We start from the raw sequence: 57163 nt of genomic DNA, 5'->3' as shown, positions 1-57163 counted from the left end.
GCTGCTTGCGGCTCCGGCCCCGGTTTCGGCCGAAGGCCTGTTCGACTTCTTCTTCGGCGGAATGCAGCAGCAGCGGCCGCAGCGTGAGGTGCCGCAACAGGCGAGCTCCTACACCGACCCCTTCACCGGCCAGCAGAACGCCGCATCCCCGCAATACGTGCCGCCGACGCGATCGGCGGCGGCCGGCGGCTCGGGACCCGCATTCTGCGTGCGCAGCTGCGACGGCAAATATTTTCCGCTGATGCGCGGCCTCACCTCGCCCGCGCAGATGTGTCAGGCATTCTGTCCTGCCAGCACGACAAAAATCTATTTCGGCTCCTCGATCGAAGGCGCCGCGTCGCAGACCGGCGAGCGCTACGCCGACAGCGAGAATGCGTTCGCCTATCGCAAGGCGCTGCGCGCCGACTGCACCTGCAACGGTCGCGAGCCGGTCGGCCTCGCTCCGGTCGATCTGGCACTGGACTCGTCGCTGAAACCCGGCGACGTGATCGCCACCACCGACGGCCTCGTCGCCTACACCGGCATCCGCGTCGGTAACGACCAGGCTGCCGACTTCACCCCGGTTGCCTCCTATCCCGGCCTCACGGCGCAGGTTCGCGCGCGCCTCGGCGAGATGAGGGTGGCGCCGGTGCGCGCAGAGACGGTCGCGGCGGATGCTCCCGCCGCGGAGATCGTGCGCGAGACGCTGCCTGACGTGACGGTGCCGAAGACGCAGAAGCCGGCGAAGCGGGCGGGGCTGGATTAGGATTAGCTATCAGTCTCGTGTCCCGGCTCTGCCGCGCACCGCTGACGCGTTGCGCTTTGTCCGGGACACGAAGCTACCGTCCGATGATCACCCCGATCACGTTCGGCGCCGCCAGATATTTCTCCTCGATCGCCGCGCGCGCGGCGGCGCGGTTGTCCGCCGTGAGCAGGCCGCGCTTCTCGGCCAAGATCATCCAGCAAAAGCCCCACCAGTCGGTGAGCATGCCCTGATCATCGACGAGGTCGTAGCCCTGCTCGGCCGCGAAGATGCGCGCATGCGCTTCGTCCAGCGTGTCGAGGAACAGATGGTCCTCGGCCGAGAACAAATCGTCGCTGACGTCGTCGATGGTGTAACGCCAGATCGACTGGCACACCGCATTGAACTCGCGGTCGAACTGGTCGTCATCGACGGCATAGCGCCGCGCCGCCTGATGCAGCCGCGATAGCGAGCGCGCGAAATCGGCGATCCTGGTGAGGGCAAATTGATCGAAGGCAATGGTGGACATGTAGACCTCGGAAACTGCTGCCTCAGGATAATTCAGGATAACGTGAGATCACGTAACAAGCTGCTTATCCTAATTTTTTTGTAACGAAGATCACTGAGGATCATTTGAGATATCTCAGGATATGAGTTACAAACGGGGAAATCCTCGGGGAAAGAAAGCATGGCGATTGAGCTTATTCGGGCCGGGGAGTTTGACCGGCTCATGCGAACAAAGGGTAAACATTATGATGGCGGCGGACTGATTCTACAAGTGAGCGCGCCGGGCTCGGCGAGCTGGGTCTTTCGCTACAAAGATCGCCAAACTCAGAAAGAGCACTGGCCTTGCATCGGACCGGCCAGCGCCTACACACTCGATCAAGCCCGGGAGAAGGCCCGGCTCTGCCGCGTCGAGTTGAAGGAAGGCCGCAATCCGTCTGACCTGCTTACCAACGGCCGCACGGCGCCCACCGGGAAGCTCTTCAGCACGGCGATGGCCGAATACCTCAAGGTCAAGTCGGCGGACTGGGCGGCTTCCAATCGTGACAGGGAGCTGCGCCGCTACGCGTACCTGTTCGGCCAAGTTCCGACCTTCACCGCCTTGCCTCTGCGAATCATCGATCAAGACGCAAAGAATAGGGCACTGTCGAACTGGCCGGTTGGATCAAAGCAGCGCCGCGACGTTGGCTTCTATATCGAGGCCATCCTTCGTTACGCCGAAACCGGGAAGCTCCGCCTTAAGAAAAAGCGCGACGTGTCGCATCACGAAGCCATGCCTTGGGCTGAGGTCCCGGCGTTCTTCGTGCGGCTGAGCGACGTGGAGACGGTCGGCGCCCGGGCGCTTGCCTTCACAATCCTGACTGGCTCGCGCACGGATGAAGTGATCGGCGCGAAGCGCAAAGGTAAATGGACCAAGCTCCCGGCGACGTGGGGCGAGATCAAAGAGGAGGATGGCAAGCCGGTGTGGGCGATCCCGGACGATCGAATGAAGGCCGGTCTGCAACATTCCATCCCGCTTACGCCGCAGATGTTGGCTTTGCTGGGTGAGCGCCGCGCCGACAACGTCCCCCTATTCAAGGTGGGCAATCAGAATGCCATGCTCAACACGTTGAAGGCTCTCGATAAGAACGATTATACAGTGCACGGCTTCCGCTCCAGCTTCGAAGACTGGGGCGCGGAGGCTACCGACTTCCCGCGCGATCTCGTCAAGCTCTGCACAGCCCACGACACGCGGACAGATACAGACAGGGCCTATCAGCGCTCCGCATTGCTGGCAAAGCGCCGCGAGATCGTGCAGGCGTGGTCCGACTTCGTAACGTCGTAGACGGCAAGCTACACCCGTCGCGCCGTGGAGCAGCGTCGTCAGCTCCGGATCATCAGCGACGCGCTGCGAGAAGTCCCATCGGCCATGTGGCAGCCTCCGGTCGCTTGACCTGTTCGGCCGTGAATTGTCTATTGTCGGCGCTTTAGCGAATGTCCTTTGTAGACGCGGTGTGACGATCATGTTGAAAGCTACTGAAGACGAGATTGAAGAGGTCCGAGAATACTTCGAATGGCAGGCGCCCGATCTCGCAGTAACCTTCATGCAGAAGGTCTATTCGGAGGCTGTTGGGAGCACCCGCCACGACGTGTGGGACATCCATACCAACAAGGATCGCTGGTGGGTGATCACCGGCGGCACGAACCTCTATTCTCAGGAGCAGTTCCCGAGCATGGACCTTGCCCTGACCTTTCATATTGGCCTAATCATCCGCATCCCCCGCACGGAACAACAGCGAGAGGACGATCTACGCATCCTCCCGTTCACTAGCGTCTTCGAGAAGATGGAAGAAGTTGGCGCCGCCCTGACACAAGCCCAAAGCATCGCCGACTATCAGGCCGTTGGCGTCCGCTGCCGAGAAGCTCTACTCGAACTGATCGGTGTCGCCCAAGACTCCGCAATATGGACCGACACACCGCCGCAGCGAGCGAATTTCCGCGCGTGGACCGAGATCATCAGCAACGATCTTCTGCCGGGCGATACCAATAAGGAGCGTCGGGGCGCCGTCAAAGGCGGGCTGGAGTCTGCGTGGTCGTTCTCTAACTGGCTGACGCATTCAAAGTCAGCCACATGGCTTGATGCCGACATCGCACAAGCGTTGATACAGCTTGCCTGCGGAATGGCGGCACGATTGATCGTTCGCGGGTTGCGCGGTGTACCTGAGCAGTGCCCGAAGTGCGGCCTGCCGCATCTCGAACCAGAACACGGAGAAAATACCGCGGCCCCCGGCGTGCTCTGGGAACGGCCGCGCTGCGCTGATTGCGGATGGACCGGCAGGCCGATCCCATTACTCGATCTAGAGGATGGACAGCCCATTATCATTCGCGAAGGCGAAACGTCCGAAGAGTGCAGCATCATGACAGTTCCGCTGCGCTCGATCCGTAAGCCGAGCGATCCGCCCATCGAACCGTTGAAGAAAGCCACGGCGGGGCCTTCAGAGCCAATTGTCTATTTCGCATACGGGTCCAACATGGCGAGAGCCCGACTGCGCAAGCGCTTGCCGAGCTGCGAGTCGATTGGCACTGCTACCTTGCCGGGCCATGCACTTCGGTTCCACAAGCGCAGCAAGGATCAGTCTGGAAAGTGCAACGCATTTGCCAGTGGCAACAACAACGAGGTCATCGGCGTCCTCTTCAGCTTCGATCCGGCCGAGCGTGCCAAGCTAGATGAGGCCGAAGGCCTCGGCGCCGGGTATGAGCACGCAATCGTTACGGTCATTAACGAGGAAGGTCGCAGACGAAAGGTTCTAACCTATCTCGCCACGCCCGAATATATCGACGACACTCTCAAGCCATACGGTTGGTACAAGGACCTTGTACTAGCCGGAGCTGCGGAACACGACCTGCCGCCAGAGTATATTGAAGCGTGCATCCATTCGGTTGAGGCGATCGACGATCCGAACAAGATACGGGACAAGAAGCGGCGGGCCACGCTCGGAAGTCCAGGGCAGTAAGGCTCCGAACTTTCCGTCAATGATTGCGTCTTGTCTCTTGTACCGTCACCCGAGGAGGTCGTCGAGATCATAGCGGTCGCGCACATAGCCGCGCAATTTGGTGCCCGCGCGTCGATCCTCCACATTCGTCCAGCCTTGCTTGCGCAGCGCAGCGCCGACGCCCTTTGCGTCGTTCTGGCGGCTCGACGGGAGGCAGGTGGTTACATACTTCGCGGAAACCCAAATCTCGGACTCAGTGACGAACGCGGATGGAATTGCATGGTCACCAACCGTCAGAAGCTTGCCGTCGTTGTGATTTGCAATCGAAACGCCAGCGCCGTTTGGTGCGATTTTCGTATGTAGCATCTTCAGCACGGAGGCGTTGAGGTCGGAGAGCGCATCGGCAAGCGGGTCCGTCACCTCGCGTTGAGCTGCTTCGTCGCGGGCTGCGGCTTCGAGCTTGGGCCTGAGATAAAGAGGCATGTCGAGATCATAGTTGGCCATGGCTTCAGCGAACAACTGATCACGGTCGCACTCCAGCGCTTCGACATCGATATCGCCGATTAGAACTGGCCACCATCTGCGCTGATCGCCGACGTTGAGATATTCAATAAGATCACCGCCGGCCGTGGTGTTGAACGTGCCGATGAAGACGCAGGATCGAGGCTGCACTTCTTCGAAACGACCATAGGCAGGGCGAGCGCGGTCCTCCTGCTTTGTGATGAAATTTTTGATCGCGAATTGATCCGCCTTGCGCATGCCGGCGAGCTCAGCCATCTCATAGAACCAAACGCCGCGTGTCAGCTCTTGCTGCTTCCGCTCGTCAACTGCGAGAATAGGTGAGTCCGAAAAGTTATCGTTGCACCCACGGCGGCCATTGGCGAGCACCTGCACGACGCTCGACTTGCCCTTGCCTTCGGGTCCCTCTAACACAAGCACATGGTCGAATTTGCAGCCGGGCTTCATGATGCGCGCGACGGCGGCGGTCAAAACGATCTCGCCTTGCGCCCGCACAAGCGGGGTATCCTTTACACCGAGATATCGGGTCAGCCATGTGTCAAGGCGTGGCCTGCCATCCCATCGAAGGCGCGTCAAATAATCGAGGATTGGATTGAAGCGGTTCTCCTCGCATTCGCGCAGAACTGCCTGATAAGTCGCCTCCGTCCCGGGATCGTAATCGAGGTGTGACCACGAAAGCTCCCGAACCTTGCGCGTCACAGCGTCCGAGAGTTCGCCGTGAAAGCCGGATAGGTTCGTGCCGTCGATCATCTTGCGATTGTGGAAAACATCGTATCGGCAATCGAGCCCCAGCTCTTCGATGACTTTGAGGGCGTTCATCATGCTGTTTTTGGCGGGCGCGTTACGCCCGACGACCTCAGGCCAAATGACGTCCTTGCGTTCCAACGGGATCAGGCGCGTCCCATTTGAAGCGGCTGGCATGATGGCTGTGTCGACGATCGTCGCGACGTCGGTTTTCTTGCTTTTGTGCTTGCTCATGAGGGAGGTGCTCTTATTTGGGCCTGCGGCGGAAGGCTTTTCCGCGGAGAGTGACGATGTTCTTGCCGGCGCGTTCGTCGGTTTCAGCCCGCCGTCGCGCTTGTCGGTATTTAAGCTGCGCAACTTCAAATGCGCAGCGGGCAACCTGAAGCCCCGCTCTCGCATCGCAGAGTTCCCGCGCGGTCGACGCCTCATCGAACCGGCATAGAGCATCGGTGATCTCGGAGCGCAGCCGCTGCCCGTCGCGCCATGACGGCGCGCACTTTGCGGTTTCCAATTTCTTCATCCGAAACCATGCGCGGTCGCGCACCGCGACAAGATAGTCAGCCTCGGCGTCGCCGCGCGCAATCGACCACGGCGGAGCGCTCTCGAATTCGTCGAGAGTGTCACCGAGGCGAGCAATCTGAGCCGCGCGCAATGGCTTTGGCGGAACATGCTCCGGAGGAAGGGACCACGTGCGTTCGTCGCGTAGGATCGAATCATTAAGCATCGGCGGTGCTCCGGGGTGCGGCCGGAGGGACGGCACGGGTTGCTTTGCGAGCGGCTGAGATTTTGGCGCGGCGCTCTTCATCGGCGCCGTAGGCGCGGCAGGTCAGCACGCGACGATCGCGCTGCATGATTTTGCGCAGGGCGGTTTCTTTTCGAGATGCAATTGACTGGGGAATCGGGACGTGAGAATGCATAGATGCACCGCTCCTTTCGGTGTCGCGCACAGGACCCGGCAAGGTCGCTGATGCACTCTTTCAAAGCCCCGCCGGGGTCGTAGCCGGCGGGGCTTTCTATTTTCAGGCCGCTCGGACTCGCGGCGGCGGCGGTGGGCGTGTCTTCCAGAAGTCCGACCGGCCTTACGCTGGGTGGGACCGATGGCTCCTCAGCGGAGCCCGCTAAGTCTTCGCGAGGCCATTATCGATTCTGCCCCCTGTTCCGTCCGGTCGTATGAGGCGCCCGCGCCCAAATGCGGGGTGCGTCCTCAGGTTTCGGACGCGCGACTGCTGGAGCGTTGGCTTCAGCCTCTTCCCATGCCGCTGCCAGCCGCGGCAGCCACGGCTTGGTCCCCTCGCTCAGACGCTTGCTCAACCAGTCGAGGGCCTGCTCCTCGGACGGGAGCGAAACCGTCCCCATTGCGCCGGCGAATTCGCCCGCATTCGAGAAGATCAGCTCGCCCGTGCCTTCATCGCACTCAACGAAGACAACGAGACGACCAATCGATCCGGTCGCGCGATCCGCCTCTTCCTCGACATTGAGGAAGGCGCCGCTCGGTGAGCGCTGGGGCACCACCAATGCACCACCGGCCGCCGTTGCATTGGCTTCGTTGAAATCTTCGGCGGGACCGACAAGCTCATCGAAAAAATCGCTCACAGCACTTTGGCTCCGCCCGGCTTGGGGTGATCGGCTCCAACACCATCCTCAAAATTGTCGGCGGCACCTGCCGGTCGCACTGGCGCGGCACGCGTGGCACCGGGGCCGGCCTTGAGGCGGGCCAGCAGCTCACGTTGCAGTGGCGAGAGTGGCTGCGGCGGCGCGACAGGCTCGGCCGGTTGCGGCGCGACGACATACTCAGGCTTGATCAGCGGCGCGTCATCAACGCTCTTTGCGCTTTCGTCACCCAGCAGCTCGGAGAGATCGTCTTCAACTCGAAACGATGGTGGCGCAAGAGCCGTCGCCTCTAAGACTTCCACAGGCACAGGCGCCCTTGGCTTCGCATAGCGATGCTCGACCACCTTCACACCGGTCGATTTCGAATTGATCTCGACGGTCGACTTATTGCCCCACGTCTTAGGAAATTCGGCGGCGAGCAGAGCGAGTACGCCTTGAACGCTTGGTTCATGGTGGATCATCTCTGGAATAAAGTCGCCATTGGCGTCCCGGAGATAGCGGGTCGTGATGCCAAAAACTTCTAGGTCTTGGTCCGAAAATTGATCGAGGGCAGGATCGCGACGAAATACTTGGCGTCCCTGGAATTTGGCGGGCTCATCTGTGCCGTGCAACAGCCGATGCCGGAACTGTTCGAGGATCGTGAAGCTAACAAGTCGTTGAGCCTGCTTCACTGCCTGATGCAGCGGCATCCTCTCGCCGTTGTACTCTACTTCATACCCCGGCTCGCCTCGGCCCGAGGCTGACAACCATCCCCACACTGCCGCTTTAGAGCAAGCGACGGCTCTCGCTGCGGCAGCGATCGAGCCAGTCTCGGCAATTGCGTCAATCAATTCCGCAAAGAACTCTGGGTTGCGTTTTGTCACCGGATCAGACCTCGCGCGCGGGGACGCGTAGAGCCGGTGACATCGTGGCTCTTTCGTGTTGCGCCGGCCATAACTTCATCGAGCCGACTCCGATAGACCGGCGCGATTGGCCTGGCGACATTCCCGCTCTTTGCGTGTTCGGCGGTTCGTCGGAGATGTTCGCGATAGGCCTCATCGGGCGGAAGAGGAGCCGCGACCTTCTGCCACGCCATGACGGCCTCGGCATAGGCGGCGCGCGCGGCCTTCACTTTGACCCTGATTGCGCTAAGGCGAGCGCGCTGCTCCGCAACGGCCAACTCAGCTTTGCCAATTTCGAGCTGGTGATTGATAGCTTGCTTCGCTGCCGCCGAATTGCGTGCTTGCGCCTTGCCTCGCAAACGCCTCGTCGCTCGCACAGCTTCGCGATCAACCTTGCGGCCAACGATCGACTGCACAGCGGCCAATGCGGGTTCTCCTTCAGCCGTCCAATGGGAGTCGTTGCTATCGTCGAGATTGGAGAGATCAAGATCGGACATATGATGGTTTCCTCAGTGGGTGGTAGGCCAGACGCGAGGAAGGTCACGCCCGGCCTTCCGAAGTGCTGCGCATGGCGATGCTTGGACACCATCCGCAGCGAGGGGAGATTTCACGAGGCCATGGATTGAGCGGCAATCACCTTGCGTAGTTCAGCGGCATGGTCAGTCTGCGGCTGTGCATCTTGAGCCGCGATCAGCTTTTCGTCCCACACGTTGAGGAGACGGCGGAGCTCCCGCTCAGCCTCGATCTCCTCCGCTTCCGCGGCTTCGCAGGCGAGGCCGGCTTCCAGCAACGCAGTGAGCGCGTCGCGCGCGGGTTCGTCCAAACCCATTAGTTCGGCTTCGGTGAAGTCGCGGCGAAGCCGACTAGCTGTCTCGTCGAATGGATTGAGCATGGGATTTCCTTTCGGAGGTGGCGGGGCGCGGTGGCGTATCACGGGCGAGCCGGCGACGTGGCAGCAGGCGCGACTTCCCGCTTCTGATCAATCCTGCAATCCTGCGGATTCGATCTGATGACGTTCACGTGTGCTTTCCGTTCCGATCCGGAGTGCATCGATCGCGATCGAAATGTTCGCTGGGGGGATCGGTCAACTAATGGGCGGCCTATCGTCATGTTACGCACTCACATCATCCAGAGACCGAAATCAGCGCTGCTCTCGCACGCTGATCCGGCCATGCCCCGGCCTTGGACCACCCTCGTCTCGTCGGGACGCGGCAAACTTCAAAGGCGTCGCGATTTCGCAGTTCCGGGGGCCGCGCGACCTACCAGCCTAGCCCTCACGCAGTTTCTATCTGCGAATATGCATGGCCGTGAGCCTACGTTGTTGGCCGCGTTGCACCGATATAGCTGCCAGCAGCCTTTGCGATCGCTGTCGCTTTGTCCATACCGAGTGACTTCACGACTTCGCCCTGCTTGGTAAGATTCCAACCCGTCGGAGACCATGGATTGTTGCTCGCGTTCTTCAGGACCTTAGCTTGCTCGACAGTGGCCCCTGTTTGCGGCTCAGGACGCGTTCCGTTCTTGATTGGCGTCGCGCCCCACTGAAGCATCAGCTGATTGAACTGCACCTCGCCAACTTCACGGAAGAGTTTAGATCTGGCGTCGATGTTGACCCGAGACTTCGATCCGCCGGCGAAAGAGGCATCGACCTTGTCGATCACTTCATCAGGCAAGAACCAATGCGGCCGATGAATTTTCTGTTTAGCCGCCCACTCCTCGATCGTCTCGCCTGTCTCCATGTGGATCAAATCGTTGTCGACAAGCTTGAAGGATTTCGCGAAATGCTCGACAGCTTCTTTCTTGGCAGGGGGAACCCAGCCGTGCTGGATACCCAAGCGATCCAATTCGAGTTCAGCGCTGCGGTAGATGAATTCACGCGGCATTGTTGCCATCCTTCGGTGCGCGCGGTTTGCGTCGCCGCGGTTGGGGCCATGTCCGGACCCAGGCTTCCAAATCTGATACGAGCAGCCGCACGCTAGCGCCGAGCTGATAAGTCAACAGCTCTCGGCTTTTGATCGCGTGTGCAATTTTGCGGCGATCAATATCGAGTAACTTCGACGCGGTCTGTTGCGAGACAGCGATGGGCTTCGTTGATTGTTCGATCATGACACCAGCATAGCAGAATTCGGAGATTCCGACCACTAGCGTTTTCGGTCAGCGGTTTGTGCGCGGTCTGACCATGTATCGTGTGCATTTTACGCAGAAAAATGAGGGTTATTCGGACAACGCTGCCTGCGGAGAGCGCCCGACATTGCGGTCGGTGAAGCCGGGAGTGCAACGATAGCCAAAGGTCGAAGTCGGTACGATCCAGAGACCGACAACTTCCCCCACGAGCTGGCCGAACCTGCGGTCCAGCATTCTTGCGCTCGGCCGTTGAGAGGAATCGCGCGTCAGGTGAGCACTTGCAATCTGCTTGGGGCCAAGAGCAGAAGGGGCGGATTGACGCCAGATGGTCCGCTAACGACCTTGACCGGACATCCAACTTTGCATGCAAACATCCGCTTTCGAGACCGTCGACGGATTTAGACCGGATTGGTTCGGCTACAGATTGGCGCGCGGGTGAAAACTCTTCGCTTCGAATGGTTCGGTGAATTGGTCGATTATCGCAGTCCCAAAAAAGTATTCTTCGTTGTACCACCGGCGATGTTTTGACACGCCATCCAGCGCAAACCTATAAGCCAGCTGACGTTCTAAATCAGAAAAACCAGCAGTCACCATTTCGATCGTGGGCATCCAATCATAGAGGTACCGACACTCGTCCACGATCGTCATATCCAGGAACATTGGCGTGTCCTTCGCCTGATAGCGCCATCGCCGCGTCGTTTCGACATTGACGTGGTAAGGCACAGCAACCTGCCGGAACAACAGCTCCACGATCTGGTGTTCTAGGACGAGGTCACAGAACTGATGGTAATTCTGAAATTGGTGTTCATCGACCACTTTGGCGAGAGGATCGGCTAGAAGAGCACCATGCCTGTCAGCCAGCATCGAAAATGTTAGTTCGCAGACGTTCTTGATTAGCTCGTCTTTTTGTCCATCCGTTCGAAGCTGGGAAAGGAATAGATCAGCAAAGGCGGCGAAATCCGCGTCCAGGTTCACCCATTGAGGGTAATTCTCATCCTTGGCGTTTGTTTTCCGGTCTAATGCGGCAAATGACCAGAGAACCGGATATTGGCCCGCATCCGCGATAACATTGCCACCGCCAAATTCTTCCGTAAAGTGAAAAGCCGTCTCAACGAGTGCCTTGCTCTGAGTGTCCGTCATCTTCTTAAAAAAATTCGCGTAGGTTCTGCTGTTTTTTGGGAGCCGGCTATAGGGCGAAATGAAGCTAGCGTGATCCAGCAATACGCGCGTTACAAACTGACCGTAATAAAGCTCGAGATCGGCAGAGACTATCGATAGCCATTCTTCGAACTCGTATCCCTGTGCAATTGGACCTTCCGTGGTCGTGCTGTTATCCTCTTCAAGAAACTCTTTTGGGTAGAGATAGCACGCGACCAATTTTGCCATCAGGACACGGCCGGCAGGATCACCTGCCTCTGTAGGGAGGGACACGTTCGTGATGAGTGCTCCAGGCGAATTTAGGGCATGACGCGCCAATACCCTCGAGATCGCGAGCAAAGTCTTTTGCTTCTTGTTTCGACTCGGCAAAGGCCCGCAGAAATCGAGGTAGATGATATCGAATCGCATCGGCGAAGCTTCGAGAAACGTATCGACCCCCCCGTTTATGATCTTGATGAAAGGGAATTCTGATGCGAGCGCTGAGGCCACTGCCATTTCGTGAATATCGGCGTCGGATTCAAAGGCCCAGATATTTTCTGGAAGAATGCCAGCCAGGCAGAACACACGAAGGTCGTTCTCCGGGTTTGGGCCACACAGATAAGCCACTTTGAGATTCTTTGCGTCTCTCGCCTGCGTGACGGAGTCGTAAAACGCCTCCCACCGGTCTATCGTCTCGTCAGTCAACTCTGCGGCAGCCTCAGCGTCATCGTCTCCGCGTGCCACGAGGGTGTCGCGTACTTCGCGGACATAAGTTCGGCGGCACAAAGTGGCGTTAGTACGGTCCACCGTCAGTGCGCGGATCGCACTTTCGATCACCTGCGTGCGAGCCAGCACCTTTTTAGGCTCCGCGTATTCACTTATTGAGCCGGCCTGATGCATTATCCGTTCCTGACGATGAACATGGTCCATATCAGTTTTGCGTCCCGTTGTCAGGACGCGTTTGGGCTGCTGAGCGCCAGAAGCTGACGAGCCTATAGGTCAAACACCGACGATTTATTGAGCGCGAGGTGCTTCCGGAAACGCAAGAAGCAGACGTTCAGTGTTACGGTGCGTGAAACCGTCCGTACATGCCGTTCTTCGAGTGTGGCGCGAGACGCAGCCGCCGCGCTGCCGGAGCTATTATATTTCGGCCTCATCTGCGCGCATGAACTGAAGCGCCATGTGGTGAGCCGCAAAGCCGATGGCCCCGACAAACGGGACGAAGACTGCACACGTGATGATTGAGGCATGTGCGGTCAGCAGCAAGAAAAACGCTCCCGAGCCCCACGCGATGCCTACCAACGCGCAAACGAAAGTGCGATCCTCTTCCTTGAGGCGCGAGATTACTACGAACAACACGGTCAGGCCGATACAGATTATTAGCGCTGCGTCCCAGCCCCAGTGGTACCAGACGATCGAACAAACCAGCATGATTTCGGCAAACAGTAAATTCGCATCGGACGATCTGCCCCGGCGCACGTATCGAGCGGCCATTTAATCCCTCGCAGGTTGTGAAGACAGACTTGCACGGATTGTCACCAACACAAGCGGAACTCGTTCCAGCGGTTAGCGTTCGGTTGCGGAGGGGTCAGCAATGCACCGACTGCCGCCGGCCTAGCTGCTTCAGCGTCGCAAGACGGCGCTTCCGGGGTTGCTGGCACTTCGTGCAGACGAGCCGGCCGGCGGGATGGTGCACGAAGGTCGTCGCGGGCCGCTTAAGTACGGCGAGTTCGACGGTGTGCGGCGTCCGGCAACGTGAGCACTCCGGGATCGGAATCCGCCGTTGAGGGCCTGCGCGATGTACGGGCTCGGGTGGACGGGTCGTCGCTTGCCCACATACGTTCGTTCCACGACTGGCACGAGAGATTGTCGGGCTCACAAATCAGCGCTAGTCCCTGCTCGCGCAGTTCCGCCGATCGCTGGGCATAGATTGTCGTCATGGCTTCCGAGCGCCGCAGCTCTTTGGCGTAGGCCTTGCGGTCGCCGCCGGACAGCAGAGGGGTGTGACGATTCGGAGCCATGGAAGCAGTCAGGGTAGCTCGGCCCGGTGGATATTGCGGCAAAGCTGGGGGCTCTGACGCTGTCGAGTTTCAATTTCTGTCGCACCTGTCTCGGGTGTCGCAGCTTCTTCCCTACTTACCCCCAAGTCCGTTGGACCCTCTAGAGGAGGAAGCTGAGACAGGTGAGACAACTGCGACAAGGAGGGGTGAATAAAACAAAACTTCCGCCGGAATTGGACGGTATTGTCCGGGAAGATGGCTTCGAAGCCCTGCCGAATGGCGTCCTAAGGGGGCGTTAACCATTCTTATTAACCTTGCCGTGTGTCAGACACAATTTATGGCTTCTAGCGCGCGGTGACACAAGATATATGGATCTGCGGGCGCTAACCTTAACTTTTATGCCTAACTCGCGATCTCGCCACCCATGGCCTCCGAATAATTTTAATCAAATGCCCCGCTTCGGCAGATCCGCACGGCGCCTCCCCTTCGGGATAGTCGAGGTCTGGCATGATCGTTCGTATACACACGACCTCAACCGGCGCGAGCGTTAACGAATCCCTAATGCGCCGGGCACATGGCTTGGGCTGTTTCGGCAGAGCTATGCATTTGCCCACCAAACAGGCTGGCACGCGGCTTGCGCGAGCCCGAAAAGATTCCATAACGGGTACTATGCGAAACCGCTTAACCACGTTCGGGCATGCTGCCTTGGCCTTGGGCATGATCGTGGTGAAGGAAGCGTTGACGCGAATGAAAGCGATGTCCATCAGCGTCAGCTGACCATGCCGGCTCGCCAAGGCGGATTCGGAGCTACGGAAATCAGCGAGATAGGCTATGGGGTGAGTCCGCTTTGAGCAGGCTCTCCGGCAAACGTGATGTGCCCTAGCGTAAGCTCTCGATTTCTCGAGAATGTCCAATTCTGAACAAAAAAAAGAAAGCGCAAAAATCTCGAAATCCGGAAGCACGAGACCCGTTGAGCCACGGTGGCTCGATTTGTCGTCAAGAATTGGTTAACCGTTTCGAAGGAGGGTTTCGCTAACCTCCGGCCGTCCGGGGGGAAGTTGTAATGAACGAGTGGGGCTTCGCGGCCGAAGTAAGCAAGTGGTGGGAACAGGCAGCGGCCGCTAATCCGGTTTGGCGATTCCACAAGGTCCAAGTCGAGAAGGACGTGCCGGGCGGCAGGCGGCGAAGCGACTTAGTGGTCATCGGTGACTCGCCGGCCTTGTGTGGTGAAATTCGCTTACCCGATCACCAAAACCCCTCGCCGCTGGACTTCGACAACCTGCGTGACGCCGTCGACAAGGCGCATTCTCATGGCTGCCGTTGGGCGTTCACGTCCGATGCAAAGTCACTGTTCCTCATAGACACCCTTCAGACCGGCTCTCTCATAACCAAGATTGTCCACAAGGAAGTCTTGGGGGAAGCCTTTAGACGTGAGGACCTCGACGATCCGCACGTTCTTCAGAAGATGTCCAAGGCCTGGATCACGGCGTTTCAAGATATTGCCCCCATCGTCGCCGGCTTAACGAAGCCGGCAGGTATGGCGGCCGATGCTCTCTTTGTCGAAGTGCTTAGGGAGTTGATGTCGGCCCCGGTTGCGGCAATTCGCGACGCCCTTCATGCAAGACGCAATTCTGACATGAGTTTTCAGAACGAACTGATTGAGTGGATGGTTGATGAGCAGGGATGGGTGCATGACCCTTCGAGGTGGGACGAGGAGATCAATCGCGCTGCAAAATTAACGGCGTACGTGTTCGTTACGCGCCTCATGTTCTACGAGGCGCTGCGGCGCTCCAAGCCGCAGCTTGGATCTCTGTCGCTGCCGCCAGAGCCGAACAACAGCAGCAAGCTCGCAGCTCGGATGTTGACATTCCAGCTCGATGAGGCGCGTCGGCTGTCGGGCGACTATGACACGCTGTTCTCGTGGGATCGAGTCTCAGAGTATGCTCTGATAACAGACGCTTGCGTGCCGTTCTGGCGACGCATGATTCAACACATCGAGCATTTTGATCTCAGCACAATCGACCATGACATTCTTGGCCGGCTATTCGAAAGGCTCATCGAGCCGCACGAGCGTTATGAATGGGGACAACACTATACTTCATCCGACGTCGTCGATTTGATGCTGTCTTTTGCGCTGAAGGACGGTGTAGGAAACGTCCTCGACCCTGCCATCGGCGGTGGGACATTTCTGGTCCGCGCTTATGTCAGGAAAAAAGCGCTTCTGCCTGAGCAAACCCATCAGCAGCGGCTTGAACAGCTTTTTGGGACTGATGTATCCCGCTTTGCAGCGACGATTGCCACCGTCAATCTCGCAATCCGACAACTGGAATTTGAGAACAACTATCCACGCGTAGCGACCAAGAGCTTTTTTCGCACCGAACTCGGCGACGAGCTGATGCAGCTACCGCTTCAATCGGCGACTTCGGGCGTCCCCATCAAGAGTCCGGTCACTCTGCCAACCATGCGAGCGGTCGTCGGGAACCCGCCTTACGTACGCATTCATAAGTTAGGTCGAGACCGTCAAGCAGAGGCCGCCAGTATCCTCGGAAGAGGGGGGCTCGTGCGATCTCCCTCGAAGATGCCAAAGTCCGCTAATTATCATGTGTACTTTTGGCTTCACGGCGCGAAATTTCTTGAACCCGGCGGATATCTCGCTCTGCTCACGTCCGGCGAATGGTTGGATAGTGACTACGGGGTCGTTCTACAGGAATGGCTTCTGAACAATTTCAAGATCGAAGCCTTCATCGAAAGCGGAGCCGAGGCCTGGTTCTCCGAGGCGCGCGTCGGCACTGTCGTTACGATTGCAAAGCAATGCTCTGACGAAGCCGAGCGCGACAGCAATTTTGTGCGATTCATAACACTGCGGCGAACACTGCGATCGTTGATCGGGCTGCACGAATCTCTACGAGCGCACATAGATGCTGTCGACACGCTTCGGAACACGATCTTGGATCTGTCTGGTGACGGCGAATCTGACGAAATGGATTGGAGCGTAGTATCCCAGGCGGCGCTACGTTCCCTGGGTAGTAAAGTTGCGGCCAACGCGGAATGATCGGTCATGCATGACGATAAGCGGTCGACGAGCCTACTGTCTCCTGCCCATCCGCCCTACATCGGTGCGGCCTGGCGAGCCCGCTTCCTGCGGGCGCCTAAAGTCGGGTTGGAGCTAGCTGCGAGACCTGACTTTGTCCCGTTAGCTCAGCTAGCGACGATTAAGCTGGGCTTGAAAACAGGAGCCGACGGCTTTTTCTTCCTTGAAAGAATCGAGGACGCGTCCGAGGGCAAGCAATTGATATCTCGACGAGGGCTAGTGACGGTCGAGGGAATGGATGGATGGCGCGGAGAGGTATCAACCTCTGATTTGAAGCCGGCTGTCCTCAATCCCCATCAACTGTTCGTTGGGAGCGATAGGTCGTTCAGAATTCCGGAGGTCCCAAAACATTATTATATCTACCCGCGCGCTGGAAAGCTCCGCCATGGATTGGGCGAGTATGTGAAGCTAGGTGAACTTAAGGGAATTCACACAGGCGAACTGGTGAAGAGTAACGCGAGCGATGTCGGCTGGTATAGGCAGGTACGGGCGTTGGTCGCTGGTGAATGGGTATTGCCTTATAATTCGGCCTATGACTACGGCGCGTGGCACAATCCAAGCGGTGCAATTCTCAACGGTAGATTTGTTGGCGTAGAGCCGCATGATCAGCAGTCTAGCGAATTGTTGGGGGCTGTCTTGAACAGCACGTTCGCTGCTATTGGAAGATTGCTCGAGGGGGTCGCTACCGGCGTCGAAGGCGCGTTTGATGTTGGGCCACCCGCAGCCCGTCGCATCATGGTGCCTGACTTTCGGAGATTTAGCGATGTAGCTTCTAAGAAGATTCTGAAGGCGTTTGAATCTATTCGCAAAGGCGGGAAGTTGGTTCCCGCACCATCATCAGATGGCGTGGTGGGCCAGCTTCGGCGCGATCTGGACACGACCTTACTTGTCGGTCTGGGCTTGTCTGCGGGGCAGTCCGCTGCGCTATTGGAGCGGCTTTACACGAGTTATGGGCGATGGCGCGCTAGTATCGAAAATGTAGAAACGCAGATGCGCGCAAACCGTCGCCAAATGCATGCTACCGGTCAGACTCGCGATCAAAAGCCTGTTGAAGTTGCGGGCAAGCGCGTTTGGGAGGAAATCGAGCACGAAATTCGCCTGTATCCAAAGGACTTGTTGTCTAATGCAGAAGTAATGGAGGTGGTGAACGTACCTTCATCAGTAGGCTTGCCGGATACTGAACCTCTTTTCGATGGTGGTGTCATCCACCTCAAGAACAAGGTAGTCGATTTAGGAGCGTATGACCGTGTTCGTTATGTAGAGATGCTACGGGTGCTGGGAATTGTTGGGAGCATCGAGGTGCCTACCTCTACGGCCAGGGCACGGGCCATCTGTGACTTATTTGAAAAGGATCAGAAACGCTTCAGTGAACTGGCGTTAGCTCAGGCGGCAAAGTACATTTCGGGCGGAGATGCTGTCTCAGAGGTCGTTGAGGTTGCGCGGAAGCACTGGTATTCGGCTAGCCGCAAAAGCGCGCTGACCAAAAAAGTGAAAGAAAAAAGTCTTTCCAAGAAGCACAACTAACCGGCGCTTGCGATCAACGGCTGCTTGACGCCCAGCTTGAAAAGAAATGCCCAGTGCGCAGGGCGAACTGGGCGCCGCACGTCGATCCCATCGGCGAGCGCCAGATGGTACGCTCACATTGGCGCGGTGATTAGGCGATCATGGCGCGAACATATTCCATGGCGAAGGCGTCACTGTCGCTGCCCTGCCAATCGATCTCCATAGCGATCTGTTGAATGCGCCGCTCGCGCACCGCTTTATCTATCTCCCCACACCGTCAGCGTAGAACAGGCCGGAGCGGAGTCAAGCGAGAGCCAGCCCCAACTAAGGAAGCAGGGCCGGCCCCGGTCTTACGTCAGCGGCCCCAGTGAAGACGAGACGTTCGCCGCGCCCGGTACATAGCTTCGATGTCAGCGGCGATACGCTGGACGATCGAGCGCACGGCGGGGTCCGCATCTTCGATCATGCGGTTCAAGTGCCATTCGATCGCCGCGTCTTGGTCCTCCGGCAGCCGGTCGCCGTATCGGTGTTCTAGAAGCCCGACATGTTTCAGGACTGCGAGACGATCAATCGGCCGCCTATGTGCTTTATCGCTCATGCAGAACTCTCAAATCCGCGATGCGCTGCACCTCGGATCGAAAAACGAACCCGGCATATTCTGAGGCAATTTGCTTCGCTAGCGCGACTTGCTTGGGTCTGAGCGAGGTTGAGGCGAGAGCTCGATCAAGCTCCTCCTGAGACACACGCGGCTGATAGCATGGCCCGTCTTCCCCGACGCGGCCGAACATCAGTTGCGAGAACCAACACTTGCGATAAACCTCCTCGCGTTCGTCGCACACAACACGGTAGGGGTCGATCAGGATGACTGACATCACCGCCTCACTTCTCGTTTTCGGCGATGAATTTTTCGAGCGCCGCCGGGGTGACGGCAACGCGGCGCCCGATGCGAAGCACCTTCAGCTTGCGGCGCTGAATCAGACGACGGACAGTAAGAGGCGCGACACCTAGATAGTCGGCGACGCCTTCAACGGTGAGGCAGTTCTGGGGAAGTGGTTTGGGCATATAGGTCTCCCGTGGAGACCCTCGACAGCCAATGGTGAGCCTGTCGATTGCGCGAGGGATGCGCAGTGCCTATGCCGTCGCAGCGATGCCGCGTTGCCCGTTTAGGACCGGGCTGATGACCCTGCCCTACTCCCGGTCCTAAAGGCGGTCAATTCGGTTTAGAAAAGATTACCTGAGACCGCTCAGGATACGGTGGGGAATGAGACGGGGAAACGAAATTCCGAAATTGCGATTTGTGCTATAACAGTAGAGGTTTCTGCAATTCGACATGGACATGTAGTCCTCGCAAAGTCTGACGGACGCTAGATATGGTGTCGGCCGCACGCCGAATCACAATGATATATCAAAGACTTGCTAAAGTGTTCTTAATTTGTTCCACCGCCTCCACAGGGTCGGGGGGGGGGGGGGGGGGGGGGGGGGGGGGGGCCCCCCCCCCCGGCGCGGGGGCTAGACCCCCGAAGAACCCCCCCCCCAACACCGCCGCCCCCACCCCCCCCCCCAAAAAAAAATTATTAAAAAAATTATTTTTATTTTTTTTTTTATTTTTCACCACCCCCACCAGTGGGGGGCCGGGGCCCCGGCCGGCCTTCGCGGGCACGACACCAATTTCGGCGCAGTACACTTCCCCTCAATTCACCGCCGACATCAGCCTGTCCCCACACGCGCTCGCATAAAACTTGCCGCCGCATTGGCGCTTGATGGCGGCGCAGCGCGTGGCCGGGGATGCGTTTTGCGGGAGAGTGACGCCGCAATTCAGACCGTCGGCGCTGCGGCCCGTCTCGCCGGCGGCGAAGGCTGCGCCGGAGGCGGTGATGCAGACGACGAGGAAGGCGACCGCGGCGATTTCGATCAGCAGTCTCATCAGAGGCTTCATGGGACGTCTTCTCCACACTGATGGCTGAATCTGCCGCCATTCTAGCACCAAATCCACGTTTCCCCGTAGGCGTCCGGGTTCCCAAATCGGCCCGTTCCTTGCATAATTTTACGCCAGCGCAGTGCACGGCCGCGCCAGCGATGGTTCCGGTACGGTGCCAAGATGCGTAGGGTGAGTAGTAGTCTTTGGACCAGGAAGTGACGGCTTTGCAAGATTCATCGTTCCAGCCCAATTTTCCCGCACCCGCACCCGGCCAGCCCATCGACGAACTCGCACTGGCTGAGATCAAGGGCGCGATCCTGGCGAAGCTGCGCCTCGCCGTCGGCAAGGACGCGGGCATGGCGACCAAGCACGACTGGTACCAGGCCGCGGCGCTGGCGCTGCGCGACCGTATCGTGCATCGCTGGCTCAGCGCGGAGAAACGCAGCTACGATGCCGGGCGCAAGCGCGTCTATTATCTCTCGCTCGAATTTTTGATCGGCCGTCTCTTCACCGACGCGCTCAACAATATGGGGCTTCTCAAGATCTTCGAGGTCGCGCTCGGCGATCTCGGCGTATCGCTGCCGGAACTGCGCAAATGCGAGCCGGACGCCGCGCTCGGCAATGGCGGCCTTGGCCGCCTCGCCGCCTGCTTCATGGAAAGCATGGCGACGCTGTCGATCCCCGCGATCGGATACGGCATCCGTTATGATTACGGCCTGTTCCGCCAGATCATCAATCAGGGCTGGCAGCAGGAATATCCGGACGAATGGCTCGGCTTCGGCAACCCCTGGGAATTGCAGCGGCCGGAAGTGATCTATGACATCAATTTCGGCGGCGGCATCGAGCATGTCGACGACAAGGGCCGCGACCGCGCGATCTGGCATCCGTCCGAAACCGTGCAGGCGATCGCCTATGATACGCCGATCGTCGGCTGGCGCGGTCAGCACGTCAACGCGCTGCGACTGTGGTCGGCGCGCTCGCCCGATCCGTTGAAGCTCGACGCCTTCAACAAGGGCGACTATGTCAGCGCCACCGCCGAGCAATCGCGCGCGGAAGCGATCTGCAAATTCCTCTATCCGAACGACGAGAGTCCGGCGGGACGCGAGTTGCGGCTGCGCCAGGAATATTTCTTCGTCTCGGCTTCGCTGCAGGATCTGATCAAGCGGCATCTTGCGTCGGACGGCCAACTCCGCGGCCTGTCGAGCAAGGTCGCGGTGCAGCTCAACGACACCCATCCGAGCCTCGCCGTCACCGAGCTGATGCGCATCCTCGTCGACCTGCACAATTTCCGCTGGGACGAAGCCTGGAAGATCACGGTCGCTACGCTATCCTACACCAACCACACGCTGCTGCCCGAGGCGCTCGAGACCTGGCCGGTCGAGCTGTTCGAGCGGCTGCTGCCGCGGCATCTCGAGATCATCTACCGCATCAACGTGCAGCATCTCGCGCTCGCCGAAGCGCGCGCGCCCGGCGACATCGACTTCCGTGCCTCGGTCTCGCTGATTGACGAGAGGAGCGGGCGGCGCGTGCGCATGGGCCAGCTCGCCTTCGTCGGCTCGCACCGCATCAACGGCGTCTCGGCGATGCATTCGGACCTGATGCGCGAGACCGTGTTCCACGACCTCAACCATCTTTATCCCGGCCGCATCACCAACAAAACCAACGGCATCACCTTCCGCCGCTGGCTGATGCTGGCGAACCCGAAGCTGACAGATTTGTTGCGCGAGACCTGCGGCGACGCCGTGCTCGACGATCCTACCCAGCTCAGCCTGATCGAAGCCCGCGCCAGCGACGTCGAATTCCAGCGCAAATTCCGCGCGGTCAAGCTTCACAACAAGACCGCGCTCGCCCGCCTGATCGGCGAGCGGCTCGGCATCAAGGTTGATCCGACCGCGCTGTTCGACGTGCAGATCAAGCGCATCCACGAATACAAGCGCCAGCTTCTCAATGTGATCGAGACAGTCGCACTGTACCAGGCGATCAAGGACGACCCCAACGGCAACTGGGTGCCGCGGGTGAAGATCTTTGCGGGCAAGGCCGCGGCGAGCTATCGCTACGCCAAGCTGATCATCAAGCTGATCAACGACGTTGCGGAAGTCGTCAACAACGATCCTGCGATCGACGGCAAGCTCAAGGTCGTCTTCCTGCCGGACTACAATGTCAGCCTCGCCGAGGTGATCATTCCGGCGGCCGACCTGTCCGAGCAGATCTCGACTGCCGGCATGGAAGCCTCCGGCACCGGCAACATGAAGCTGTCGCTGAACGGTGCTCTCACCATCGGCACGCTCGACGGCGCCAACATCGAGATCCGCGACCATGTCGGCGCGGAGAACATCGCGATCTTCGGCATGGAAGCTGGCGACGTGATGATGCGGCGCAAGCAGGGGCTGGACGCCTCCGACGTGATCCGCAATTCGCCAAAGCTCCAGCGCGCCATCAATGCGATCGGCGCCGGCGAGTTCTCGCCCGGCGATCCCGGCCGCTTCGAATCCATCGCGCACGCGCTACGCTACCTTGACCATTATATGGTCAGCGCCGATTTCGATTCTTATTACGAGGCGCAGCGCAGCGTCGATGCGCGCTGGCAAGTGGCGCCGGCCTGGACGCGCGCCTCCATCCTCAACGTCGCGCGCATGGCGTGGTTCTCCTCCGATCGCACCATCCGCGAATATGCCGAGGAAATCTGGAATGTACCGGTCAATCCGATCACGCCGCCATTCCAGGACGCGGAGGACCAGCGCGGCGCGGCCGGCTGATTTTCCGCAGCGTGAAATCGGCTACTCCAGAGGTAATTGCACAGGCCAGCGACGGACGTGATATGACGTCCGTCATTGAGCGCCGGACATGACAATGCACGCCAAGCTTCCGCACCCTTTCGACGACGCCACCCGCATCACCGCGGGCGATAGCAGCTGGCAAGGGCACACCAGTGACGATTACTGGGCCTTCGTCGGCCCGTTCGGCGGCGTCACCGCGGCGACCATTTTGCGCGCGCTGATCGACCATCCGGAACGCGCCGGTGATCCGCTGGCGCTTACCGTCAATTACTGCGCGCCGATCGCGAAGGGGCCGTTTGATCTCGACCTGCGGCTAGTGAAGGCCAACCGCTCCAGCCAGCACTGGAGCGTCGAACTGTCGCAAGGCGGCGGCGAGGTCGCAACGCTCGCCACTGCCGTATTCGCCGAACGCCGGCCGTCCTGGGAGCACAGGGTGGCGCAATATCCTGACACTAAGCCGTTCGAAGAGACGCTGCCGTTCCCGAAGATCGCGGCGTCCTGGGCCAACCAGTATGAATTCCGGTTTGTCGAGGGCGAGATGAGGATCGGGCCGCCGCAGGCCGAGCTCGCCAGCACCTATTCAAAAATATGGATCGGCGACCGCACGCCACGCAAGCTCGACATGCCGTCGCTGATGTCGATGTCGGACGCCTTCTTCGGCCGCATCTTCCACGCGCGGCGCGAGCTGGTGCCGTTCGGCACGGTGTCGCTGACGACGTATTTTCACACTGACAGTGAAGAGCTCGCGGCCGAGGACATCACCCGTGTGCTCGCGACGGCCGACGCGAAGATTATGCACAAGAGCTACGCCGACCAGAACGCCGAGCTGTGGTCCCCGAACGGGCGACTGCTCGCGACGACAACGCAGATTGCGTATTTCAAGGCGTAGGCGCTTCCCGTCTCTCCTTGCGGGAGAGGGTGGCTCGTCGCGAAGCGACGAGACGGGTGAGAGGTTCTCTCCGCGAGCGCTTCCTTGCGGTTGAACGCGCGGAGAGAACCCCTCATCCGGCGCTTCGCGCCACCTTCTCCCGCAAGAGGGAAGGAAAGACAAAAGGGCGGCCTCGCGGCCGCCCTTTTGCGTTTCAAGCGGTGCGAGCTTACTCCGCCGCGAGCTTCACGTCCGGCGCAGCGGCGCGGACCTCGGCGTCGACCTGCGCTTCGAACTTGGCAAAGTTCTTCTGGAACATGCCGACCAGCGCACGGGCGGTCTTGTCGAACTCGTCCTTGTCCTTCCAGGTGTTGACCGGGTTGAGGATCTCGCTCGGCACGCCCGGCAGCGCGGTCGGGACCGCGAAGCCGAAATATTTGTCGGTGCGGAATTCGACGTTGCGAAGCGAGCCGTCGAGCGCGGCGGTGAGCAGCGCGCGCGTCACCTTGATCGGCATACGCGAGCCGGTGCCGTACTTGCCGCCGGTCCAGCCGGTGTTGACCAGCCAGCAGTCGACATTGTGCTGGGCGATCAGGTCGCGCAGCATGTTGCCGTAGACGCTGGGGTCGAGCGGCAGGAAGGGCGAACCGAAGCAGGTCGAGAATTCCGGCTGGGGCTCGTTGCCGAGACCGCGCTCGGTGCCGGCGACCTTGGCGGTGTAGCCCGACAGGAAGTGATACATCGCCTGCGCCGGCGACAGCTTGGCAATCGGCGGCAGCACGCCGAAGGCATCGGCGGCGAGCATCACCACGTTCTTCGGCTGCGGCGCGCGGCCGGTGCGCGAGGCGTTCGGGATGAATTCGAGCGGATAGGCCGAACGCGTGTTCTCGGTCTTGGAGCCGTCGTCGAAATCGACCACGCGAGTGTCTTCGTCGAGCACGCAGTTCTCGAGCACCGCGCCGAAGCGCGTCGAGGCCGCGTAGATCTCGGGCTCGGCTTCCTGCGACAGCTTGATGCACTTGGCATAGCAGCCGCCTTCGAAATTGAAGACACCGTTCGGGCCCCAGCCGTGCTCGTCGTCGCCGATCAGCGTGCGGTTGGGATCGGCGGACAGCGTGGTCTTGCCGGTGCCGGACAGGCCGAAGAAGATCGCGGCATCGCCCTTGGCGCCGACATTGGCCGAGCAATGCATCGGCATCACGCCACGCTCGGGCAGATAGTAGTTCAGCGTGGTGAAGACCGACTTCTTCATCTCGCCGGCATAATAAGACCCGCCGATCAGCACGATCTTGCGGGCGAAATCAATCGCGACGACGTTTTCCGACTTGCAGCCATGGCGCTTCGGATCGGCGCGGAAGCTCGGCATGTCGATGATGGTGAGCTCCGGCGTGAAGCTCGACAACTCGACCGCCTCGGGGCGGATCAGCAGCGTGCGGATGAACAGCGAATGCCAGGCGAGCTCGGTGAAGACGCGAGTCTTGATGCGGTAGGCCGGATCGGCGCCGCCGTAGAGGTCCTGCGCGAACAGCGACTTGCCTTCGGCGTGCTTGAGGAAGTCCTGGTAGAGCGTCTCGAACTGCTCTGCGGTGATCGACTGGTTGCCGGCCCACCACATCTTCTTGTCGGTGGTGGCGTCACGCACCGTGAACTTGTCCTTGGGGCTGCGGCCGGTGAACTCGCCGGTGTCGGCGCAGAGCGCGCCATCGGCCGACAGCACCGCCTCGCCCGCGGAGAGCGAGTATTGATAGAGTTGCGGCGCACCGAGGTTCCAGTGAACCTGCTTGAGATTCTTTAAACCGAATTTGTCGGCACCGAAGGCACCGTTGCGCACGCCCGTCTCTTGCACGAAAAATCCTCCTAGAACCCGCGACTCTCAGCGCGATCATGCTTTAGCGCCGTCGCGGTCACCGTGAATGATAGGCCATCCGGCCTCGGCTGCGCGACCTAATACTGATGAACGCTGGCGTTGCCAAGCTGATCCCGCAGGATTTGGTTTATTCAAGGACCGCACCAAACGCCGCGCATGTCAGCTCTGAGCAGGCGCATCAAAAAATCACGAATGATCGCGCAACCAAATGCACGTTTCGGCGTTTCCCAAGGTTATTGCGACGCACAAATGCCCAAGGACAGTTTCTCTGAGCAATTTCTAACGCCGTCCTATCGTGCCTCGCCTTCGCCGATGAGCGCGAACGGCCCCACATCGCGGGATAGGCATTGCGCGGTGACGAGGTGTCATCAACATAGGTTAACATCGCGCGGCGCAAAGCTTCGGCACGACCGATTTTTGGATCGTTTTTGAGCAGCTCGAAAGTCGTCGTGGTCAGGCGGGTGGCAGCTTCCGAATCCACCGCCCAATGCGAGACCAGCAGGGCGCGGGCGCCGGCATAGAAGAACGAGCGTGCCAGTCCCGACAGCGCCTCGGCGCCGGGCTTGTCGCCTGCGATGGTGTTGCAGGGCCGACAGTACAACCCAATCCGCATTGAGCTTGAGCTGGGCGACTTCACTCGCGGTAAGCAGACCGTCATCGAGCTCAGTGGGCTGATCGGGAATGGAGAGCGCGAGCGAGGGCTCACCCAGGCCTTTGATATCACCGGCAACGAGACCGTGGGTGGCAAAGTAGATGATGCCGTATTGAGCAAGCGCTGCACGCTTGAGCGTCGTCTCGCTGGCGTCGCGGCCGAGATGGATATCGGCCTCGGCAGCCCCGACATCCCTGGCCACCGCGTTCAACTCGTCGGCGGTATCCGGCAGTTGCGGCAACGCCTGCGCAAGCCGCGCGCGATCGACGCCGGCACCGCGCCAGAAGTCGGTATAGGCGATGGTCGCGATGCTGCGCGCGGCGGCCTTGCCGTTCGCGGCGCGCCGCTCGGCGGGCGCTTCAAGCGCAGGATTGAACACGGGATCGCCAAAGCCGGTCATCGGCTTCACGCCATGATCCCTCCGCGCGAAGGCGCGCAGCGATTTCAGGCTGACCACCGACGGCAGCACGGAGACGGCCTGACGCCGCAGCAGCCAGGCGGCGCCGCGATAGCCTTCGAGCACACCCAAGTTGTTCAACGCGGCGGAGAGTTCGCGACCGGTGTCGCTCTTCTCCAGGCTCGCGACCATGCCTTGCGCCAAAGGCAGTGCTTCCGAATATTTGCCGGCGCTCATGAGTGCGTTGATCCGCGTGCTCTCCGCGGCGAGACCTTTCTGGGCAAGGCCTTTCTGCGCAAAGCTTGGCGTGACAAGCGATGCGGTAATCGAGAGCGCCAAACCCGCAACCAGCGCCAGTCGATTATATCCTGCCATGAACAGCTCGCCGTCGCCTTCGGGTCGCGGCGATGGGCAGCAGCGTTCAAATTTTGGCGCTCTGGTCCGTCTTTGTGCGCGCTTCGCCAGCGAGGCGGACCAGCATCTTGCGCAGCGCCGTGCCATCAGCCACCCACTCCGGGAAGTCCAGCCGCAGCACGGTCTGGCCCTCCTGCATGTCGATGCCCTCAGGATCGCAACCGGTGCAGCGCCAGTCGCCCTCGGCCGCGTCGAGCAGTTTTGTTGCATAAAGGCCCATGGCGTCGCGGTGGTCGGCATTCATGTGCGCGACCGCTCCCTCCTCCGCCGCCAGCAAATCCTCGGCCCCGGTGAGGTCCGTGAGGAATTGCCCGGGCTTGAGATCGACGATGCGGCCGAAGCCGGCAACCAGATGGGTTCCCGTGGGCCGGATCCGGTAGAAGGAGAAATCCTTGAAGGAAACAAACGCTTCCGCAGAGGGATGGGCAGCGAGATACCGTCGCCGGAGCAGATCCTTGTCGGCATCGGCCTGCTCGGCGTGACCGGACAGCATGATCCGGGCGCCCTCCAGGGGATCGCCCGCCGCCCGCTCGTCCAGCATCAGGGAGACCCGGCTATCGGCCAGGATGTTCCTGGTGTGCACGGCCAATCCCGAGATCAGCAGGATGGGCGAGCCGTCCGGATGGCTGGCCAGATTGACCAGGGAACAATAGGGATCGCCGCTGCCGGCCATCAACGTTGCCAGGGCCCCCTGCCGCGACCGCCGCAGCAGCGATTTGGCGAGCTTTCCGGGGTCGAAATCGGAGGTCGGTTGCATCGGCTTTCTCGGCTCAGGTGGTTGCATGGAGTGCCATTTTTCGGGTAAACCGGGGCCTGGTTATGGGTCGAGATACGGCGAACCTGCCGTGTTTCGTGGAACTTGGTCACACTTCAGCCTAGCTTGCATTGCTCGGTAACAAGGTTCGACTGCCAAATCGGCACCCATCTATGCGGCGCACCACTGGATTGCTCGCCGTTTTAAGCCACGATTCAAACGGAAAGCAGAAAGCAGAGGCTCATGCCCACAATCGCTTTGGTCGACGACGACCGCAACATTCTCACATCCGTCTCGATCGCGTTGGAAGCCGAAGGCTACCGCATCATGACCTACACCGACGGCGCCTCCGCGCTTGACGGTTTCCGCACCACCCAACCCGATCTTGCCATCCTCGACATCAAGATGCCGCGCATGGACGGGATGGAGACGCTGCGCCGTCTCAGGCAGAAATCCGACCTGCCGGTGATCTTCCTGACTTCCAAGGACGAAGAGATCGACGAACTGTTCGGCCTCAAGATGGGCGCCGACGACTTCATCCGGAAGCCGTTCTCGCAGCGCCTGCTGGTCGAGCGCGTCAAGGCCGTGCTGCGCCGGTCGGCGCCGAAGGACCCGACCGTCACGCCGAAGGAGAACGACGCCAAGGCGCTCGACCGCGGCCTGCTGCGCATGGATCCGGAACGGCATACCTGCACCTGGAAGAACGAGCCGGTGACGCTGACCGTTACCGAATTTCTGATCCTGCAGGCGCTCGCGACCCGGCCCGGCGTGGTGAAGAGCCGCAACGCGCTGATGGACGCCGCCTATGACGATCAGGTCTATGTCGACGACCGCACCATCGACAGCCACATCAAGCGACTGCGCAAGAAGTTCAAGGTGGTCGACAACGAATTCGAGATGATCGAGACGCTCTATGGCGTCGGCTACCGCTTCAAGGAAGCCTGAGGCGCACGCGCCTTCACCAAAGACTGAGAGCATCGCCGGTTCTGATTCCATCACGACCGGGATGGCTCTAGGATGCGAGGACCTTCGCACGAGTTGTCCTAACGCGGGCGTGAGCATTGCTTGACCGAACGCAGCCTGACGAGAACCAGAACGCCGAGGACGTCACCGCCCACGGCGATCCGGATCAATTGGCCGATGACAAGCCGGCCGTGCACGGCTGGCGGCCGCTGAACTGGCTGACGCGCGCCGGGCAGTTCTTCTTCGCGCTGTCCTTCTCGAGCCTGACTCGCCGCATCGTCTCGCTCAACCTCGCCGGCCTTGTGGCGCTGGTGGCGAGCATCCTTTATCTGTCGCAGTTCCGCGCCGGCCTGATCGACGCGCGCGCGCAGAGCCTGCTGGTGCAGGCGGAGATCATCGCCGGCGCGATCGCGGCCTCCGCGACGGTGCAGACCAACGCCATCACCATCGATCCCGACCGGCTGCTCGACCTCAAGCCGGGCGAGACCTATGGCGGGTCGGACGAGTATTCGCCGCTGGATTTTCCGATCAATCCGGAGCGCGTGGCGCCGGTGCTGCGCACGCTGATCTCGCCGACCAAGACGCGCGCCCGCATCTACGACCCGAACGGCAGCCTGCTGGTCGACAGCCGCAGCCTCGAGACCGTGGTGCGCTTCCCCCTGCCGTCGGTCTCCGCCGAGAACCCGGGCATCGTCGAACGCGGCATGGTCGCGGTCCGCACCTGGCTGAACCGCGGCGACCTGCCGCTCTATCGCGAGCTCGGGCCCGAGAACGGCAACGGCTATGCGGAGGTGGGCGACGCGCTCCATGGCCAGAAGCGCTCGATGGTGCGGGTCAATTCGCGCGGCGAGGTGATCGTCTCGGTCGCGGTCCCCGTACTGCGCTCGCGCGCCATCCACGGGGCGCTGATGCTGTCGACGCAAGGCGACGACATCGACCAGATGGTCACTGCCGAGCGCCTCGCTATCCTCAAAGTGGGCGGCGTCGCCGCCGCGGTCATGATCATGCTGTCGCTGCTGCTTGCGAGCACGATCGCGGGGCCCGTGCGCCGGCTTGCCGACAGCGCCGAACGCATCCGCCGCCGCATCAATACCCGCGTCGAGATTCCCGACTTCACCCGCCGTCGCGACGAGATCGGCCATCTCTCCGGTGCGCTGCGCGACATGACCAGCGCGCTCTACAGCCGCATCGAGGCGATCGAGATGTTCGCTGCCGACGTCGCGCATGAATTGAAGAACCCGCTGACCTCTTTGCGCTCTGCGGTCGAGACGCTGCCGCTGGCGCGCAACGACAACAGCCGCGCACGCCTGCTCGAAGTGATCGAGCATGACGTCAAGCGGCTCGACCGGTTGATCTCGGACATCTCCGACGCCAGCCGCCTCGATGCCGAACTGCAGCGCCAGGATGCGATCCCGGTCGACCTGCGCCGCCTGCTGACGACGCTCGTCTCCGTCGCCAATGAAACCAAGCTCGGCCATGACGTCGCGGTCGAAACGCGCTTCGAAGGCCGCAGCCCGACCGACAGTTTCGCCGTGACCGGCCACGATTCGCGGCTCGGACAGGTGGTCTCCAACCTGCTCGCCAACGCACAATCCTTCTCCGAGCCCGGCAACAAGGTGCGCCTCACCTGCCGCCGCGTGCGCGGAGAGATCGAGATCGTGGTCGACGACGACGGTCCCGGCATTCGCGACGACGCGCTGCAACGCATCTTCGAGCGCTTCTACACTGACCGACCACATCAGGGCTTTGGCCAGAACTCCGGCCTCGGCCTGTCGATCTCCAAGCAGATCATCGACGCCCATGGCGGACGCATCTGGGCGGAGAACCGCCCTGGCCCGGCGGACGAGGACGGAGCGCCTACCGCTGTCGGCGCGCGCTTCGTGGTGAGGCTGCCGGCACTATGAGCGAGGGCGGCCCCAGCATTCACGCCTCCGCCGTCAAGGTGGGAGATCTGGCGGTGCTGATCCGCGGGCCTTCCGGCTCCGGCAAGTCGCGCCTTGCCTTCGATTTGATCATGGCGGGACGCAGCGGCGTGGTCGAAAGGGCCGTTCTGGTCGGTGACGACCGTGTCCATCTGGCGACAGTCGGCCGCGAAATTGAGGTCCGCCCGAGCAGGACACTGGCCGGCTTGATCGAAATCCGGGGGCTGGGAATCCGCCGCTGCGACTTCGTGGAGCATGCGACCGTCGGCCTCGTGGTCGATCTCGACGCAGCGGACGCGGAGCGGCTGCCAGCGGCCGAATCCCTGAAAACAAGCATTTTAGGTGCCGAAATACCGCGAATCCCGGTTGGCCGCGACTATTCGCCACTTCCTTTGGTTGTCGCCGCCTTGACCACTACCAAGAGTTCATCTTCCGTTAACCCTTCAGGCGATTGTTTGAAGGGAAATGGTAACCATATGAACCCCACACTCGCGACCGAATAGACCGGCGCAGCTCCCCTCATCCATCCGTCTAGATTCAGGGAGATACGCAACATCCCCTCTTGCGCGGGGGCTCTGGATGGTCAAAGTGGCGCGTTCGTGCGGTGCACCAAAAGCGCCCGCGAGGAGTTTTCCGATGATTGGTCTAGTACTTGTGACCCACGGGCGCCTTGCCGACGAATTCAAGGCAGCGCTTGAACATGTCATGGGCCCACAAAAGCAAATCGAAGCGATCACGATCGGCGCCGAAGATGATTCCGATCTCTGTCGAAGCGACATCATAGAAGCGGTTAACCGCGTCGATTCCGGCGACGGCGTCGCGATCCTCACCGACATGTTTGGCGGCACGCCGTCGAACCTCGCAATATCCTGCATGAGCCGGCCGAAGGTCGAAGTGCTCGCGGGCATCAACCTTCCCATGCTGGTGAAGCTCGCCAAGGTACGCGAGGAGCGTCCGCTACCCGACGCGATCGCGATGGCGCAGGAAGCGGGCCGCAAATACGTCACCATCGCCAGCCGCGTGCTCGCCGGCAAATGAGCGACGAGGCGCCGCAAGCCGGGACGGGTGTGCCCGCGGGCGCGATCTCCAAAGACCTCCTGATCATCAACAAGCGCGGCCTGCACGCGCGGGCCTCCGCAAAGTTCGTCCAGGCCGTCGAGCGCTTCAACGCGCAGGTCTGGGTGACGCGCGGCGGCGAGACCGTCGGCGGGACCTCGATCATGGGCCTGATGATGCTCGCCGCTGGTCCTGGCACGACCATCACTGTGGCGGCCGCCGGCGACGATGCCGAAGCCGCACTCGCCGCAATCACCGAGCTCGTTGAAAGCAAATTCAACGAGGAAGGGATTTAGGCGGCTTCGCCTCGATCACTTCCCCGGCGGCGCGATGTAGATATTCCAGCTCATCGACGGACCGGCCTTGCCGTGAGTGAAGCGGCGCGTCGTCATCACGATGCGCTCGGCGTTCGGCGCAACCTCGAACACCCATTTCTCGAACGCCGGCAAGCGACCGTCGGCCGGATCGAACACGCCGATGAAGCCGTATCTCTTGACGTCATCGGGCGAGATCAACCCGGACCCCCAGGCTTCGAGCGGCGTGAACGCGGCCGGATGATCGGGGCTGTAGAACACCATCGGCTGGATCGATTCCATGGTGCCGGCGACGACCGCCCAGCGCGAGGCGAAGCGCGCGTGCCAGGCCTGCGTCAGCTCACGCGCGAGATCCGAGCGCGCGCCATAGGTCGCCGTGTTGCCGGCATTGGCCGCCATCTCGCGCGCGGCGATCCAGGGCGAGGCAGCGAGCGTCGCGACGCTGAGCACGAGCCAGATCGCGACAATGTTGAACAGCGCAGCACTCTGCACCCGCAACGCCGGGATCGCGACCAGCGCGAGCGGCACCAGGAAGAACAGCGAGATGCCCCAGTCGGTCTTCATGTAGATGCTGAAGGCCAGCGCGCCGAGCGCGGGGCCGAATGCGACGATGATCTGGATGATCCAGACGTTGCGCGCCTGCGAAAGGTTCACACCGGGATTCGCGCCGCGCGCCCAGGCCCGCGTGACGATGCGCAAGGGCGCGCGCATGAGCAGCGAGACCCAATGCGGCACAAGGGCCATCGCCAGCGCGGCCAGCGCCACCGGCAATGCCAGCAACGCGAGATTATGCAGGGCATAGCCGGCCACGAGCTGATGCACCTGGCCGCTGTCCTCGAGGCTGTAGGTGTCGCCGGCATAGGTCAGCGGCACGAAATGCGCATCCGCCAGCCAGACGATGTGCGGGATCATCGCCACCACCATCGTCACGATCGCAACCCATGGCGCCGGCGACGACAGGAACCTCATCCGCTCTGGATGGATCAACGCGGCAAACCCGATGGCGCCGATCATGGTCAGCACCCAGTATTTGGTCATCAGCGCCAGCGCGCCGGCAAGTCCGAGCAAGACTCCGGATTGCCAGCTCCGCTTCTCGAACGCATTGAGATAGGCGAGCACGAGAAGCGGCAGAGTGACGAGCTGGAGCAGGTCGGGATTGTACTTGAAACCCTTGAAATTGAAGATCGGGTAGAGCGCGACCATCACCACGACCAGGAACGCGCGCCGCGCATCCACGACGCGCAAAGCGATGAGCCAGCAGATCACCATGCCGACGCTGACGGTCGCCATCGCCAGCGCATAGGTCGCCCAGTCCGTCGGCGGGAATGCCATGAACCAGACGCCGGCGACCCAGCCCGACAGCGGCGGGTGCTTGCCATAGCCCCACAGGAATTTCTGCCCCCAGCCCCAGGCTTCTGCGACGTCCATATGAACGTCCTGCGCAGCCTTCAGGTTGATCAGGATGAAGGTCCAGAGCACCGCATGCAGGATGGCGAGCTGGATCACCAGCCAGAGGCGCGCCTCCGGCCGGGTCGCGCTGGCAACCAGCCAGGCCCGAAAGCGGGCATAGCTCACCCGGGACTTCGCGCGCGCTCGGGCAGACGGGATCGAGGTCGTGGACATGGGCCGTTGCGTAGCGCGTTTTGGCACCTGGTGGAATCAGCTTGGCGTGAACAAAGGCCCTGAAATTACAGCAATATGGTTGCCGCACGGGGATGTGAGTGGTATCCCGCGCCCATGACGACCGTCCCCATTTCCAACATTCGCAATTTCTCCATCGTCGCCCATATCGACCATGGCAAATCGACGCTGGCCGACCGTCTGATCCAGATCACCGGCGGCCTCACCGACCGCGAAATGGCCGGGAAGGAGCAGGTGCTCGATTCCATGGACATCGAGCGCGAGCGCGGCATCACTATCAAGGCGCAGACGGTTCGGCTGAAATACCACGCCAGGGACGGCAAGGATTACATCTTCAACCTGATGGACACGCCGGGCCATGTCGACTTCGCCTACGAAGTCTCGCGGTCGCTGGCGGCCTGCGAGGGTTCCCTGCTGGTGGTCGACGCCAGCCAGGGCGTGGAAGCGCAGACGCTTGCCAACGTCTACCACGCGCTCGACGCCGGTCATGAGATCGTGCCGGTCCTGAACAAGGTCGACCTTCCCGCCGCCGAACCCGAGAAGATCAGGCAGCAGATCGAAGACGTGATCGGCATCGACGCCTCGGACGCCGTGATGATCTCGGCCAAGACGGGCCTCGGCGTTCCCGACGTGCTCGAAGCGATCGTCACTCGCCTGCCACCGCCGAAGGGCGATCGCGACGCCACGCTGAAGGCGTTGCTGGTCGACAGCTGGTACGACGTCTATCTCGGCGTGGTCGTGCTGATCCGCGTCGTCGACGGCGTGATGAAGAAGGGCGGCCGCATCCGCATGATGGGCACGGGTGCTGCCTATGACGTCGAACGCGTCGGCTTCTTCACCCCGAAGATGACGCAGGTCGACGAGCTCGGCCCCGGGGAGATCGGCTTCATCACCGCGGCGATCAAGGAGGTTGCCGACACCCGCGTCGGCGACACCATCACCGACGACAGAAAGCCAATCACCGAAATGCTGCCGGGCTTCAAGCCTGCGATTCCGGTGGTGTTCTGCGGCCTGTTTCCGGTGGATGCCGACGACTTCGAAACGCTGCGCGCCGCGATGGGCAAGCTGCGGCTGAACGACGCCAGCTTCTCGTTCGAAATGGAAACCTCGGCCGCACTCGGCTTCGGCTTCCGCTGCGGCTTCCTCGGCCTGTTGCACCTCGAGATCATCCAGGAGCGGCTGTCGCGCGAGTTCGATCTCAATCTGATCGCAACCGCGCCGAGCGTCATCTACAAGATGAAGCTCAACGACGGCACCGAGATCGAGATTCACAATCCCATCGACATGCCTGATGTGGTCAAGATCGCGGAGATCCAGGAGCCCTGGATCGAGGCCACGATCCTCACCCCCGACGAATATCTCGGCAGCGTGCTGAAACTGTGCCAGGACCGTCGCGGCTCGCAGAAGGAGCTGACCTATGTCGGCTCTCGCGCCATGGTGAAATACGATCTGCCGCTTAACGAAGTCGTGTTCGACTTCTACGACCGCCTGAAATCGGTCTCCAAGGGCTACGCCTCGTTCGACTATCATCTCACCGACTATAAGCCGGCCGATCTCGTCAAGATGCAGATCCTGGTCAACAACGAGCCGGTCGACGCGCTCTCGATGCTGGTCCACCGCACCCGCGCGGAGGGGCGCGGCCGCGCCATGGTCGAGAAGATGAAGGAGCTGATCCCGCCGCACATGTTCCAGATTCCGATCCAGGCGGCGATCGGCGGCAAGGTGATCGCGCGCGAAACCGTTCGCGCCCTGCGCAAGGACGTCACAGCAAAGTGCTATGGCGGCGACATCACCCGTAAGCGAAAACTTCTGGAGAAGCAGAAGGAAGGCAAGAAGAAGATGCGGCAGTTCGGCAAGGTCGACATCCCGCAGGAAGCTTTCATTGCCGCGCTGAAGGTGGATAGCTGAGGCGGGGACTCGGACAGCTCCGATCCGGAACGTTTGGGCCGGACAAAAAAAACGCGAAAACAACCCCATGCACAGTAGCCGACCCATTGTTGGCGTTGCGCTTTTCGCCTTTTACGAATCCGGTTTGACTTGTCGGGCAAAACAGGGGCATGGTGTCATCATCGTAGCGGGTGCAGTCGGCAGAGGGTGATGTCCTATCAAACGACCCCCGTCACGTTTGTGCTCATAGCCCGGATACCTCCAGAAGGCGTCGAAGCGTTTCGAGCCTACGAGGATGCCGTCCTGCCGCTGTTGCCTGAGTTCAATGGATCTCTGGAGCGTCGTCTTCGCAATCCGGACGGCACATCGAGATCCACATCGTGAGCTTCACGTCCGAAGCGGACTTTCAAAACTACCGGAATGATCCCCGGCGGACAGGGCACGCCCGGCTGCTGGAAAAATCGTCCGCGAAGCTGGAATTGCTCCCGATTGCGAACGTCTAGCGCCCGACAATATCTGGCTTGCTGTTGCGTCGCGGCAATCGTACTGAGAGCGCTCGTCGGACCCGAGTTCATCGGGTGGCTCGGCCGGGCGCCCATCCCCCGGAAACCCTCAGCGTAGCGATATCGAAGCTTACCTTTAGGCCGACCGGGCGCCGCCCGTCGCCTCGCTGGTCTTATCGGTTTCAGCAAAATGACGTTCTACCAAACGTTCCGCCGCGAGTGGCTGACAAACGTTTCCACGGACCTGCTCTCCGGTGTTCTCGTCGCGCTGGCGCTAATTCCGGAGGCCATCGGTTTTTCGATTGTCGCGGGCGTCGACCCGAAGGTGGGCCTTTACGCCTCATTCTCGATCGCCTGCGTGACTGCCGTCGTCGGCGGCAGGCCGGCGATGATCTCCGCAGCGACGGCATCGACCGCGGTGCTGATGATCACCCTGGTCCGCGATCACGGCCTTCAGTACCTGTTCGCCGCGACGGTGCTGATGGGACTGATTCAGATCGCCGCAGGGGCCGCGCGGCTTGGTCTGCTCATGAAGTTCGTGTCCCGCTCGGTCATGACCGGATTTGTAAACGCCTTGGCCATTCTCATTTTCATGGCTCAGTTGCCGCAATTGACGCACGTCGGCTGGGAAACCTACGCCATGGTCGGCGCGGGCTTGGCCATCATCTATCTGTTCCCTTACGTCACCAAACGAGTGCCGTCCGCCCTGGTCAGCATCATCGTGCTGACCGCGTTTACGCTGTGGTCCGGTATCAAGCTGCGTACCGTCGGCGACATGGGCGAATTGCCGTCCAGCCTCCCATTCTTCGCGATCCCCCAAGTCCCCTTTACTCTGGAGACCCTGAGGATCATCCTGCCGTACTCGCTGGCGATGGCTGCGGTCGGGCTGCTGGAATCGCTTCTGACGGCTTCGATCGTCGACGACATGACCGATACCGGCAGCAATAAGAACCGGGAATGCGTAGGCCAGGGCGTCGCCAACTTCGTCACCGGCTTCCTCGGTGCAATGGGCGGATGCGCCATGATCGGGCAATCGGTCATCAACGTCACCGCCGGCGCGCGCACCCGTCTATCAACGTTCTTCGCCGGCGCCTTCCTGCTGTTCCTGATCGTTGTCCTTGGCGAGTGGGTGAAGCAGATACCGATGGCCGCGCTCGTAGCCGTGATGATCATGGTCTCGATCAGCACGTTCAACTGGTCGTCCCTCGTTAACCTGCGGTCCCATCCCCTAAGTTCGAGCGTCGTGATGTTGGCCACTGTCGTCGTGGTTGTGGCGACCGGCGATCTGTCGATGGGCGTGCTCACGGGCGTCGTGCTCAGCGGCGTGTTCTTCGCCGGCAAGGTGGCACGCCTGCTCGGGATCGAAACGGAACTTTCCGAAGACGGACGCGAGATCACTTACTTCGTGACGGGGCAGGTGTTTTTCGCCTCCTCCAACCGTCTCGTCGATGCCTTCGACTACCTCGATGTGCCGAGCCGGGTCCGAATCGACGTCAGCGACGCACATTTCTGGGACATCACTGCCATCGGAGCACTGGATGACATCGTACTCAAGCTTCGTCGCCACGGCGCCGAAGTCGAAATCATCGGACTCAACCAGGCCAGCGCCACGATGGTCGAACGCTTCGGTACGCACCATAAGCCAGGTGCGCGGCCGAAAGCCGTCCATTGATGGAAGCACGATGTTGCCCGACTGGGTCAAGTCGGACTCACCGCATCAATCGGCGGATAGGTTGAGCCCTGGCAAAACCCGTTACCCTGATGGGCGGAGCAGTAATTCTTGTTAGATCGATCCGATCGTAAGGCTGAAGCTTGATGGGTTTCGCTTTCGCTCTCCCCGTCCTACGCGCTACATCAGTGACGGCTTAAGTTGCCTTCTGGCCCCAGCTAAAGGCCGGGTAGGCCGGGGGGGGCGGCTTGTGCGTCCGTGACGCCTGCTCGAACGCGTTGGCCAGACGCAGCAGCTTGTGCTCGCTCCAGGCACGGCCGGCGAAGGTGACGCCGAGCGGATAGTCCGGCGTGTCTTGTCGTCGGCCCCCGAGACGAAGCCTCCAGGCACCATGACGCTGGGATAACCTGCTTTGGCAGCGATCGGGGCGCCCATAGCGCCGGGGAATAGGACAGCATCAAGCTTGTGCTGGTTCATGTAGGCATCCAAGCCGCGCGTCCTGGCGGTGAGCAGATCCATGGCGCGTGCGGATTTGTATTCGCGCTCGCTGAGATCGCCCCTGGTCGCATTGGCGGCGAGCAACAGGTCCTGGCCGAAACGCAGCGCCTTTTCGGCGTTATCGTCGTTGAAGGCCACGATGTCGGCGATCGTCTTGATGTCGGTCTTGATCGCCCAATCCCTCAGATAGAGATTGACGTCATGCTTCAGCTCGTAGAGGAAGACGATCCGCTGCGCGACCGGATTGCCCTTGTTGGCGCTCAGCGGATTGCGATTGAGCACGGCCATGATCGTGCCTGGTCCGTTCATCCAGCCGGCGGTCGGCATGCTGGCGCGCACAATGACGGCGCCGAGGTCCTCCAGCACCATGATCACGTCGGCCATCAGCCTGGTCCCGTCGGGTGGCAACTTGCCGTAGTAGCAATCGTTCAGCGGGTCGGCGGGGTCGCTCGGCACACCGATGCGCGCACCCTTTAACGCATCCCGCGCGAGATCGGCGGTGTAATCGGCCGGCCTGCGCTGCCGCTCCGTCACCGGATCGAGCGGGTCCTTTGCGGCCAGCACGTTCAGCAGCATCGCCGCGTCTCGCACGGTGCGCGTCATCGGCCCTGCTGTGTCCTGGCTGTGCGAGATCGGCACGATGCCGGCTCGGCTGATCAGTCCGACCGTCGGCTTCACGGTGACGAGGCCATTCCGGCTCGCCGGATGCAGCAGGGAGCCGGAGGTCTCGGTGCCAATAGAGGCTGCACACAGACCTGCCGCCACGGCGACCGCCGAACCCGAGCTCGATCCGCCCGGGTCCACGAGCGGGATACCGCGATCGTCGGCGAGCGCCGGTACGTAGGGATTCCTGACCTGACCGCCCAGCGACGAATAGCCCGAGGGCATGTCGATCGCGAGGATGTTGGCGAACTCCGTCAGGTTTGCCTTGCCCAGGATCACCGCGCCGGCGTCCCTCAGCAGCTTGACAATCGTGGCATCGTCCCTGGCGCGCGCCCCCTCCAGCGCCAGCGAGCCGGCTGTCGTCGGCTGCCTGTCGCCGGTCGCGATGTTGTCTTTCACTAGGATCGGTACGCCAGCCAGCGGCCGCTTGGCCGATGGCACGATGCCATCTAACTTGCGGGCGATCATGAGCGCGTCGGGATTGAGCTCGCGCACGGAGTTGAGCATGGGCCCACCACGGTCGTAGGCATCAATGCGCGCCAGATAGGTTTTAGCCAGCGCCGTAGCGGTGGCCCGTCCACTGGTCAAAGCATTGATGATATCGCTCATGGGTGCGTCATGGAGCTTTGGCTCAGCCTGCTCCTCGACGCTTGTGGAAGCCGCGGCAGGCCGAACATCGCGGCGGGTTGGCTCCTTCATGACGTGCCTCGTGGGCGGCCTCCCAGGATTGTGCTACAGACGGTAGCATCAACTCTGGTTGCGCGACAAGCTGATTGCCAATCTGGGACGCAGGCGTCAGTCATTCTCAAGGGCTTCAGTGGAGCGATCCGTGGAATGCACGATCCGGCTGGCACGTGAAGATGACGCCGCTGCCATCAGCGCGGTCATTTTGCGGGCGCTGCGCGAAACCAACGCGAAGGACTATACGGGCGAGACCATCGAAAGGGTCGAGCGCAGCTTCAGTCCAGAGGTTGTGCTCCAACTGATCGGGAAGCGCACCGTCTTTGTCGCCGCCATTGGCAGCCGCGTCGTTGGAACAGCAAGCCTCGACGGTAGCGTCGTTCGTACGGTGTTCGTGGCTCCCGATGTTCAGGCCCGAGGTATCGGCAGGCTGTTGATGGCCGAAATCGAGCGCACGGCGTGCGCGCGAAACATTCCCTCGCTGACTGTTCCTGCTTCTGTCACCGCCGAAACTTTCTAAGCACGACTCGGCTTCAACGCCGTACGCGATAGCTACCATGGTGACGAACGCACGATCATCATGGAGCGAGTGCTCGATGACCCGTGCTAAGTCCGGTCCACGCCATCAAGATCGGGACGCAAGACACTTCGCGCGATCGCGCGCCCCGAAATGACAACCGCACCACCTTGATCCTCCCTGCCAAATAGACCACCATCGCGTCTTACCGCTCACGGCAGAATGGGCGAGGAAAACGCACATGAACGCAACTCCCGGAGTTGGCCTTGTCGAACGTGCCCGCGCACTTGCGCCGCTCATTTCGGGCGAAGCTGACGCGATCGAGCGGACGCGGCGGCTGACCGCTCCCGTCGTCTCGGCACTGATCGAGAACGGGCTCTACCGCGCACTGCTGCCGCAAAGCCTCGGCGGCGCTGAAGCTGCACCGGAAGCCTTCATGCAGATGCTGGAGGAGATCGCGAAGGCGGATGCCTCCACGGCTTGGTGTCTCGGCCAGTGCACGGTCTGCGCCATGATCGCAGCTTCGCTCGACCGCGATACCGCGCGGGAGATCTTCAACGCGGGCCCCGGCATCCTCGCCTGGGGCGCGATTGCACATGAGGCGCGGGCGGTCGAGGGCGGCTACCGCGTCACGGCGCGCTGGGACTTTGCCTCGGGCTCGCGGCAGGCGAGCTGGCTGGGGGCGCATGTCCGCATCGTCGGTGCTGACGGGACGCCGCGCAAGAATGCCGATGGCTCGCCGGAGGTGCGGACTATCTTGTTTCCGGTGGCAAGCGCGACGCTTTATGACGTTTGGCAGGCGATCGGGCTCACCGGGACCGGCACCGACTCGTACGAGGTGAGCGACCTCTTCATCCCCGAGCGTTTCACGGCGTTTCGTGACGTGCCGTCCGCGCTGCGCGAGACCGGCCCGCTCTACAGGATCGGCACCGGCTCGACCTTCAGCCTCGGCTTTGCCGCGGTCTCGCTCGGCGTGGCGCGCGCCACGCTGGATGCGGCAATCGCGCTGGCACGTGGAAAGCATCCGTCGCTGGCCGCGCACACCATGCGCGACAACCAGGCGGTCCAGGGCCTGATCGGCCGCACCGAGGGCGATTTGCGCGCCGCGCGCGCCTATCTCTATGCAACGGCGAATGCGATGTGGCGCGATCTCAGCGCGAGCGGCGAGTTCAGCACGGCACATCGCAGCGCCGTCAGGCTGGCTGCGACCTGGACCATCCATCAATCGGCGCGCGTGGTCGACACCGCCTATCACATGGCGGGTGCGACCGCGGTATTCCGCAGCAATCCGTTCGAGCGGCGGTTTCGCGACATGCACGCCATCGCCCAGCAGATCCAGGCGCGCGACACGCATTACGAGGACGTCGGCAAGGCGATCCTAGCCGAAAACCGATAGTCTCAGGCGAATGAAGCTGCGGCGCTTTGTCTCGCGCTATGACGGATGACCAATGCTCCATGCGCTCACTGCATTGAGTCATGCAAAAGGATGGCAACGAATCCGTTGAAACACGGAGGACGTGCCAGCCTTGTTGTTAAGCAATTTCTGGGACCTTCCGCAAAAGCAAGATTTGGAAATGCCTGGGAATTTTCGATGTTCAAACTCAAGTCGATTGCCGCCCGCCTGATTCTCGCCATCGCGCTCACCGTTGCGGTGGCCTGCGCCATTCTCTCCGGCTTCTCGATCACCCAGCAGCGGGCGCTGACGCGGCTCGCGCTCGATCAGCAGCTCAAGTTGCAATATGAAAGCGTGATTGCCGCGATCGACTATGAAGGACGCGCCGCGCTGGCAGTCTCCACCGTGATCGCGGCCCTGCCGCCGGTCGGCGATGCCATCGCCAAGGGCGACCGCGACAGTCTCCTCACGCTGCTCGGCGACGCCAACAAGGCGCTGAAGGCGCAGGGCATCCCGCTGATCACCTTCCAGCTGCCGCCGGCGATCTCCTTCGTCCGCGTCCACGCGCCCAAGACTTTCGGCGACGACGTTTCCGCCCGCCGCGCCACCGTGGTCGAGGCGCTCAAGACCGGTCGGCAGATCGTCGGCGTCGAGCCGGGCCGCGAGGCGCTCGGCATCTTCGGCATGACGCCGATCGTGCGCGACGGCAAGAACCTGGCCAATGTCGACGTCGGCGCCGCCTTCGGCAAGGAATTCGTCGACCGCGCCAAAAAGCGTTTCGGCATCGACCTTGCCGTCTACTCCGTCGACGGCAAGAATTTGAACAAGCTGTCCTCCACCTTCGGCGAGAACGCGGTCGCCAAGCCCGACGAATTGAAAGCCGCGATCGACGGCGCGCCGCTGCTGCGCGAAGCCGAGCTCGACGGTCATCCAGTCGCCGTCTACGCCGGGCCGATCAAGAACTACGCCGGCGCGCCGGTCGGCGTCCTTGAAATCATCAAGGACACGACGGAATACGAGGTCGCTTTCGCTGCCGCGGAACGCAATCTGATCCTCGGCACGGTCGCGATCCTCGCTGCCGCCATCGTGCTGGCGTTCCTGCTCGGCCGCGGCCTGTCGCGGCCGCTTGCCGCGATCACCTCGGTCATGAACCGGCTATCAAGCGGCGATACCAGCGTCACCATTCCCGGGAGCGAACGCCGGGACGAGCTTGGCACCATGGCCAAGGCGGTTGACGTGTTCCGCCGCAACATGCTTGAGGCAGAGGCAATGCGCGAGGCGCAGGAGGCCGACAAGGCCCGGGCCGAGATGGAGAAACAGGCGCTGCAGCGCCAGATGGCCGATCGTTTTGAGGCCGACGTCAAGGGCGTGGTGTCGGCCGTCGCAAAGGCGACCGAAGGCATGCAACACGTCGCCGGCGAGATCACCACGAGCGTCAACGGCACCTCGCAGCGTGCTTCCGCCGCGGCGACAGCCTCCGAGGAGGCCTCGACCAGCGTCAATGCGGTCGCTGCGGCGACCGAGGAGCTGGCCTCATCGGTGAACGAGATCGGTCGCCAGGTCACCCATTCCAGTCAGGTCGCGAGCGGCGCGGTGATCAAGGCCACCGAAACGACGGCGATGGTCACGAGCCTCGCCGCCGCAGCCGAGCGCATCGGCGACGTGCTGCGGCTGATCAGCGAGATCGCAAGCCAGACCAATCTGCTGGCGCTCAACGCCACGATCGAGGCGGCGCGTGCGGGCGAAGCCGGCCGCGGCTTCGCGGTGGTCGCCGCCGAAGTAAAGGGGCTCGCCAGCCAGACCGCGAAGGCCACCGACGAGATCGCAAGCCAGGTGACCGCGATCCAGGCCGCGACCGGCAATTGCGTCACGGCGATTTCAGGGATCAGCGACACCATCCGCGAGATCAGCGGCATTACCACCACCATCGCCGCTGCAGTCGAAGAGCAGGGCTCGGCGACGCGGGAGATCGCCCGCAGCGTGCAGCAGGCGTCCGCCGGCACCACCGACGTCTCGGCCAATGTCGCCGGCGCAAGCCAGTCCGCCGACCAGTCGCGCGCACTGGCCAGCAATGTCATGGTCGCTTCGGGTGAACTCGGCCAGCACGCCTCCGCGCTTCGGCAGAGCGTCGACACCTTCCTCGCGGGCCTGCGCGGCGCCGCCTAGCTCACAAAGTGTCGTTCTGCACGTTGCTCGCCACCGTCAAGGCGCCGAACAGCAGGGCCATCGCCAGCATCCAGTCGAGCAGAACGGCTTTCAGCCGCCGCGAGAAGCGGGCATAGGGCGGTCCGGGCGTCAGGGTTGAGGCGTCAGAGGCCATGGCAATGTCGCATCCGCTCGTCCGATCCAGCCATAAGACGCCGGCGGACGGCTCAAGGTTCGACCGTACCAGACTGCAGCATCACGCCACCAGCGCGGCGTCCTCGTCCAATCCGTCGATGCCGCGCTGCGCGGCCAGCAGGCTGACGATCTCGGCGTTCGGCCGGGCCTTGCTGAACAGAAAACCCTGACCTTCGTCGCAGCCTTCGGCCCGGAGGCAGCTCAGCTCGGCTTCGGTCTCGACACCCTCGGCGGTGATGATGACGCCGAGCCCCTTGCCGAGGCTGACGATGGAGCGGATGATCGCCTGGGCCTCGCGGTTGGCGCCGAGATCGCGCACGAAGGATTGGTCGATCTTGATCTTGTCGAAGGGAAAGCTGCGCAAATAGCTGAGGCTGGAATAGCCGGTGCCGAAATCGTCCATCGAGATGCGCACGCCGAGCGCGCGCAGCGCATGCAGCGTCGCCAGCACCTGGGCGCTCTTCTCCAAAAGCAGCGTCTCGGTGATCTCGAGCTCGAGCCGCCGCGGCGGCAGGCCGGAATGCTTCAGCGCGTCCGTCACCACCGAAAGCAGATTGCCGCTGCGGAACTGCAGCGGCGACAGATTGACGGCGACGCGGACGTCGTCCGGCCAAGTCGCGGCGTCCAGGCACGCCCGGCGCAGCATCAAGCCGCCGAGCGGGTTGATCAGCCCGGTTTCTTCCGCCACCGGAATGAACTCGGCCGGCGAGACCATGCCGCGCTCGGCATGCGGCCAGCGCACCAACGCCTCGAAGCCGGTGATGCGGCCGCTCTGGAGGTCGATCAGCGGCTGGTAGTACGGACGCAGCACGTCGCTCTGGATCGCGTCGCGCAGCTCGACCTCGATCTTGCGCCGGCCCTGCGCTTTGGCGTCGAGCGCGGCCTCGAAGAACGCAAACGTGCCGCGCGCATCCAGCTTGGCGCGCGACAGCGCCATGCCGGCGCTCTTGAGCAGCTTTTCGGAATCATCGCCGTCGCCCGGAGCCATCGCGATGCCGATGGAAGCGCCGATCACCACGGAATGGCCGTCGAGCAGATAGGGATCGGCGATGGCTTCAAGCAGGCGCTTCGCCAGCAACACCGCATCCTCGGGCCGCGTCAGGCCGCTCTGCACGATCGCGAACTCGTCCGAGTTCAGCCGGGCCAGCGCGTCTTCCTCGCGCAAGGTCGAGCGCAGCCGCTTGCCGACGCCGCGCAAGAGCTTGTCGCCGACCGCGTGTCCCAGCGCGTCGTTGACCGCCTTGAAATTGTCGAGCCCCAGCATCAGCAGCGCGACCTTGTCGGTGCTGCGGCGGGTGTGCAGCAGTATCTCGTCGACCTGCTGGCGCAGCAAATTGCGGTTGGGCAGGCCGGTCAGGCCGTCATGCTGCGCCATGAAGGCGAGCCGCGCCTCGGCGCGTTTGCGCTCGGTGATGTCCATCAGCGCCAGCAGCACCGCGGGCCGCTCGGCATAGGTCAGTTCGCGCGAGTAGATCGCAAGATCGATCAGCGCGCCGTCGGCCTTGACGTGCTTCCAGGTGCGCCCGGCGTGCTCCTCGCCGGTCGGGTCGGAGGTCCAAGGCGGCTCGCTCTCGAAAGCCTGCAGGGAGCGGATTTTCAGCAGCTCGAACTCGGCGCGGCTGTAGCCGTAATGGGCGACCGCCGCATCGTTGACGCTGAGGATACGCTCATCGTCCAGCGCGCAGACGATCATGGGGACGGGATTGCCGTCGAACAGCAGGCGGAACGAGGCCTCGCGCTGCTTCAACTCGGTGATATCGACGCGCAGGCCGACGACGCCGCCGTCGTCGGTCAGCCGCTCGTCGATCAGGATGACGCGACCGTCCGCCAGCTTCTGCTCGTGGCGCGCGCCGGGCTGATAGAGTTTTTGCAGCCGCTCGGCGATCCAGTCTTCCTCGTGGCCGGCAGCCTCGGGATAGTCGCCGCGGGCGACACCAATGCGCAGCGTGTCTTCGAGACGCGCGCCTTCTTCGAACAGATCGGCGGTCTTGCTGTAGATCTCGGCGTATTGCTTGTTCCAGAGGACGTAGCGGCCCTCGGCATCGAGAAATACGATGCCCTGCGGCAGGATCTCGATGGCCTGGCGCAGACGCTCATGGGATTTGCGCGCTTCCGCGATCGCGGCTTCCGCCTCGGCGCGGCTGCGCAGAACCTCGTCGCGTTCGGACGGAGGACGAGGCGCGCGCGCAAAACGCGGCTTGCGCGGGTGCAGGCCGAGCCTGCCAAGCACGCTCCCCTTCCGCTTTTTTGGTTTTCGAGACCCCGAACTCAACTTCACTCGTCCCAGTCGCACTCAGCGACCGCAAGGTGTGGAGCAAGTGTCTGAAAAAAAGGTAATCTTGGGTAGTTCGACGGTTGGACGCACGGACTGGCGGCCACAAGAAGTCAGCCGTTATTGCCCGTTTGCAAGGCGCGGCAGCGCCGACGGGCGCGCCAAGCGCATCGCATCGTCGCCATTGGAGAACGAGATGGCGCAAAAATTACGCGCTGCCTTGAATTATTTCCGGGATCGCGCGCGATTGCATGCAGAGCGGAGTGAGTATGCGTCCTCCGCACGAATTTTGGCCAATGCATGAGAGGGTTATCGCGCCGTTAAAAACGACCAGCTCCGCGCGGGGAAGTGCGACTTTCGGACGATATTTTGGCCGAAGGACTGTTTCTTAACCCCGACGCGGTGTTGGGCTATAAGGATGCCAGCATGAGTCCCCGCCGCCTCACCCCCCTCCTGCTCGTCATGACGCTCCTGGCCGCCGGCGACGCGCTGGCCCAGGACAAAGGCAGCGTGACCCCGAAACCGCTGCCGCCGCTCACCAATCCCAACGATCCCAGTATCGGCGCCAGGGAGCTGTTCGCGCGAAAGCTGCTGCCGTCGAGGGGACCGGCCCATGTCATCGGCTCCTACGTCAAGGGCTGCATCGGCGGCGCCGAGCAGATGCCGCTCAACGGCGACAATTGGCAGGTGATGCGACTGTCGCGTAACCGCAGCTACGGTCACCCCGCGATGATCGCGCTGATCAAGCGCCTCGCGGCCAGGGTGCACAAGGACGTGGGATGGCCGGGCATTTTGGTCGGCGACATCGGCCAGCCGCGCGGCGGGCCGGCGCTGTCAGGCCATGCCAGTCACCAGATCGGCCTCGACGCCGATATCTGGCTGACGCCGATGCCGGACCGTCGTTTGTCGCGCGAGGAGCGTGAGGAGATGTCGGCGGTGATGATGGTGAGGCAGGACCGGCTCGACATCGATCCAAAAGTGTTCACGCCAGGCCATGTGCTGGTGCTGCGAGACGCGGCGCGGGAGCCGGCGGTGCAGCGCATTTTCGTCAATGCCGCGATCAAGAAGGCGCTGTGCCGTGAGGCCAAGGGCGACCGTTCCTGGCTGTCGAAGATACGGCCGTGGTGGGGCCACGACTATCACTTCCATATCCGCATGCGCTGCCCGGCGGGCGCGGGCGAATGCGAAGGCCAGTCCTCGCAATCCGAGGACGAGGGCTGCAAGCCCTCCGATCTCGCTTACTGGTTCAGCGACGGCGTGCTGCACCCCAAGCCGCCGCCGGAGCCACCGAAGCCGAAACCGCCGATGACGCTGGCGCAGATGCCGGCGGCCTGCAAAGTGGTGCTGCATGCGAGGGACGCGAAGCCTTAGCCGGCTGTCCTCCTCGCCTTGCGGGATCGGAGCTGGATCGGACCAAACGTCGGCTTTGACCTGTTTCGCCAGCCTGTTATGGTCGCACCAGCGATCGCTTGCCGGACCGTAAGTCCGGCGGGCTTGCCGGAACAGCGCTTCCGCCGGTCGCAGCCTGACTCAACCAACGCCGTCTTGCGCGCGCCGCCTCGCGTGCCCTGAGCGTGCGCATGGAGCGCTTTCGATGTCCCGCCTTTCCGCGCTTTTTTCGGTTTTGCTCGTTCTGACCGCGAGCCTTTCGCCTGCCGCCGCCGAGCACAAGACCATCACCGTGTTCGCCGCCGCCTCGATGAAGAACGCGCTCGACGAGGTCGATGCCGCCTACACCGCAAAAACCGGCGTCAAGTTCAGCGTCAGCTATGCCGCGAGCTCGGTGCTCGCCAAGCAGATCGAGCAGGGCGCGCCGGCCGATGTGTTCGTCTCCGCCGATACCGATTGGATGGACTACGCGACAAGCAAGAAGGCCATCAACGAGCCGACCCGGGTCAATCTGCTCGGCAACAGCATCGTGCTGATCGCGCCGAAGGATTCCAAGATCGACAACGTCACCATCACGCAAGGCTTCGACCTTGCAAAACTCGCCGGCGACGGCAGGATCGCGACCGGTGACGTCAAATCGGTGCCGGTTGGAAAGTATGCCAAGGCGGCGCTGGAGAAGCTCGGGGCGTGGCAGGCCGCCGAGCCGAAATTCGCGATGGCCGAGAGCGTGCGCGCCGCGCTGACGCTGGTGGCCCGCGGCGAGGCTAATCTCGGCATCGTCTATTCCACCGATGCCAAGGTCGAGCCAGGCGTAAAGATCGTCGGCACCTTTCCGGCGGACTCGCACCCCGCGATCATCTATCCGGTTGCTGCGACCACGGTCGCGAAGGGCGAGACCAGTGACTACCTCGCCTTCCTGCGCTCGACCGCTGCCAAGACCATTTTGGAGAAATACGGCTTCAAGTACCTGGTCAGCCCCACGACTTAATATCTCCGACGTGATATCTGCGACTTGATGTCCGAGATTTCTCCCGCCGAATGGACGGCGATCCTGCTCTCGCTCAGGGTCGCGGTCGTCGCAACGCTGGTCGCAACGCCGTTCGGCATTGCGCTGGCGTGGCTGCTGGCGCGGCGTGATTTCTGGGGCAAGTCGGTGCTCGATGCGCTGGTGCATCTGCCGCTGGTGCTGCCGCCAGTTGTCACTGGCTATCTGCTCTTGCTGACGTTTGGACGCCGCGGCCTCGTTGGCGGCTTCCTCGCCGATACGCTCGGCATCGTCTTCGCCTTTCGCTGGACCGGCGCTGCGCTTGCCTGCGGCCTGATGTCGTTCCCACTGCTGGTGCGCCCGATACGGCTGTCGATCGAGGCGATCGACAGCCGGCTCGAGCAGGCCGCCGAAACGCTCGGCGCGGCACCGTGGAAAGTGTTCTTCACGGTAACGCTGCCGCTGGCGCTGCCTGGCGTCCTCGCCGGCATGGTGCTTGGCTTTGCCAAAGCGATCGGCGAGTTCGGTGCCACCATCACCTTCGTCTCCAACATTCCCGGCGAGACCCAGACGATTTCGTCCGCGATCTATTCGCTGATCCAGACGCCTGACGGCGACGCGGCCGCGGGACGGCTGGTGATCGTCTCGATCGTGCTCGCGCTCGGCGCGTTGATCGCCGCCGAGTGGTTCGCCCGCCGCGCCACGCAGCGCCTGCACGGGAATTGACCATGCTGCGCGTCGACATCGAAAAGCAGCTCGGCGAGTTCTCGCTGTCCGCGTCCTTCACCAGCGAGGGCCGCGTCATCGGACTGTTCGGCGCCTCCGGCGCGGGCAAGAGCTCGCTGGTCAACATGATCGCAGGGCTGTTGCGTCCGGATCGCGGCACCATCGTGATCGACGGCGAGACCGTCGACGACACCGCGGCCGGCATTCATGTGCCGACCTATCGCCGCCGCATCGGCTATGTGTTCCAGGACGCGCGGCTGTTTCCGCATCTCAATGTGGCGCAAAACCTCGATTACGGCCGGCGCATGAACGGCCTTGCGTCCGACCCGGCCCAGCACACGCGCGTTATCGACCTGCTCGACATCGGTGCGCTGCTTGATCGCCGCCCCGGAAAACTCTCCGGCGGCGAACGCCAGCGCGTCGCGCTCGGCCGCGCGCTGCTCTCGAAGCCGCGCCTGCTGCTGCTCGACGAGCCGCTCGGCGCGCTCGACGAGGGCCGCAAGCTCGAGATCCTGCCCTATCTGGTGCGGCTGCGCGACGAGGCCAATGTCCCCATGGTCTATGTCAGCCACGACGTCGCCGAGCTGCGCCAGCTCGCCACGCAGATCGTGATGCTGAAGCAGGGGCGGGTGACGTCGTTTGGTGGGGTGAAGGTGCTGACGTAGCGACGAGGCGGATCGCGTTTCGACGAACCGCCTCGCTCTAACTTACAGCCCGCCACTACCAGCCGCGATCGACGTTGCGCACCTCGCCCGTTCGGGCGTCCACATCGACTTCCATCCAGCGGCCGACACTGTCACGGCCTTCGATCTGCCATTCGTCGCCGGCGAACTCGGTGTGCGAAATGGTCATGACACCAATATCGCTCGCGACGTCGAGCGCGGCCTGCATCGAGATCTGATCGCCGGTGTCATAGGCCACCGCCGGGGCCGCCGATCCGAGACCGATCGCGACGACGGCCGGCAAGATGAGATTTCGCATAGGTTGCTCCTGTCAGATACGTTTACGCGGCTAAGAACGAGCGGCGTCGCGGAGCGTTCCGGAGACAGGGATCACGAAGGCGCAAATCTTTGGCGGTTGCGGCGATTTGGTGGCGGCTCCTCATTTTCGTCACACCGGGTTCGCGCTAGCGCGCTCCGGAGTGACAACGAGATGACTAGACCCCCGCCACCGAGGTCCACAGCTCCGCTAGCTTGCGGCGCAGCGCTTGCCTGCGCGTCAGCGGCGCGGGCGCTTCCTCGTCTTCCGGCAGGCGCAGGCCAACGACGTTGACTCGGCCGCCGGAGATGGAGCGCGCGACGAGCACGATCGGATCCAGCGCGAGCTCGGCGCCCTCTTTCGGCGCGCGGTCGAGATGGACGTCGAAATAATCGGCCAAAGTCAGCTTGCTCTCGTCTTCGCCGGCCTTCACGCCGTAGATCTCCGCGAGCTCGGCGAGCGTGTGCTCGCCGGAGACCATGAAGTCGCCGAGCAGATGCGGGTCCGGCGCCGAGCTCGGCTGCATGTCGACGAAGAAGCGGTCGAGCGATTCGGCCTTTTCCGGCGGCGCCAGCAGATAGATGTAGTCGCCCGGCGCGATCGGCTCGGCTTCAACCGGCGTCAAAATGTTCTCGTTGCGGATCACCAGCGTCGGCTTCGACCAGGACGGGATCAGGCCGCGGCGGAAATACAGGCTCTTGGGCCGCACCGGATAACCGACGAGTTGCTGCTCGAGCTGGCCGGGCAGATCGAGCTCGACGCGGCGCGGGCCGCGTTCGGCGCGCGGCAGCGCGACATGAAGCTTGCGCGCGGCCGGCGCCAGCGTCCAGCCTTGCAGCAGCAGCGAGATGATGACGACAACAAAGGCGACGTCGAAATAGAGATAGGCTTTCGTCAGCCCGACCAGCATCGGGATCGAGGCCAGGAAGATCGCGACCGCACCGCGCAGGCCGGTCCAGGCGATGAAGATCTTCTCGCGCCAGTTGAAGCGGAACGGCGCCAGGCACACGAACACCGCGATCGGCCGAGCGACCAGCATCAGCACGAAGGCGATCCCGACCGCCGGCAGCACGCTGGCCCCAAGCCGGCTCGGCGAGACCAGCAGGCCGAGCAGCACGAACATCACGATCTGCGCCAGCCAGGTCGCAGCATCCAGGAACGCCACCACCGAATTATGCGCACGGGTCGGCCGGTTGCCGATGATGATGCCGGCGAGATAGACCGCGAGAAAACCCGAGGCATGCATGATCTGCGAGCCACCGAAGATGACGAGCGCCGCAGTCGTGACAAACGGCGCATGCAGGCCCTGCGGCAGCGCCACTTGGTTGAGCGCGACGACGACCAGACGTCCGCCGAGGAAGCCGACGACGGCGCCCAGCACCGCCTCCAGCAAGAACTCCATCATCACATGCCCGGCCGTGCCCGTTCCGAGGGAGATATATTCGACCAGCATCAAGGTGAGGAAGATCGCGAAGGGATCGTTGGTGCCGGATTCCACTTCCAGCGTCGCGCCGACACGCGGGCGCAGGCGCAGGCCCTGGGTATGCACCAGCAGGAACACGGCGGCGGCATCAGTCGAGGCCACCACGGCGCCGACCAGCAGCGACTCCGTCCAGTTGAGATCGAGTGCGTATTTGGCGAACGGCGCCGTGATCAGCGCAGTCAGAAGCACGCCGACGGTGGCGAGCACCACGGATGGCGCGAGCACGGTGCGGATGCTGGCAAAGCGCGTCTTCAGGCCGCCGTCGAACAGGATCAGGGCAAGCGCCACCGAGCCGACCAGATAGGTGGTGCGGACGTCGTCGAACTGAAGCTGGCCGGGGCCGGAATCGCCCGCGAGCATGCCGATGGCAAGAAAGACGAGCAGCAAGGGCGCGCCGAAGCGCAGTGCAAGCAGGCTCGACAGGATGCCGGCCAACACCAGGACGGCGCCGAGCAATATGGCGAGACTGACAGAGTCGAGGGAGGCCATCCACCTTCCGGGTACGAATTCGCTGGAATGGCATCCTTATCGTCGGCGGACTCCCGCGCCAACCCATTTTCTCCCGCTCGCGGCAATCTGCCCGTATTTTGCGGCCTTAACGCACTTCACTTAGCGGTGTATCGGTGGCCCGGCCGCTCCCTTTGTGGGATTCTGCGGCGCCCTCGAATCAAATCCTCCCGCCCGCTTCCCGACGAGACCGATGGACATGGACCTCAAAGACTTCATGGAGTTCGTGCAGACCACCGCACGCAGCGTCGGGGCGGAGATTTGCTCACCCTGGTTCTACCTGCAATTCGGCCTGATTCTGGCTGCGGCCGGCATCGCCTATGCCGCGGAAGCCGGGGTTCGCCACCGCGTCGACATGACATCGCTGGCGATGCACTGGCCGCTGCCGCTCCGGCACTTCGCCCGCGTCATGGTGAGCAGCGCCTCGACGGCGGTGTTCACCCTGCTGGTGATCATCTCCCGCGTGGTGATGTATCACGCGACCTGGCCGAGCCGCAGCTATCTGCTGATGGTCGCCGCCAAGCTCGGGCTGGCCTGGCTCGCGATCCGGCTCTTGACCTCGATGCTGCGCAACGCCTTCATCGTCAAGCTGGTGTCGATCACGGCCTGGTTTGTCGCCGCGCTCTCCATCCTCGGCCAGCTCGATGCGACGGTGGATTTGCTGGATTCCTTCGCCATCGTGCTCGGCGGCCTGCGGCTGACGCCGCTGCTGGTGATCAAGGCCGGCGCGCTGCTGCTCATCGCGCTCTGGGCCACCAATATCGCCAGCAATTTCGCCGAGAGCCGGATCAATTCGACGACCGATTTAACCCCGTCGGTGCAGGTGCTGCTGATCAAGATCATCCGCATCGGACTTCTGGCCATCGCAATTGTCATTGCGCTCGGCGCGGTCGGCATCGACCTCTCCGCGCTCGCGGTGTTCTCCGGCGCGGTTGGCGTCGGCATCGGTATCGGCCTGCAGAAGATCGTGGCCAATTTCATCTCGGGGATCATCCTGCTCGCCGACAAATCGGTGAAGCCCGGCGACCTCGTCACCATCGGGGACAACACCGGACGGATCAGCGCGATGAAGACGCGCTATATTTCCGTCGCCGCCGGCGACGGCCGCGAATTCCTGGTGCCGAACGAGGATCTGGTGACGCAGAAAGTGGTCAACTGGACCTATACCGACAAGAACACGCTGGTGAAGATCGCCTTCGGCACCAATTACGACGCCGATCCGCGGCTGGTCTGCAAGCTCGCCGCCGAGACCGCCGCCGCCCATCCCCGCGCGCAGAAGGGCAAGCCGCCGAACAGCATTTTGACCGAATTCGCGGAAGCCGGAATGAAGTTCTCGCTGACCTTCTGGATCGCGGACCCCGACGGCATGGACGGCGTCAAGAGCGACGTGATGCTGGCGTTGTGGGACGCCTTCAAGCGCGAGGGCATCCGGGTTCCCTACCCTGTCCGCGAAATCCGCATCCGCGGCGGCGCCCTGCCGGTGGAAACCACCGTAGAAGTCCCGAATTAGGCCCGCTTACGGGCACAAGACAGGCACGCCTGACTTGCATGAAGGCCCGCAATCATTAAATTGGAGCGTGAAATCAAGCCTTTCCGCCGATATCGAGCCCACCCCAGAAGATAGCGTCCGCATGAGTTACGTCGAAGCTTCCGATACCTCCCTGCGCAAGACCGGACAGATCAAGCTGCACGGACCGAGCGCCTTTGCCGGCATGCGCAAGGCGGGAGCGCTGGTGGCGAAGTGCCTCGACGAGCTCACCGACATCGTCGGGCCCGGCGTGCCGACCGAGCGCATCGACCAGTTCGTCCGCGACTTCGCCTTCAGCAACAATGCCTATCCGGCGACGCTGATGTATCGCGGTTACCGCTACTCGACCTGCACCTCGCTCAACCACGTGGTCTGCCACGGCATGCCCGGCGACCGTCCGTTGAAAGAGGGCGACATCGTCAACATCGATGTCACCTTCATCGTCGACGGCTGGTACGGCGATTCCAGCCGCATGTATGCGGTCGGCCCGATCGCGCGCAAGGCCGAACGGCTGATCGAGGTGACGTATGAGGCCATGATGCGGGGCATCGCCGCGGTGAAGCCCGGCGCCACCACCGGCGACATCGGCCACGCCATCCAGAGCTTCGTCGAGCCGCAGGCCATGAGCGTGGTGCGCGATTTCTGCGGTCATGGCCTCGGGCGCATGTTCCACGACGAGCCGAACATCATCCATATCGGCCGGCCGGGCGAAGGCGTGCAGCTCAAGCCGGGCATGTTCTTCACCATCGAGCCGATGATCAATCTCGGCAAGCCGCATGTGAAGATCCTGTCCGACGGCTGGACCGCCGTCACCCGCGACCGCTCGCTATCGGCGCAGTTCGAGCATTCCGTCGGCGTCACCGCCACCGGCGTCGAGATCTTCACGCTATCGGAGCGGCACGGCGAGAAGCAGATCGGGTGATGGCGGCGCAAGCGCCGACGCGCGCCTATCGCGGCCGGCGGAACGACGACGGCCGCCGCTTGTAGGTCGCGGCAAAGGCATCGTTGAATCTGCGAACGCTGCCGAAACCTGCGGCGAAGGCGATCTCCGCCAATGTCATGCTGGTCTGGTCGATCAAGCGCTTGGCTTCCTGCACCCGCCGCGTCGCTGCGATCTCGCTCGGGCTCGCCCCGGCGTGGCGCATGAACAGGCGAAGCAGGTGGCGCGGCCCGACGCCAAGGGCTTCTGCAAGCTCCGTCATTGAAGCCTGATCCAGAAAACCGTCATGGATCAGACGCATCCCGCGCGCCACGGTGCTCGCCGTTCCCATCCAGGCCGGCGACCCCGGCGCCGTTTCCGGCCGGCAGCGGAGGCACGGGCGAAAACCGGCCCGCTCGGCGGCGGCAGCTGTCGCATAGAAGGTGACGTTCTCGGAGCGAGCAGGACGAACCGGACAGACCGGCCGGCAATAGATGCGCGTCGACCGGACACCGGAGAAGAACAGTCCGTCGAAGGCGCGCGCACGGGCCAGCCGAGCCCGATCGCAGGTTTCCCAGTCGAGATGCGGTGGCAGGGTTTGCCTATGCGCCGAGCCTGTCGCCATTGCGCGATAATAATGCCCGCGCTGCACGCCGAGTAGCTGAAATCGGACTCGATCGGGCGATGAGGTCCGAATTCAGCCAGCCTCTCCCGGCGCTCCGGATCATGGTGTCGATCGCTTCAGGAGCAAATCGCATGAGCACGCAGAGGCAACAAACGACGCGAAGGAAGACCACTCTCGCGCTCGAGATCGGACTCCTGCTGCTGCTCTCGCTGATCTGGGGCAGTTCGTTCACGCTGATCAAGGTCGCGATCCCGACGATTCCGCCCTTCACGATGGTCGCCGCGCGGGTGACGATCGCGGCCATTATCCTGATCCTGATCGCTCTCGCGCAGGGACACGCCCTTCCCCGCCGAGGATCGGACTGGGCGGCCCTCTTCGTGCAAGGGCTGCTGCAGAGTGCACTGCCCTTCACCCTGATCAGCTGGGGCGAGGCACATATCGCAAGCGGTCTCGCCGGCGTACTCAATGCAACCCCGCCGATGTTTGTGCTCGCGATCGCGATGATGACCGTGCGCGGGCGGCTGAGCATCAACGGCCAGAAGCTCATCGGCGTCGGTCTCGGTCTCGCGGGTGTCGCCGTGACCATAGGTGCCGATGCGTTTTCGGGGATCGGCACGGCCGCTCCGCTGGCCCAGGCAGCGGTACTATGCGCGAGCCTCTGCTATGCGCTCGCACCGATATGGGGGCAGCGCTTCTCGGGGCGTCCCGCGATCGTCACGGCGGCCGGAGCCATGAGCTGCGCCGCGCTTCTCATGCTCCCGATCGCCGCCGCTCTCGAACAGCCGTGGACACTGGCGCCGCCGCCGGCGCAGGCGATCGCGGCGGTGATCGCGCTCGCGGTGGTCTGCACGGCTTTCGCGATGGTGATCTATTTCCGGCTGATCCACACGCTCGGTCCGCTCGGCACGACAAGCGGAAGCTATCTGCGCGCCGGTTTCGCGGTGGCGCTCGGCACCGCATGGCTCGGCGAGCAATTTACCTGGTCCAGTATTGCCGGAATGCTGTTCATTCTCGCCGGTGTGGTGGCGGTCACGGTGCCCGCACCAGCGCACGGCGCCCGAAGACCGGCGGGCTGAGTCACCATCTTCAAAGCCATATGCCAGGACCTGCGCGCCGTCCCGCAATTGACGGTTGCAAAAGCGCTGGTCCGCGGCAATGCTGGCGACCGATGCCCGCCAAGTCAGACCAGGACAAGAGCAAGCCGGAGGAAGCGCCGCACTATCTCGGCCATCGCGAGCGGCTGCGCGAGCGCTTCTACAGCGCCGGTGCGGATGCGCTCAGCGACTATGAGCTGCTGGAGATGGCGCTGTTTCCGGCGCTGCCGCGGCGCGACACCAAGCCGCTGGCGAAGACATTGATCAAGACTTTTGGCTCGTTCGCCGAGGTCGTCCATGCTCCGGTGGCGCGCCTGCGCGAGGTTGACGGCGTCGGCGAGCCCGCGATCCACCAGCTCAAGCTGATCGCGGCGGCATCGCACCGCGTCGCCAAGGGCGAGGTCAACAGCCGCAACGCGCTGTCGTCCTGGAACGAGGTGATCGACTATTGCCGCACCAGCATGGCGTTTGCCGACAAGGAGCAATTCCGCCTGCTGTTCCTCGACAAGCGCAACCAGCTCATCGCCGACGAGGTGCAGCAGACCGGCACCGTCGACCACACCCCGGTCTATCCGCGCGAGGTGATCAAGCGCGCGCTGGAATTATCCGCGACCGCGCTGATCCTGGTCCACAACCACCCCTCAGGCGATCCCTCGCCCTCGCAGGCCGACATCCAGATGACGAAAGCGATCATCGAGATCGCAAAGCCGCTCGGCATCTCCGTGCACGACCACATCATCGTCGGCAAGAACGGGCATGCGAGTCTGAAGGGCTTGAGGCTGATGTGATAGCGACAAGCAGCCTAGAGCCGTTCCGATCGAATCGGAACGGAGGCCTGTTTCTTTATTTTGACGCGTTTCTTCGAGCGAACCGGTATCCACTTCGCTGGAAGACGCTCAAGCGGCACCCGCGCTCCCTCGCTGACAAGCACCGCCTTGCGCGCCCTTGAAACGTAAGGGTACGATTGTTCATTGGTGAAGATTGAAGATGTGCAGCTTGGTCAGCCAGGCCCCGTCTGGCTGGTGCTCGAAGATGCGGACGGTGTTCCCCGACACTTTCGTCGGCTCGCCGGTCTTGTTGATGATGTTGAGCGTCCAGCGGGCCTCCTGATAGGCATACTGACCATCTTGCCGAATACTGACGATCTCGAACGTATGAT

The 57163-nt window shown here is 62.2% G+C and carries 51 protein-coding genes, 1 pseudogene and 1 other annotated feature (2 of these 53 cut by a window edge); of the genes and pseudogenes, 26 read left to right on the top strand and 26 right to left on the bottom strand.

What is annotated here, in order from left to right; genetic code table 11:
* A protein-coding gene (locus tag ABIB00_RS10615; protein WP_354104541.1) for a DUF2865 domain-containing protein crosses the window boundary here: on the top strand, positions 1 to 745 show its 3' portion. It extends 29 nt beyond the left edge of the window; the window shows 745 of its 774 coding nt (coding positions 30-774); its start codon lies off the left edge, out of view; the stop codon is at positions 743 to 745.
* Positions 746 to 818: 73 nt separating this feature from the next.
* Here the strand turns inward: ABIB00_RS10615 and ABIB00_RS10610 are convergent, their stop codons facing one another.
* Positions 819 to 1250: a hypothetical protein gene (locus ABIB00_RS10610; protein WP_247445369.1), complete on the bottom strand. Its 432-nt coding sequence runs from the start codon at positions 1248 to 1250 to the stop codon at positions 819 to 821.
* Between the two features lie 159 nt (positions 1251 to 1409).
* Here ABIB00_RS10610 and ABIB00_RS10605 point away from each other — a divergent pair, with 159 nt between their 5' ends.
* Together ABIB00_RS10605 and ABIB00_RS10600 are read left to right on the top strand one after the other, a co-directional pair.
* Positions 1410 to 2549, top strand: coding sequence for a tyrosine-type recombinase/integrase (locus tag ABIB00_RS10605; RefSeq protein WP_354104282.1), 1140 nt, complete (start codon positions 1410 to 1412; stop codon positions 2547 to 2549).
* 178 nt (positions 2550 to 2727) lie between these two features.
* On the top strand, positions 2728 to 4218 hold the full coding sequence (locus ABIB00_RS10600; RefSeq protein WP_354104281.1) for a gamma-glutamylcyclotransferase family protein: 1491 nt from the start codon (positions 2728 to 2730) through the stop codon (positions 4216 to 4218).
* A 45-nt stretch (positions 4219 to 4263) separates the two neighbouring features.
* On the opposite strand, the gene ABIB00_RS10595 is transcribed toward ABIB00_RS10600, so the two are convergent.
* The 10 genes from ABIB00_RS10595 to ABIB00_RS10550 all read right to left on the bottom strand — a co-directional run bounded on the left by ABIB00_RS10595 (position 4264) and on the right by ABIB00_RS10550 (position 12704).
* Positions 4264 to 5694, bottom strand: a complete 1431-nt coding sequence (locus ABIB00_RS10595; RefSeq protein WP_354104280.1) for a VapE domain-containing protein — start codon at positions 5692 to 5694, stop codon at positions 4264 to 4266.
* 13 nt (positions 5695 to 5707) lie between these two features.
* Complete coding sequence (locus tag ABIB00_RS10590; RefSeq protein WP_354104279.1) at positions 5708 to 6184, bottom strand: hypothetical protein; 477 nt, start codon at positions 6182 to 6184, stop codon at positions 5708 to 5710.
* 413 nt (positions 6185 to 6597) lie between these two features.
* A complete protein-coding gene (locus ABIB00_RS10585; RefSeq protein WP_354104278.1) occupies positions 6598 to 7053 on the bottom strand; it encodes a hypothetical protein in 456 nt (151 codons plus the stop codon).
* Positions 7050 to 7934: a hypothetical protein gene (locus ABIB00_RS10580; protein ID WP_354104277.1), complete on the bottom strand. Its 885-nt coding sequence runs from the start codon at positions 7932 to 7934 to the stop codon at positions 7050 to 7052. The genes ABIB00_RS10585 and ABIB00_RS10580 overlap by 4 nt, the downstream gene beginning before the upstream one ends.
* Positions 7931 to 8449: a hypothetical protein gene (locus ABIB00_RS10575; protein ID WP_354104276.1), complete on the bottom strand. Its 519-nt coding sequence runs from the start codon at positions 8447 to 8449 to the stop codon at positions 7931 to 7933. The genes ABIB00_RS10580 and ABIB00_RS10575 overlap by 4 nt, the downstream gene beginning before the upstream one ends.
* A 110-nt stretch (positions 8450 to 8559) precedes the next feature.
* Positions 8560 to 8844, bottom strand: coding sequence for a hypothetical protein (locus ABIB00_RS10570; protein WP_354104275.1), 285 nt, complete (start codon positions 8842 to 8844; stop codon positions 8560 to 8562).
* A 421-nt stretch (positions 8845 to 9265) separates the two neighbouring features.
* Entirely contained in the window at positions 9266 to 9832 is a 567-nt protein-coding gene (locus ABIB00_RS10565; RefSeq protein ID WP_354104274.1) for a hypothetical protein, read from the bottom strand.
* The gene (locus tag ABIB00_RS10560; RefSeq protein ID WP_354104273.1) at positions 9822 to 10055 is read right to left on the bottom strand and encodes a helix-turn-helix domain-containing protein; all 234 of its coding nucleotides are present in this window, start codon (positions 10053 to 10055) and stop codon (positions 9822 to 9824) included. The genes ABIB00_RS10565 and ABIB00_RS10560 overlap by 11 nt, the downstream gene beginning before the upstream one ends.
* A 435-nt stretch (positions 10056 to 10490) precedes the next feature.
* A complete protein-coding gene (locus ABIB00_RS10555; protein WP_354104272.1) occupies positions 10491 to 12110 on the bottom strand; it encodes an SEN1985 family protein in 1620 nt (539 codons plus the stop codon).
* Between the two features lie 240 nt (positions 12111 to 12350).
* Positions 12351 to 12704, bottom strand: coding sequence for a hypothetical protein (locus tag ABIB00_RS10550; RefSeq protein ID WP_354104271.1), 354 nt, complete (start codon positions 12702 to 12704; stop codon positions 12351 to 12353).
* A gap of 1569 nt (positions 12705 to 14273) precedes the next feature.
* Here ABIB00_RS10550 and ABIB00_RS10545 point away from each other — a divergent pair.
* A complete protein-coding gene (locus ABIB00_RS10545; RefSeq protein ID WP_354104270.1) occupies positions 14274 to 16262 on the top strand; it encodes an HsdM family class I SAM-dependent methyltransferase in 1989 nt (662 codons plus the stop codon).
* Between the two features lie 6 nt (positions 16263 to 16268).
* A complete protein-coding gene (locus tag ABIB00_RS10540; protein ID WP_354104269.1) occupies positions 16269 to 17825 on the top strand; it encodes a hypothetical protein in 1557 nt (518 codons plus the stop codon).
* A 334-nt stretch (positions 17826 to 18159) separates the two neighbouring features.
* On the opposite strand, the gene ABIB00_RS10535 is transcribed toward ABIB00_RS10540, so the two are convergent.
* The 4 genes from ABIB00_RS10535 to ABIB00_RS10520 all read right to left on the bottom strand — a co-directional run bounded on the left by ABIB00_RS10535 (position 18160) and on the right by ABIB00_RS10520 (position 19740).
* Positions 18160 to 18402 carry a hypothetical protein gene (locus tag ABIB00_RS10535; protein WP_354104268.1) on the bottom strand — a complete coding sequence of 81 codons (243 nt, stop codon included), beginning with the start codon at positions 18400 to 18402 and terminating at the stop codon, positions 18160 to 18162.
* Complete coding sequence (locus tag ABIB00_RS10530; RefSeq protein ID WP_354104267.1) at positions 18392 to 18676, bottom strand: hypothetical protein; 285 nt, start codon at positions 18674 to 18676, stop codon at positions 18392 to 18394. The genes ABIB00_RS10535 and ABIB00_RS10530 overlap by 11 nt, the downstream gene beginning before the upstream one ends.
* Positions 18677 to 18683: 7 nt before the next feature.
* Positions 18684 to 18866: a helix-turn-helix domain-containing protein gene (locus tag ABIB00_RS10525; protein ID WP_354104266.1), complete on the bottom strand. Its 183-nt coding sequence runs from the start codon at positions 18864 to 18866 to the stop codon at positions 18684 to 18686.
* Positions 18867 to 19494: 628 nt separating this feature from the next.
* Positions 19495 to 19740 carry a hypothetical protein gene (locus ABIB00_RS10520; protein WP_354104265.1) on the bottom strand — a complete coding sequence of 82 codons (246 nt, stop codon included), beginning with the start codon at positions 19738 to 19740 and terminating at the stop codon, positions 19495 to 19497.
* A gap of 206 nt (positions 19741 to 19946) precedes the next feature.
* Here ABIB00_RS10520 and ABIB00_RS10515 point away from each other — a divergent pair, with 206 nt between their 5' ends.
* Together ABIB00_RS10515 and ABIB00_RS10510 are read left to right on the top strand one after the other, a co-directional pair.
* Entirely contained in the window at positions 19947 to 22478 is a 2532-nt protein-coding gene (locus ABIB00_RS10515; protein WP_354104540.1) for a glycogen/starch/alpha-glucan phosphorylase, read from the top strand.
* A 94-nt stretch (positions 22479 to 22572) separates the two neighbouring features.
* On the top strand, positions 22573 to 23388 hold the full coding sequence (locus tag ABIB00_RS10510) for an acyl-CoA thioesterase (RefSeq protein ID WP_354050285.1): 816 nt from the start codon (positions 22573 to 22575) through the stop codon (positions 23386 to 23388).
* A 208-nt stretch (positions 23389 to 23596) separates the two neighbouring features.
* Here the strand turns inward: ABIB00_RS10510 and ABIB00_RS10505 are convergent, their stop codons facing one another.
* The 3 genes and pseudogenes from ABIB00_RS10505 to ABIB00_RS10495 form a co-directional block, all read right to left on the bottom strand.
* Complete coding sequence (locus tag ABIB00_RS10505; protein ID WP_354104264.1) at positions 23597 to 25213, bottom strand: phosphoenolpyruvate carboxykinase; 1617 nt, start codon at positions 25211 to 25213, stop codon at positions 23597 to 23599.
* Positions 25214 to 25524: 311 nt separating this feature from the next.
* A pseudogene (locus tag ABIB00_RS10500) lies at positions 25525 to 26406 on the bottom strand (CHAT domain-containing protein); the annotation flags it as partial.
* Between the two features lie 298 nt (positions 26407 to 26704).
* The gene (locus ABIB00_RS10495; RefSeq protein WP_354104263.1) at positions 26705 to 27454 is read right to left on the bottom strand and encodes a HugZ family pyridoxamine 5'-phosphate oxidase; all 750 of its coding nucleotides are present in this window, start codon (positions 27452 to 27454) and stop codon (positions 26705 to 26707) included.
* 240 nt (positions 27455 to 27694) lie between these two features.
* On the opposite strand from ABIB00_RS10495, the gene ABIB00_RS10490 reads away from it, so the two are divergent.
* The 5 genes from ABIB00_RS10490 to ABIB00_RS10470 all read left to right on the top strand — a co-directional run bounded on the left by ABIB00_RS10490 (position 27695) and on the right by ABIB00_RS10470 (position 31688).
* On the top strand, positions 27695 to 28396 hold the full coding sequence (locus tag ABIB00_RS10490; protein WP_007597749.1) for a response regulator transcription factor: 702 nt from the start codon (positions 27695 to 27697) through the stop codon (positions 28394 to 28396).
* Positions 28397 to 28512: 116 nt separating this feature from the next.
* Positions 28513 to 30318 carry a sensor histidine kinase gene (locus tag ABIB00_RS10485; protein ID WP_354104262.1) on the top strand — a complete coding sequence of 602 codons (1806 nt, stop codon included), beginning with the start codon at positions 28513 to 28515 and terminating at the stop codon, positions 30316 to 30318.
* Complete coding sequence (locus ABIB00_RS10480) at positions 30315 to 30839, top strand: HPr kinase/phosphorylase (protein WP_247348698.1); 525 nt, start codon at positions 30315 to 30317, stop codon at positions 30837 to 30839. The genes ABIB00_RS10485 and ABIB00_RS10480 overlap by 4 nt, the downstream gene beginning before the upstream one ends.
* A gap of 133 nt (positions 30840 to 30972) precedes the next feature.
* Positions 30973 to 31374 (top strand): PTS sugar transporter subunit IIA, encoded by a 402-nt coding sequence (locus tag ABIB00_RS10475; RefSeq protein ID WP_007597752.1) that lies wholly within the window; start codon positions 30973 to 30975, stop codon positions 31372 to 31374.
* The gene (locus ABIB00_RS10470) at positions 31371 to 31688 is read left to right on the top strand and encodes an HPr family phosphocarrier protein (protein ID WP_247445378.1); all 318 of its coding nucleotides are present in this window, start codon (positions 31371 to 31373) and stop codon (positions 31686 to 31688) included. Before ABIB00_RS10475 ends, ABIB00_RS10470 begins: the two co-directional genes overlap by 4 nt.
* A 15-nt stretch (positions 31689 to 31703) precedes the next feature.
* Here the strand turns inward: ABIB00_RS10470 and ABIB00_RS10465 are convergent, their stop codons facing one another.
* Positions 31704 to 33329, bottom strand: a complete 1626-nt coding sequence (locus tag ABIB00_RS10465; RefSeq protein ID WP_354104261.1) for a glycosyltransferase family 39 protein — start codon at positions 33327 to 33329, stop codon at positions 31704 to 31706.
* A gap of 114 nt (positions 33330 to 33443) precedes the next feature.
* On the opposite strand from ABIB00_RS10465, the gene lepA reads away from it, so the two are divergent.
* A complete protein-coding gene (gene lepA / locus ABIB00_RS10460; RefSeq protein ID WP_354104260.1) occupies positions 33444 to 35255 on the top strand; it encodes a translation elongation factor 4 in 1812 nt (603 codons plus the stop codon).
* A 537-nt stretch (positions 35256 to 35792) separates the two neighbouring features.
* Positions 35793 to 35846: a sequence feature (sul1 is cis-regulatory element that is thought to sense ions involved in sulfur or methionine metabolism; They are found in Alphaproteobacteria), on the top strand.
* A gap of 81 nt (positions 35847 to 35927) precedes the next feature.
* Entirely contained in the window at positions 35928 to 37409 is a 1482-nt protein-coding gene (locus ABIB00_RS10455; RefSeq protein WP_354104259.1) for a SulP family inorganic anion transporter, read from the top strand.
* 177 nt (positions 37410 to 37586) lie between these two features.
* Here the strand turns inward: ABIB00_RS10455 and ABIB00_RS10450 are convergent, their stop codons facing one another.
* Positions 37587 to 39176 (bottom strand): amidase family protein, encoded by a 1590-nt coding sequence (locus ABIB00_RS10450; protein WP_354104258.1) that lies wholly within the window; start codon positions 39174 to 39176, stop codon positions 37587 to 37589.
* Positions 39177 to 39396: 220 nt separating this feature from the next.
* Between ABIB00_RS10450 and ABIB00_RS10445 the strand changes: the two genes are divergently transcribed.
* The 3 genes from ABIB00_RS10445 (at position 39397) to ABIB00_RS10435 (ending at position 43324) form a co-directional block, all read left to right on the top strand.
* Positions 39397 to 39768, top strand: coding sequence for a GNAT family N-acetyltransferase (locus ABIB00_RS10445; protein WP_354104257.1), 372 nt, complete (start codon positions 39397 to 39399; stop codon positions 39766 to 39768).
* Positions 39769 to 40006: 238 nt separating this feature from the next.
* Positions 40007 to 41161 carry an acyl-CoA dehydrogenase family protein gene (locus ABIB00_RS10440; RefSeq protein ID WP_354104256.1) on the top strand — a complete coding sequence of 385 codons (1155 nt, stop codon included), beginning with the start codon at positions 40007 to 40009 and terminating at the stop codon, positions 41159 to 41161.
* Between the two features lie 195 nt (positions 41162 to 41356).
* Positions 41357 to 43324, top strand: coding sequence for a methyl-accepting chemotaxis protein (locus ABIB00_RS10435; protein WP_354104255.1), 1968 nt, complete (start codon positions 41357 to 41359; stop codon positions 43322 to 43324).
* A 1-nt stretch (position 43325) separates the two neighbouring features.
* Here ABIB00_RS10435 and ABIB00_RS10430 read toward each other — a convergent pair whose 3' ends face one another.
* Positions 43326 to 43478 carry a hypothetical protein gene (locus ABIB00_RS10430; protein WP_354104254.1) on the bottom strand — a complete coding sequence of 51 codons (153 nt, stop codon included), beginning with the start codon at positions 43476 to 43478 and terminating at the stop codon, positions 43326 to 43328.
* 81 nt (positions 43479 to 43559) lie between these two features.
* The gene (locus ABIB00_RS10425) at positions 43560 to 45728 is read right to left on the bottom strand and encodes a putative bifunctional diguanylate cyclase/phosphodiesterase (RefSeq protein WP_354104253.1); all 2169 of its coding nucleotides are present in this window, start codon (positions 45726 to 45728) and stop codon (positions 43560 to 43562) included.
* Between the two features lie 88 nt (positions 45729 to 45816).
* Between ABIB00_RS10425 and ABIB00_RS10420 the strand changes: the two genes are divergently transcribed.
* From ABIB00_RS10420 to modC, 5 genes are all read left to right on the top strand, one after another.
* The gene (locus ABIB00_RS10420) at positions 45817 to 46074 is read left to right on the top strand and encodes a hypothetical protein (protein ID WP_354104252.1); all 258 of its coding nucleotides are present in this window, start codon (positions 45817 to 45819) and stop codon (positions 46072 to 46074) included.
* Positions 46075 to 46196: 122 nt separating this feature from the next.
* On the top strand, positions 46197 to 47141 hold the full coding sequence (gene mepA / locus ABIB00_RS10415) for a penicillin-insensitive murein endopeptidase (RefSeq protein ID WP_354104251.1): 945 nt from the start codon (positions 46197 to 46199) through the stop codon (positions 47139 to 47141).
* Positions 47142 to 47364: 223 nt separating this feature from the next.
* Positions 47365 to 48147: a molybdate ABC transporter substrate-binding protein gene (gene modA / locus ABIB00_RS10410; RefSeq protein WP_354104250.1), complete on the top strand. Its 783-nt coding sequence runs from the start codon at positions 47365 to 47367 to the stop codon at positions 48145 to 48147.
* Positions 48148 to 48174: 27 nt separating this feature from the next.
* Complete coding sequence (gene modB / locus ABIB00_RS10405; protein WP_247445388.1) at positions 48175 to 48870, top strand: molybdate ABC transporter permease subunit; 696 nt, start codon at positions 48175 to 48177, stop codon at positions 48868 to 48870.
* A 2-nt stretch (positions 48871 to 48872) separates the two neighbouring features.
* The gene (modC, locus tag ABIB00_RS10400; protein ID WP_247445389.1) at positions 48873 to 49535 is read left to right on the top strand and encodes a molybdenum ABC transporter ATP-binding protein; all 663 of its coding nucleotides are present in this window, start codon (positions 48873 to 48875) and stop codon (positions 49533 to 49535) included.
* Positions 49536 to 49590: 55 nt separating this feature from the next.
* Here modC and ABIB00_RS10395 read toward each other — a convergent pair whose 3' ends face one another.
* Both ABIB00_RS10395 and ABIB00_RS10390 read right to left on the bottom strand, forming a co-directional pair.
* Positions 49591 to 49851, bottom strand: a complete 261-nt coding sequence (locus ABIB00_RS10395) for a hypothetical protein (protein ID WP_354104249.1) — start codon at positions 49849 to 49851, stop codon at positions 49591 to 49593.
* A gap of 175 nt (positions 49852 to 50026) precedes the next feature.
* Positions 50027 to 51820 carry a potassium/proton antiporter gene (locus ABIB00_RS10390; RefSeq protein WP_247348664.1) on the bottom strand — a complete coding sequence of 598 codons (1794 nt, stop codon included), beginning with the start codon at positions 51818 to 51820 and terminating at the stop codon, positions 50027 to 50029.
* A gap of 211 nt (positions 51821 to 52031) precedes the next feature.
* On the opposite strand from ABIB00_RS10390, the gene ABIB00_RS10385 reads away from it, so the two are divergent.
* Both ABIB00_RS10385 and map read left to right on the top strand, forming a co-directional pair.
* Positions 52032 to 53348 carry a mechanosensitive ion channel family protein gene (locus tag ABIB00_RS10385; RefSeq protein ID WP_354104248.1) on the top strand — a complete coding sequence of 439 codons (1317 nt, stop codon included), beginning with the start codon at positions 52032 to 52034 and terminating at the stop codon, positions 53346 to 53348.
* Between the two features lie 121 nt (positions 53349 to 53469).
* Positions 53470 to 54288: a type I methionyl aminopeptidase gene (gene map, locus ABIB00_RS10380; protein WP_007597786.1), complete on the top strand. Its 819-nt coding sequence runs from the start codon at positions 53470 to 53472 to the stop codon at positions 54286 to 54288.
* Positions 54289 to 54313: 25 nt separating this feature from the next.
* Here the strand turns inward: map and ABIB00_RS10375 are convergent, their stop codons facing one another.
* On the bottom strand, positions 54314 to 54910 hold the full coding sequence (locus ABIB00_RS10375) for a bifunctional transcriptional activator/DNA repair enzyme AdaA (protein ID WP_354104247.1): 597 nt from the start codon (positions 54908 to 54910) through the stop codon (positions 54314 to 54316).
* 131 nt (positions 54911 to 55041) lie between these two features.
* On the opposite strand from ABIB00_RS10375, the gene ABIB00_RS10370 reads away from it, so the two are divergent.
* Positions 55042 to 55986, top strand: coding sequence for a DMT family transporter (locus ABIB00_RS10370; protein WP_354104246.1), 945 nt, complete (start codon positions 55042 to 55044; stop codon positions 55984 to 55986).
* Between the two features lie 92 nt (positions 55987 to 56078).
* Positions 56079 to 56792 carry a RadC family protein gene (radC, locus tag ABIB00_RS10365; protein WP_354104245.1) on the top strand — a complete coding sequence of 238 codons (714 nt, stop codon included), beginning with the start codon at positions 56079 to 56081 and terminating at the stop codon, positions 56790 to 56792.
* A gap of 180 nt (positions 56793 to 56972) precedes the next feature.
* Here the strand turns inward: radC and ABIB00_RS10360 are convergent, their stop codons facing one another.
* Positions 56973 to 57163, bottom strand: the 3' end of a protein-coding gene (locus tag ABIB00_RS10360) for a YybH family protein (protein ID WP_354104244.1). The gene runs 379 nt beyond the window's last position; only the last 191 of its 570 coding nucleotides appear in the window; its start codon lies off the right edge, out of view; its stop codon occupies positions 56973 to 56975.

The sequence above is a fragment of the Bradyrhizobium sp. LB14.3 genome (genome assembly GCF_040547985.1).
Classification (GTDB): Bacteria; Pseudomonadota; Alphaproteobacteria; order Rhizobiales; family Xanthobacteraceae; genus Bradyrhizobium.
The sequence above is the reverse complement of the archived record's forward strand: the minus strand, read 5'-3'. Positions and strand labels throughout refer to the sequence as shown.

Coding starts and splice junctions, on each gene's coding strand:
- ABIB00_RS10610 (WP_247445369.1), bottom strand. CDS start 1,250: ATGTCCACCATTGCCTTCGATCAATTTGCCCTCACCAGGATCGCCGAT.
- ABIB00_RS10605 (WP_354104282.1), top strand. CDS start 1,410: ATGGCGATTGAGCTTATTCGGGCCGGGGAGTTTGACCGGCTCATGCGA.
- ABIB00_RS10600 (WP_354104281.1), top strand. CDS start 2,728: ATGTTGAAAGCTACTGAAGACGAGATTGAAGAGGTCCGAGAATACTTC.
- ABIB00_RS10595 (WP_354104280.1), bottom strand. CDS start 5,694: ATGAGCAAGCACAAAAGCAAGAAAACCGACGTCGCGACGATCGTCGAC.
- ABIB00_RS10590 (WP_354104279.1), bottom strand. CDS start 6,184: ATGCTTAATGATTCGATCCTACGCGACGAACGCACGTGGTCCCTTCCT.
- ABIB00_RS10575 (WP_354104276.1), bottom strand. CDS start 8,449: ATGTCCGATCTTGATCTCTCCAATCTCGACGATAGCAACGACTCCCAT.
- ABIB00_RS10570 (WP_354104275.1), bottom strand. CDS start 8,844: ATGCTCAATCCATTCGACGAGACAGCTAGTCGGCTTCGCCGCGACTTC.
- ABIB00_RS10565 (WP_354104274.1), bottom strand. CDS start 9,832: ATGCCGCGTGAATTCATCTACCGCAGCGCTGAACTCGAATTGGATCGC.
- ABIB00_RS10560 (WP_354104273.1), bottom strand. CDS start 10,055: ATGATCGAACAATCAACGAAGCCCATCGCTGTCTCGCAACAGACCGCG.
- ABIB00_RS10555 (WP_354104272.1), bottom strand. CDS start 12,110: ATGCATCAGGCCGGCTCAATAAGTGAATACGCGGAGCCTAAAAAGGTG.
- ABIB00_RS10550 (WP_354104271.1), bottom strand. CDS start 12,704: ATGGCCGCTCGATACGTGCGCCGGGGCAGATCGTCCGATGCGAATTTA.
- ABIB00_RS10545 (WP_354104270.1), top strand. CDS start 14,274: ATGAACGAGTGGGGCTTCGCGGCCGAAGTAAGCAAGTGGTGGGAACAG.
- ABIB00_RS10540 (WP_354104269.1), top strand. CDS start 16,269: ATGCATGACGATAAGCGGTCGACGAGCCTACTGTCTCCTGCCCATCCG.
- ABIB00_RS10535 (WP_354104268.1), bottom strand. CDS start 18,402: ATGAGCGATAAAGCACATAGGCGGCCGATTGATCGTCTCGCAGTCCTG.
- ABIB00_RS10530 (WP_354104267.1), bottom strand. CDS start 18,676: ATGTCAGTCATCCTGATCGACCCCTACCGTGTTGTGTGCGACGAACGC.
- ABIB00_RS10525 (WP_354104266.1), bottom strand. CDS start 18,866: ATGCCCAAACCACTTCCCCAGAACTGCCTCACCGTTGAAGGCGTCGCC.
- ABIB00_RS10520 (WP_354104265.1), bottom strand. CDS start 19,740: ATGAAGCCTCTGATGAGACTGCTGATCGAAATCGCCGCGGTCGCCTTC.
- ABIB00_RS10510 (WP_354050285.1), top strand. CDS start 22,573: ATGCACGCCAAGCTTCCGCACCCTTTCGACGACGCCACCCGCATCACC.
- ABIB00_RS10495 (WP_354104263.1), bottom strand. CDS start 27,454: ATGCAACCGACCTCCGATTTCGACCCCGGAAAGCTCGCCAAATCGCTG.
- ABIB00_RS10490 (WP_007597749.1), top strand. CDS start 27,695: ATGCCCACAATCGCTTTGGTCGACGACGACCGCAACATTCTCACATCC.
- ABIB00_RS10480 (WP_247348698.1), top strand. CDS start 30,315: ATGAGCGAGGGCGGCCCCAGCATTCACGCCTCCGCCGTCAAGGTGGGA.
- ABIB00_RS10475 (WP_007597752.1), top strand. CDS start 30,973: ATGATTGGTCTAGTACTTGTGACCCACGGGCGCCTTGCCGACGAATTC.
- ABIB00_RS10470 (WP_247445378.1), top strand. CDS start 31,371: ATGAGCGACGAGGCGCCGCAAGCCGGGACGGGTGTGCCCGCGGGCGCG.
- ABIB00_RS10465 (WP_354104261.1), bottom strand. CDS start 33,329: ATGTCCACGACCTCGATCCCGTCTGCCCGAGCGCGCGCGAAGTCCCGG.
- lepA (WP_354104260.1), top strand. CDS start 33,444: ATGACGACCGTCCCCATTTCCAACATTCGCAATTTCTCCATCGTCGCC.
- ABIB00_RS10455 (WP_354104259.1), top strand. CDS start 35,928: ATGACGTTCTACCAAACGTTCCGCCGCGAGTGGCTGACAAACGTTTCC.
- ABIB00_RS10450 (WP_354104258.1), bottom strand. CDS start 39,176: ATGAGCGATATCATCAATGCTTTGACCAGTGGACGGGCCACCGCTACG.
- ABIB00_RS10440 (WP_354104256.1), top strand. CDS start 40,007: ATGAACGCAACTCCCGGAGTTGGCCTTGTCGAACGTGCCCGCGCACTT.
- ABIB00_RS10435 (WP_354104255.1), top strand. CDS start 41,357: ATGTTCAAACTCAAGTCGATTGCCGCCCGCCTGATTCTCGCCATCGCG.
- ABIB00_RS10430 (WP_354104254.1), bottom strand. CDS start 43,478: ATGGCCTCTGACGCCTCAACCCTGACGCCCGGACCGCCCTATGCCCGC.
- mepA (WP_354104251.1), top strand. CDS start 46,197: ATGAGTCCCCGCCGCCTCACCCCCCTCCTGCTCGTCATGACGCTCCTG.
- modA (WP_354104250.1), top strand. CDS start 47,365: ATGTCCCGCCTTTCCGCGCTTTTTTCGGTTTTGCTCGTTCTGACCGCG.
- modB (WP_247445388.1), top strand. CDS start 48,175: ATGTCCGAGATTTCTCCCGCCGAATGGACGGCGATCCTGCTCTCGCTC.
- modC (WP_247445389.1), top strand. CDS start 48,873: ATGCTGCGCGTCGACATCGAAAAGCAGCTCGGCGAGTTCTCGCTGTCC.
- ABIB00_RS10395 (WP_354104249.1), bottom strand. CDS start 49,851: ATGCGAAATCTCATCTTGCCGGCCGTCGTCGCGATCGGTCTCGGATCG.
- ABIB00_RS10390 (WP_247348664.1), bottom strand. CDS start 51,820: ATGGCCTCCCTCGACTCTGTCAGTCTCGCCATATTGCTCGGCGCCGTC.
- ABIB00_RS10385 (WP_354104248.1), top strand. CDS start 52,032: ATGGACATGGACCTCAAAGACTTCATGGAGTTCGTGCAGACCACCGCA.
- map (WP_007597786.1), top strand. CDS start 53,470: ATGAGTTACGTCGAAGCTTCCGATACCTCCCTGCGCAAGACCGGACAG.
- ABIB00_RS10375 (WP_354104247.1), bottom strand. CDS start 54,910: ATGGCGACAGGCTCGGCGCATAGGCAAACCCTGCCACCGCATCTCGAC.
- ABIB00_RS10370 (WP_354104246.1), top strand. CDS start 55,042: ATGAGCACGCAGAGGCAACAAACGACGCGAAGGAAGACCACTCTCGCG.
- radC (WP_354104245.1), top strand. CDS start 56,079: ATGCCCGCCAAGTCAGACCAGGACAAGAGCAAGCCGGAGGAAGCGCCG.